The sequence below is a fragment of the Metapseudomonas resinovorans DSM 21078 genome, assembly GCF_000423545.1.
Lineage (GTDB): Bacteria > Pseudomonadota > Gammaproteobacteria > Pseudomonadales > Pseudomonadaceae > Metapseudomonas > Metapseudomonas resinovorans.
Genome location: NZ_KE384032.1, coordinates 67,897 through 124,731, shown reverse-complemented (window position 1 = coordinate 124,731; position 56,835 = coordinate 67,897). Strand labels below are relative to the sequence as shown.

Annotated in this window: 50 protein-coding genes and 1 pseudogene (1 of these 51 only partly in view); 28 read left to right on the top strand and 23 right to left on the bottom strand. The window is 65.8% G+C overall.

The features are described 5' to 3' along the window. Positions 1 to 469 carry the 3' portion of a glycine cleavage system protein R gene (locus G559_RS0126635; protein WP_028631153.1) on the top strand. It extends 50 nt beyond the left edge of the window, so 469 of the gene's 519 nt are visible here — the last part of the coding sequence; the start codon falls outside the window, past its left edge; it ends in the stop codon at positions 467 to 469. Positions 470 to 515: 46 nt separating this feature from the next. Here G559_RS0126635 and rarD read toward each other — a convergent pair whose 3' ends face one another. From rarD to G559_RS0126610, 5 genes are all read right to left on the bottom strand, one after another. After that, positions 516 to 1,403 (bottom strand): EamA family transporter RarD, encoded by an 888-nt coding sequence (gene rarD, locus G559_RS0126630; RefSeq protein WP_028631152.1) that lies wholly within the window; start codon positions 1,401 to 1,403, stop codon positions 516 to 518. A gap of 145 nt (positions 1,404 to 1,548) precedes the next feature. Next, positions 1,549 to 2,523: a serine/threonine protein kinase gene (locus tag G559_RS0126625; protein WP_028631151.1), complete on the bottom strand. Its 975-nt coding sequence runs from the start codon at positions 2,521 to 2,523 to the stop codon at positions 1,549 to 1,551. Between the two features lie 66 nt (positions 2,524 to 2,589). Beyond that, complete coding sequence (locus G559_RS0126620) at positions 2,590 to 3,354, bottom strand: TOBE domain-containing protein (protein WP_028631150.1); 765 nt, start codon at positions 3,352 to 3,354, stop codon at positions 2,590 to 2,592. A 66-nt stretch (positions 3,355 to 3,420) separates the two neighbouring features. Then, complete coding sequence (locus G559_RS0126615; protein WP_028631149.1) at positions 3,421 to 4,149, bottom strand: ComF family protein; 729 nt, start codon at positions 4,147 to 4,149, stop codon at positions 3,421 to 3,423. 22 nt (positions 4,150 to 4,171) lie between these two features. Then, the gene (locus G559_RS0126610; protein ID WP_028631148.1) at positions 4,172 to 4,465 is read right to left on the bottom strand and encodes a hypothetical protein; all 294 of its coding nucleotides are present in this window, start codon (positions 4,463 to 4,465) and stop codon (positions 4,172 to 4,174) included. 227 nt (positions 4,466 to 4,692) lie between these two features. Between G559_RS0126610 and bioB the strand changes: the two genes are divergently transcribed. The 10 genes from bioB to G559_RS0126560 all read left to right on the top strand — a co-directional run bounded on the left by bioB (position 4,693) and on the right by G559_RS0126560 (position 16,974). Next, a complete protein-coding gene (gene bioB, locus G559_RS0126605; protein WP_028631147.1) occupies positions 4,693 to 5,751 on the top strand; it encodes a biotin synthase BioB in 1,059 nt (352 codons plus the stop codon). A gap of 97 nt (positions 5,752 to 5,848) precedes the next feature. Beyond that, positions 5,849 to 7,030 carry an 8-amino-7-oxononanoate synthase gene (gene bioF, locus G559_RS0126600; RefSeq protein WP_028631146.1) on the top strand — a complete coding sequence of 394 codons (1,182 nt, stop codon included), beginning with the start codon at positions 5,849 to 5,851 and terminating at the stop codon, positions 7,028 to 7,030. Continuing rightward, complete coding sequence (locus G559_RS0126595; protein ID WP_028631145.1) at positions 7,023 to 7,748, top strand: alpha/beta fold hydrolase; 726 nt, start codon at positions 7,023 to 7,025, stop codon at positions 7,746 to 7,748. The genes bioF and G559_RS0126595 overlap by 8 nt, the downstream gene beginning before the upstream one ends. Next, complete coding sequence (gene bioC / locus G559_RS0126590) at positions 7,741 to 8,556, top strand: malonyl-ACP O-methyltransferase BioC (protein ID WP_028631144.1); 816 nt, start codon at positions 7,741 to 7,743, stop codon at positions 8,554 to 8,556. The genes G559_RS0126595 and bioC overlap by 8 nt, the downstream gene beginning before the upstream one ends. 1 nt (position 8,557) lies before the next feature. Then, complete coding sequence (bioD, locus tag G559_RS0126585) at positions 8,558 to 9,253, top strand: dethiobiotin synthase (protein WP_028631143.1); 696 nt, start codon at positions 8,558 to 8,560, stop codon at positions 9,251 to 9,253. 63 nt (positions 9,254 to 9,316) lie between these two features. Continuing rightward, a complete protein-coding gene (locus G559_RS0126580) occupies positions 9,317 to 9,562 on the top strand; it encodes a hypothetical protein (protein WP_028631142.1) in 246 nt (81 codons plus the stop codon). A gap of 280 nt (positions 9,563 to 9,842) precedes the next feature. Then, positions 9,843 to 11,648: a phenylacyl-CoA dehydrogenase gene (locus G559_RS0126575; RefSeq protein WP_028631141.1), complete on the top strand. Its 1,806-nt coding sequence runs from the start codon at positions 9,843 to 9,845 to the stop codon at positions 11,646 to 11,648. A 175-nt stretch (positions 11,649 to 11,823) separates the two neighbouring features. After that, positions 11,824 to 13,116, top strand: a complete 1,293-nt coding sequence (locus G559_RS0126570) for a GGDEF domain-containing protein (protein ID WP_028631140.1) — start codon at positions 11,824 to 11,826, stop codon at positions 13,114 to 13,116. A 99-nt stretch (positions 13,117 to 13,215) separates the two neighbouring features. Further along, positions 13,216 to 15,009 (top strand): acyl-CoA dehydrogenase C-terminal domain-containing protein, encoded by a 1,794-nt coding sequence (locus G559_RS0126565; protein ID WP_028631139.1) that lies wholly within the window; start codon positions 13,216 to 13,218, stop codon positions 15,007 to 15,009. A 186-nt stretch (positions 15,010 to 15,195) separates the two neighbouring features. Next, positions 15,196 to 16,974: an acyl-CoA dehydrogenase C-terminal domain-containing protein gene (locus G559_RS0126560; RefSeq protein WP_028631138.1), complete on the top strand. Its 1,779-nt coding sequence runs from the start codon at positions 15,196 to 15,198 to the stop codon at positions 16,972 to 16,974. Positions 16,975 to 17,116: 142 nt separating this feature from the next. Here the strand turns inward: G559_RS0126560 and G559_RS0126555 are convergent, their stop codons facing one another. From G559_RS0126555 to G559_RS0126535, 5 genes and pseudogenes are all read right to left on the bottom strand, one after another. Further along, positions 17,117 to 17,767 (bottom strand): endonuclease, encoded by a 651-nt coding sequence (locus G559_RS0126555; RefSeq protein ID WP_028631137.1) that lies wholly within the window; start codon positions 17,765 to 17,767, stop codon positions 17,117 to 17,119. Between the two features lie 373 nt (positions 17,768 to 18,140). Further along, positions 18,141 to 18,392: pseudogene (locus tag G559_RS0126550) on the bottom strand (LysR family transcriptional regulator); the annotation flags it as partial. Positions 18,393 to 18,727: 335 nt separating this feature from the next. Then, complete coding sequence (locus G559_RS0126545; RefSeq protein WP_028631135.1) at positions 18,728 to 19,522, bottom strand: carbon-nitrogen hydrolase family protein; 795 nt, start codon at positions 19,520 to 19,522, stop codon at positions 18,728 to 18,730. A gap of 14 nt (positions 19,523 to 19,536) precedes the next feature. Next, entirely contained in the window at positions 19,537 to 21,219 is a 1,683-nt protein-coding gene (locus G559_RS0126540) for a flavin monoamine oxidase family protein (protein ID WP_028631134.1), read from the bottom strand. Positions 21,220 to 21,519: 300 nt separating this feature from the next. Next, entirely contained in the window at positions 21,520 to 21,987 is a 468-nt protein-coding gene (locus G559_RS0126535) for an Lrp/AsnC family transcriptional regulator (protein ID WP_028631133.1), read from the bottom strand. 178 nt (positions 21,988 to 22,165) lie between these two features. On the opposite strand from G559_RS0126535, the gene G559_RS0126530 reads away from it, so the two are divergent. Continuing rightward, positions 22,166 to 22,624, top strand: a complete 459-nt coding sequence (locus G559_RS0126530) for a YMGG-like glycine zipper-containing protein (protein WP_028631132.1) — start codon at positions 22,166 to 22,168, stop codon at positions 22,622 to 22,624. On the opposite strand, the gene G559_RS0126525 is transcribed toward G559_RS0126530, so the two are convergent. Continuing rightward, positions 22,621 to 23,364, bottom strand: coding sequence for a tellurite resistance TerB family protein (locus G559_RS0126525; protein ID WP_028631131.1), 744 nt, complete (start codon positions 23,362 to 23,364; stop codon positions 22,621 to 22,623). The genes G559_RS0126530 and G559_RS0126525 overlap by 4 nt on opposite strands. Positions 23,365 to 23,586: 222 nt before the next feature. On the opposite strand from G559_RS0126525, the gene G559_RS0126520 reads away from it, so the two are divergent. Then, positions 23,587 to 23,844, top strand: a complete 258-nt coding sequence (locus G559_RS0126520) for a DUF2790 domain-containing protein (protein ID WP_028631130.1) — start codon at positions 23,587 to 23,589, stop codon at positions 23,842 to 23,844. 15 nt (positions 23,845 to 23,859) lie between these two features. Here the strand turns inward: G559_RS0126520 and G559_RS0126515 are convergent, their stop codons facing one another. Both G559_RS0126515 and G559_RS0126510 read right to left on the bottom strand, forming a co-directional pair. Then, the gene (locus tag G559_RS0126515) at positions 23,860 to 24,894 is read right to left on the bottom strand and encodes an AraC family transcriptional regulator (protein ID WP_028631129.1); all 1,035 of its coding nucleotides are present in this window, start codon (positions 24,892 to 24,894) and stop codon (positions 23,860 to 23,862) included. 8 nt (positions 24,895 to 24,902) lie between these two features. After that, on the bottom strand, positions 24,903 to 25,820 hold the full coding sequence (locus tag G559_RS0126510) for a GGDEF domain-containing protein (RefSeq protein WP_028631128.1): 918 nt from the start codon (positions 25,818 to 25,820) through the stop codon (positions 24,903 to 24,905). A gap of 356 nt (positions 25,821 to 26,176) precedes the next feature. Here G559_RS0126510 and G559_RS0126505 point away from each other — a divergent pair, with 356 nt between their 5' ends. From G559_RS0126505 to G559_RS0126480, 6 genes are all read left to right on the top strand, one after another. Next, positions 26,177 to 28,702, top strand: coding sequence for a TonB-dependent receptor (locus tag G559_RS0126505; RefSeq protein ID WP_028631127.1), 2,526 nt, complete (start codon positions 26,177 to 26,179; stop codon positions 28,700 to 28,702). A 73-nt stretch (positions 28,703 to 28,775) separates the two neighbouring features. Further along, positions 28,776 to 30,710: a phytase gene (locus G559_RS0126500; protein ID WP_028631126.1), complete on the top strand. Its 1,935-nt coding sequence runs from the start codon at positions 28,776 to 28,778 to the stop codon at positions 30,708 to 30,710. Between the two features lie 76 nt (positions 30,711 to 30,786). After that, complete coding sequence (tolQ, locus tag G559_RS0126495; protein ID WP_028631125.1) at positions 30,787 to 31,485, top strand: protein TolQ; 699 nt, start codon at positions 30,787 to 30,789, stop codon at positions 31,483 to 31,485. Between the two features lie 12 nt (positions 31,486 to 31,497). Continuing rightward, entirely contained in the window at positions 31,498 to 31,944 is a 447-nt protein-coding gene (tolR, locus tag G559_RS0126490; protein ID WP_028631124.1) for a protein TolR, read from the top strand. Beyond that, a complete protein-coding gene (locus G559_RS0126485; protein WP_028631123.1) occupies positions 31,941 to 32,744 on the top strand; it encodes an energy transducer TonB in 804 nt (267 codons plus the stop codon). Before tolR ends, G559_RS0126485 begins: the two co-directional genes overlap by 4 nt. Positions 32,745 to 32,768: 24 nt before the next feature. Continuing rightward, positions 32,769 to 34,727: a PhoX family protein gene (locus tag G559_RS0126480; protein ID WP_028631122.1), complete on the top strand. Its 1,959-nt coding sequence runs from the start codon at positions 32,769 to 32,771 to the stop codon at positions 34,725 to 34,727. Positions 34,728 to 34,947: 220 nt separating this feature from the next. On the opposite strand, the gene G559_RS0126475 is transcribed toward G559_RS0126480, so the two are convergent. Then, positions 34,948 to 35,517 (bottom strand): tetratricopeptide repeat protein, encoded by a 570-nt coding sequence (locus G559_RS0126475; RefSeq protein WP_028631121.1) that lies wholly within the window; start codon positions 35,515 to 35,517, stop codon positions 34,948 to 34,950. A gap of 232 nt (positions 35,518 to 35,749) precedes the next feature. Here G559_RS0126475 and G559_RS0126470 point away from each other — a divergent pair, with 232 nt between their 5' ends. The 5 genes from G559_RS0126470 (at position 35,750) to G559_RS0126450 (ending at position 41,380) form a co-directional block, all read left to right on the top strand. Next, the gene (locus tag G559_RS0126470) at positions 35,750 to 36,658 is read left to right on the top strand and encodes a LysR family transcriptional regulator (RefSeq protein ID WP_028631120.1); all 909 of its coding nucleotides are present in this window, start codon (positions 35,750 to 35,752) and stop codon (positions 36,656 to 36,658) included. Between the two features lie 198 nt (positions 36,659 to 36,856). Next, on the top strand, positions 36,857 to 37,870 hold the full coding sequence (locus G559_RS0126465) for a fimbrial protein (protein WP_081668172.1): 1,014 nt from the start codon (positions 36,857 to 36,859) through the stop codon (positions 37,868 to 37,870). A 250-nt stretch (positions 37,871 to 38,120) separates the two neighbouring features. Then, entirely contained in the window at positions 38,121 to 39,410 is a 1,290-nt protein-coding gene (locus tag G559_RS0126460; protein WP_028631118.1) for an NAD(P)/FAD-dependent oxidoreductase, read from the top strand. A 34-nt stretch (positions 39,411 to 39,444) separates the two neighbouring features. Beyond that, a complete protein-coding gene (locus G559_RS0126455) occupies positions 39,445 to 40,002 on the top strand; it encodes a helix-turn-helix domain-containing protein (RefSeq protein WP_028631117.1) in 558 nt (185 codons plus the stop codon). A gap of 25 nt (positions 40,003 to 40,027) precedes the next feature. Beyond that, positions 40,028 to 41,380: a glutamine synthetase family protein gene (locus tag G559_RS0126450; protein ID WP_028631116.1), complete on the top strand. Its 1,353-nt coding sequence runs from the start codon at positions 40,028 to 40,030 to the stop codon at positions 41,378 to 41,380. Between the two features lie 153 nt (positions 41,381 to 41,533). Here the strand turns inward: G559_RS0126450 and G559_RS0126445 are convergent, their stop codons facing one another. After that, the gene (locus G559_RS0126445; protein ID WP_028631115.1) at positions 41,534 to 42,457 is read right to left on the bottom strand and encodes a LysR family transcriptional regulator; all 924 of its coding nucleotides are present in this window, start codon (positions 42,455 to 42,457) and stop codon (positions 41,534 to 41,536) included. A gap of 110 nt (positions 42,458 to 42,567) precedes the next feature. Between G559_RS0126445 and G559_RS0126440 the strand changes: the two genes are divergently transcribed. Further along, positions 42,568 to 43,650, top strand: a complete 1,083-nt coding sequence (locus G559_RS0126440) for a polyamine ABC transporter substrate-binding protein (protein ID WP_028631114.1) — start codon at positions 42,568 to 42,570, stop codon at positions 43,648 to 43,650. Positions 43,651 to 43,719: 69 nt separating this feature from the next. Beyond that, complete coding sequence (gene speB / locus G559_RS0126435) at positions 43,720 to 44,682, top strand: agmatinase (protein ID WP_028631113.1); 963 nt, start codon at positions 43,720 to 43,722, stop codon at positions 44,680 to 44,682. A gap of 215 nt (positions 44,683 to 44,897) precedes the next feature. Here speB and G559_RS0126430 read toward each other — a convergent pair whose 3' ends face one another. The 4 genes from G559_RS0126430 to G559_RS0126415 form a co-directional block, all read right to left on the bottom strand. Beyond that, positions 44,898 to 46,157, bottom strand: coding sequence for an OprD family porin (locus tag G559_RS0126430; protein ID WP_028631112.1), 1,260 nt, complete (start codon positions 46,155 to 46,157; stop codon positions 44,898 to 44,900). 125 nt (positions 46,158 to 46,282) lie between these two features. Continuing rightward, positions 46,283 to 47,839, bottom strand: coding sequence for an acyl CoA:acetate/3-ketoacid CoA transferase (locus tag G559_RS0126425; protein ID WP_028631111.1), 1,557 nt, complete (start codon positions 47,837 to 47,839; stop codon positions 46,283 to 46,285). Between the two features lie 59 nt (positions 47,840 to 47,898). Next, positions 47,899 to 49,284, bottom strand: coding sequence for a GntP family permease (locus tag G559_RS0126420; RefSeq protein WP_028631110.1), 1,386 nt, complete (start codon positions 49,282 to 49,284; stop codon positions 47,899 to 47,901). A 291-nt stretch (positions 49,285 to 49,575) separates the two neighbouring features. Continuing rightward, positions 49,576 to 51,039, bottom strand: a complete 1,464-nt coding sequence (locus G559_RS0126415) for a sigma-54 interaction domain-containing protein (RefSeq protein ID WP_028631109.1) — start codon at positions 51,037 to 51,039, stop codon at positions 49,576 to 49,578. A gap of 116 nt (positions 51,040 to 51,155) precedes the next feature. On the opposite strand from G559_RS0126415, the gene G559_RS30160 reads away from it, so the two are divergent. Beyond that, entirely contained in the window at positions 51,156 to 51,314 is a 159-nt protein-coding gene (locus tag G559_RS30160) for a YqaE/Pmp3 family membrane protein (protein ID WP_003084988.1), read from the top strand. A gap of 115 nt (positions 51,315 to 51,429) precedes the next feature. Here the strand turns inward: G559_RS30160 and G559_RS0126405 are convergent, their stop codons facing one another. Next, positions 51,430 to 52,278 carry an EamA family transporter gene (locus G559_RS0126405; RefSeq protein WP_028631108.1) on the bottom strand — a complete coding sequence of 283 codons (849 nt, stop codon included), beginning with the start codon at positions 52,276 to 52,278 and terminating at the stop codon, positions 51,430 to 51,432. A gap of 111 nt (positions 52,279 to 52,389) precedes the next feature. Here G559_RS0126405 and G559_RS0126400 point away from each other — a divergent pair, with 111 nt between their 5' ends. Continuing rightward, positions 52,390 to 53,274: a LysR substrate-binding domain-containing protein gene (locus tag G559_RS0126400; RefSeq protein WP_028631107.1), complete on the top strand. Its 885-nt coding sequence runs from the start codon at positions 52,390 to 52,392 to the stop codon at positions 53,272 to 53,274. A gap of 107 nt (positions 53,275 to 53,381) precedes the next feature. On the opposite strand, the gene G559_RS0126395 is transcribed toward G559_RS0126400, so the two are convergent. Genes G559_RS0126395 through G559_RS0126385 form a run of 3 tightly spaced genes read right to left on the bottom strand, consistent with a single transcriptional unit; the run spans position 53,382 to position 56,769 of the window. Further along, positions 53,382 to 54,062 (bottom strand): flavin reductase family protein, encoded by a 681-nt coding sequence (locus G559_RS0126395; RefSeq protein WP_028631106.1) that lies wholly within the window; start codon positions 54,060 to 54,062, stop codon positions 53,382 to 53,384. Between the two features lie 14 nt (positions 54,063 to 54,076). After that, positions 54,077 to 55,576 carry an amidohydrolase family protein gene (locus G559_RS0126390; RefSeq protein ID WP_028631105.1) on the bottom strand — a complete coding sequence of 500 codons (1,500 nt, stop codon included), beginning with the start codon at positions 55,574 to 55,576 and terminating at the stop codon, positions 54,077 to 54,079. Beyond that, a complete protein-coding gene (locus G559_RS0126385) occupies positions 55,573 to 56,769 on the bottom strand; it encodes an amidohydrolase family protein (RefSeq protein ID WP_028631104.1) in 1,197 nt (398 codons plus the stop codon). Before G559_RS0126385 ends, G559_RS0126390 begins: the two co-directional genes overlap by 4 nt. Between the last annotated feature and the right edge of the window lie 66 nt (positions 56,770 to 56,835).

The window sequence follows — 56,835 nt, the reverse complement described above, 5'->3', positions numbered from 1 at the left end:
GGAGCGCGTCGCACAGTGCATTGCCGCCCATGGTGGCAACTGGTTGGAGAGCCGCATGTCGCGCATGGCCGGGCAGTTCGCCGGGATCTTGCGGGTAGCGGTGCCGGCCGAGGGTTACGACGAACTGGTAGAAGGGCTGCAAGGCCTCAGTGCCCACGGCATCCGCGTGATGCTGGCGCAGAGCGGCATCGAGCCGTCCTGCACCTGGAAGCCGATCCTGCTGGATCTGGTGGGCAACGACCGGCCGGGCATCGTCCGCGACATCACCCGGCTGTTGGCCGAACTGGGCGTCAACCTGGAGAGCCTGATCACCGAGGTGGTGCCGGCACCCATGAGCAGTGAACCGCTGTTCCACGCCGAGGCCGTGCTGGCGGTGCCGCTGACCCTGTCCCTGGATGTGTTGCAGGCCAAGCTGGAGACCTTGGCCGATGACCTGATGGTTGAACTGAATCTGCATCAGGAAAAATGAGTGGCGATCGGGTGGAAATCCGCGGTGCGGATTTCCACCCTGGCGATCAGCTGTTGCGCCGCAGGGTCAGCCAAGCGTCGACGCTGTAGATGGCCAGGCCGGCCCAGATAAAGCAGAAAGCCAGCAGCTTGTTGGGGTCGAAGTGCTCGCCGAAGAGGAAGATCGCCTGCAGCATCACCAGGGTCGGCGCCAGGTACTGGAGAAAACCCAGGGTGGTGTAGGGCAGGTGGCGCGCGGCAGCGTTGAAGCACACCAGGGGCACCAGGGTGATGGGGCCCGCTGCGATCAGCCAGAGCGCCTCGGGTGTTGACCAGAAGCTCGCCTGGGAAGAGGTCGCGCTCGGGGTCAGCAGCAACCAGCCAACGGCCAGGGGCAGCAGCAGCCAGGTTTCCACGACCAGCCCGGGCAGGGCCGCCACCGGGGCCTGCTTGCGGATCAGTCCATAGAAACCGAACGTCAGCGCCAGGGTCAGGGACACCCAGGGCAGCGCGCCGACTTGCCAGATCTGTTGCGCGACGCCGATGGCCGCCAGCAGTACGGCGATCCACTGCAGGCGACGCAAGCGCTCGCCGAGAATCAGCATTCCCAGCAGAACGTTGATCAGCGGGTTGATGTAGTAGCCCAAGCTGGCTTCCAGCATCCGTCCGTTGTTCACCGCCCATACGTAGACCAGCCAGTTGCCGACGATCAGCATGCCGCTGGCGGCCAGTACCCCAAAGCGCTTGGGGTTCTCGCGCAGCTCGCGCAACCAGCCCGGATGCTTCCAGACCAGCAGCAGTGCGGCGCCGAAGAGGGCCGACCACAGCGCGCGGTGAACGATGATCTCCAGCGCCGGAACGCTCTGGATGGCTTTGAAGTAGAGCGGAAAGAGGCCCCAGATAACGTAGGCGGTGAGCCCCAGGATGTACCCGCGTCGCGGGTCGGCGGTTGCCATGGAATGTCCTTGCTTAGGCAGCTAACGAGTGGTGCGACATTCTAGTGGGCGACGTCGGGGCTTGTCTGTGTGCTCAGGTTTTTCCGCAAGGCTGTGCAAGCGAAACGCGTAAGGCGTTCTTTACGGCCGGGATCAGGTGACAGGTTCAGAACAGCTTCAGCGGTTCTTCGTCCAACGCCGAAATTTGCTCGCGCAGGGTGAGGATCTGGTCGCCCCAGTAGCGTTCGCTGCCGAACCAGGAGAAGTGCATGGGGAAGGCCGGGTCGTCCCAGCGGCGGGCGATCCAGGCACTGTGATGCATCAGGCGCAGGGCGCGCAGGCCTTCGATCAGCGGCAGCTCGCGGCGGTCGAAGTCGTGGAACTCCTGGTAGCCGTCCATCAATTCGGAGAGCTGGCCGAGGCGTTCCTGGCGATCCCCCGCCAGCATCATCCACAGGTCCTGCACCGCCGGACCCATGCGGCAATCGTCGAGGTCCACCACATGGAAGACGTCGTCACGGCACAGCAGGTTGCCGGGGTGGCAATCACCATGCATGCGAATCGGTTGGTAGCGCACTTCGGCGAACAACTTGTCGAGGCGCTTGAGCAGATCACGGGCGACCGACTCGTAGGCCGGCAGCAGGCTGCGGGGAATGAAGCCGCCTTCCAGCAGGGTCGCCAGGGACTGGTGGCCGAAGTTGTCCACCGCCAGGGTTTCGCGGTGCTCGAAGGGGCGGGTGCTGCCGACGGCGTGCAGGCGACCGAGCAACTGGCCGAGGCGGTAGAGTTGGTCGAGGTTGCCCGGCTCCGGTGCGCGGCCGCCGCGACGGGGGAACAGGGCGAAACGGAAACCGGCGTGCTCGAACAGGCTTTTTCCGTCGCGTTGCAGCGGTGCCACCACTGGCACTTCGCATTCGGCCAGTTCGGCGCTGAACCTGTGCTCTTCGAGAATCGCTTCGTCGCTCCAGCGCTGCGGTCGATAGAACTTGGCAATCAGTGGCTCGGCGTCCTCGATGCCCACCTGGTAAACGCGGTTCTCGTAGCTGTTCAGCGCGAGGATGCGCATATCGCTGAGAAAACCGAGGCTTTCCACAGCGTCCAGTACCAGGTCGGGTGTGAGGTCATCGAAGGGGTGGGACATGGGCAGCTCCGGCAGTCAGGCGCCCAGTCTATCTCCAATGGTGGCGCAGCGTACGGTTGACGGGCTTCAGAGCGCGGTGCCGAGCAGCACCTGACCGGGCGCGAACTGCGTGCGCACGCTGTCGCCGGCCTTGAGGCCGAGTTGCGCCAAGCGCTCGGGTTCGACCAGGGCGCAGAGCGTTTGGCCGCTGGCCAGGGCGATGCGCACTTCGCTGGGGCTGTCGGCCGCGTCGAGGATTTCCTCGATCCGGCCCTGCAACTGGTTCAGCGCGTCATCTGCCGGTTCTGATAGGGGCTGCAGTCGCAGCCAGCCCGCCTTGATCAGTGCCACCACGCTGCGGCCTGGCGCCAGTTCCAGCTTCTCGGTGCTGTCGTGGGTGATCTGCGCCAAGAGGCAGGGACCGCCGGCCAGTTCGATGCTCACCAGATCGTTGCGCCCCCTGGATTCAATGCCGAGCACTCGGCCGCTCAGTTGGTTGCGCGCGCTGGTGCGCAGCATCAGGCGCCCCAGCAGCTCCAGGTCCTGCTCGCTTTCGGCACTTTCCAGCAGGCGCGCCTGCAGGCTTTCCAGGCGCTTGTAGAGGGCCAGCAGGCGTTCCCCCTCGGCGGACAGTCGCGCACCGCCACCGCCCTTGCCACCTACGGAGCGTTCCACCAGGGGCTTTTCGGCGAGGTTGTTCAGTTCGTCGATGGCATCCCACGCCGCCTTGTAGCTCAGGCCGGCGGCTTTTGCGGCGCGAGTGATGGAGCCTTGTACGGCGATCTGTTCCAGCAGCGCCAGGCGCTGCGGGCGACGAGTGAGTTGCTGGGTGAGGGCGCTGGTCAGGCTCATGAACGGACGGGTTCGTCGGGGGATCTGGCGCGCAGGCTGCTCCCGCCCGTTCGCGGCGTCAAGCCTTCAGGAGTCCCCCGGCCGGGGCGTGCGTGCCAGGCAGTAGACGTCCACCCGAGTCGCGCCGGCGCGCTTCAGCAGGCGAGCGAGGACATGTGCGGTGGTGCCGGTGGTCAGCACGTCGTCCACCAGGGCCAGGTGCAGGCCTTTCACCTCCACCCGCGAGGGCAACGCAAAGGCACGGCGCAGGTTGCGGCGCCGGGCGGCAGCATCCAGGCCCTGCTGGGACGGGCCGTCCTCGATGCGTTGCAGCCAGCCGTCTTGCACGGGAAGGCACAGTTCGTTGCCCAGCCAGCGCGCCAACATCTGTGCCTGGTTGAAGCCACGCTGGCGCAGGCGTGGTGCGCTCAGGGGAACCGGTAGCAGGGCGTCGGGACGTGGCAGCCCTTCATGGAACGCGTGCTCCAGGTGGCGGGCGAGCAATTCCCCCAGCAAGCGGCCCAGGGGCCAGCGGCCCTGGTGCTTGAAACGGGTGATCAGGCTGTCCACCGGGAAGCCGTAGCGCCAAGGCGCCTCGACCCGCGTGAAGGGCGGTGGCCGTTTCAGGCACTCACCGCAGGGCAGGCCATGGGTGGGCAAGGGCAGGGCGCAGACGATGCAATGTCCGCTGAGCCAGGGCAGTTCGGCCTCGCAGCCTGCGCAGATGGCCAGGTCGTTGCCCGGCGCGCGACAAAGCTGGCAGGTGGGTGTGTGGCGAAGCCAGGCCGGCCGCAACCGGGCGAGCAAGGAAAGCATGGTCCCCTCCCTGGGACAGGATTCAGGCGATCAGCCAGCTCATCACCAACAGACCGAGAAAGGTCAGGACCAGGCCGCCGATGATGGACTTGCGGATGAAGGCGCGGACACCACTGTAGAGCAGCAGTAGCCCGACGAGCAGCAGGATCAGGCTGAAGAAGGACACGTCCATGCCGATGGCCCGTGCCAGTCCGTTGAGAAAGTCGTCGATGGCCTGACCAATACCGCCAAGCACGCCAGAGAGCAGGTCGACTATGAAGCGGATGGCGGTGCCGATGATCCGGCCGAGCCACTCGAAAAATCCTTCTGTACGCATTGCAGTGTGTTGCTCCTTCAGCGGCAGGCTGCCCGGGATTTGAGCCTGGCCGGGAAATCTGGTTCAGTGGAATGAGTGATTAAAAAATGATCATATGTCGACCTGTGTCGCAAGACTGGTTGACAGCGTCACAGCTCAACTTATGATGCCCTAAGCCTGAATTCCCGGAGTCCGACTCCGGGTATCCCTGACAAGAGGCGCCCCTGCAAGCGTCGAAGGAAACCTCCATGAGTGCAACCGCATCCATCGCTACCCGTCATGACTGGTCCCTCGCCGAGGTGAAGGCGCTGTTCGAACAGCCGTTCAACGACCTGCTGTTCCAGGCCCAGACCGTTCACCGCGCGAACTTCGACCCGAATCGGGTACAGGTTTCCACCCTGCTGTCGATCAAGACCGGCGCCTGCCCGGAAGACTGCAAGTACTGCCCGCAGTCCGGCCATTACAACACTGGCCTGGACAAGGAAAAACTGATGGAAGTGCAGAAGGTCCTCGAGGCCGCTGCCGAGGCCAAGGCCATCGGCTCGACCCGCTTCTGCATGGGCGCCGCGTGGAAGCACCCGTCCGCCAAGGACATGCCCTACGTGCTGGAAATGGTCAAAGGCGTGAAGAAGCTCGGCCTGGAAACCTGCATGACCCTCGGCAAGCTGACCCAGGAGCAGACCCAGTCTCTGGCAGAAGCGGGCCTCGACTACTACAACCACAACCTGGATACCTCGCCGGAGTACTACGGCAACATCATCACCACCCGCACCTACAGCGAGCGTCTGCAGACCCTGGCCTACGTGCGTGAGGCGGGGATGAAGATCTGCTCCGGCGGCATCCTCGGCATGGGTGAGTCGGTGGCCGACCGTGCCGGTCTGCTGATCCAGTTGGCCAACCTGCCCGAGCACCCCGAATCGGTGCCGATCAACATGCTGGTGAAAGTGAAGGGCACGCCCCTGGCGGAAGAGAAAGACGTCGACCCGTTCGATTTCATCCGCACCCTGGCGGTCGCCCGCATCATGATGCCGAAGTCCCACGTGCGCCTGTCCGCCGGTCGCGAGCAGATGAACGAGCAGATGCAGGCACTGGCCTTCATGGCTGGCGCCAACTCGATCTTCTACGGCGAGAAGCTGCTGACCACCAAGAACCCGCAGGCGGAGAAGGACATGCAACTGTTCGCTCGCTTGGGTATCAAGCCGGAAGAGCGTGAAGAACACGCCGACGAAGTGCACCAGGCTGCCATCGAGCAGGCCCTGGTGGAACAACGCGATTCGCAGCTGTTCTACGACGCCGCATCCGCCTGACACCGCGTCAACGACCCCTGTAGGAGCGAGCTTGCTCGCGAGGGCGGCTCCTGCAGGTTCGCCAGCACGCTGGCCTCTACGGACAACCGAACCGCCCATGCCTTTTGATCTCGCCTCGCGTCTTGCCGCCCGCCATGCGGACAACCTCTATCGTCAGCGCCCGCTGCTGGAGAGCCCGCAAGGGCCCGAAGTCGTGGTGGATGGCCGGCGCATGCTGGCCTTCTGTTCCAACGACTACCTGGGGTTGGCTGACCACCCCGAAGTGAAGGCCGCGCTGCAGCGTGGCGTGGAGCGCTGGGGCGCCGGTGGCGGTGCTTCGCACCTGGTGATCGGTCATAGCGGTCCGCATCACGATCTGGAGGTGGCCCTGGCCGAATTCACCGGTCGGCCCCGCGCGTTGCTGTTTTCCACCGGCTACATGGCCAACCTGGGGGCGGTGACCGCGTTGTTGGGCAAGGGTGACACGGTGCTGGAAGACCGCCTCAACCACGCCTCGCTGCTGGACGCCGGCTTGCTCTCCGGGGCGCGCTTCTCGCGGTACCTGCACAACGATGTCGACAGCCTGGCCAGCCGCCTGGAAAAAGCCGAGGGCAACACCCTGGTGGTGACCGACGGCGTATTCAGCATGGATGGCGACCTGGCCGAGCTGCCCGCCATATGCGCTGAGGCCAAGGCCCGTGGCGCCTGGGTGATGGTGGATGACGCTCACGGCTTTGGTCCGCTGGGTGCTACAGGCGGCGGCATCGTCGAACACTTCGGCCTGGGCCTGGAGGACGTGCCGGTTCTGGTCGGCACCCTGGGCAAGGCCTTCGGCACCGCCGGTGCATTCGTCGCCGGCAGTGAGGAACTGATCGAAACCCTGATCCAGTTCGCCCGTCCCTACATCTACACCACCAGCCAGCCGCCGGCCGTGGCCTGCGCCACCCTGAAGAGTCTGGAACTGCTGCAGCGCGAAAGCTGGCGCCGTGAGCACCTGAACGCGCTGATCCGTCGCTTCCGTGAAGGCGCGGCCGAAATCGGCCTGACCCTGATGGACAGCCCGACGCCCATCCAGCCGATCCTGGTCGGCGACAGTGCCCGCGCCCTCAGGCTTTCCGCCCTGCTGCGCGAGCGCGGCATCCTGGTCGGCGCCATCCGCCCGCCCACCGTACCGGCGGGTAGCGCGCGGCTGCGTATTACGTTCTCTGCCGTCCACACGGAAGAACAGCTTGAATCCTTGCTGAGTGCCCTGGCCGAATGCTGGGCAACCCTGGCTAAGGAGGAAGCCTTTGATGCGTGAACGCCTGATTCTGCTGCCGGGCTGGGCTATCGGCCCGGCCGCCCTGGAGCCCCTGCGCGATGCCTTGCTGGAGCGCGCGCCACACCTGCTGGTGGAGATCGAAGCGTTGCCTGCCCTGGAGCAGGCCGGCGCCTGGCTGGACGAGCTGGACGCCCGCCTGCCCCAGGACTGCTGGCTGGCGGGTTGGTCCCTCGGCGGCATGCTCGCTGCGCAACTGGCTGCACGCCGTGGCGATGCCTGCCGAGGGCTGATCGGCCTGTGCAGCAACATGAGTTTTCGCGATCGGGATGATTGGCCCTGCGCCATGTCCCAGGAAGTCTTCGCGGCCTTCCACGAGGCCTGCCGCCTCGATCACGCACAGACCTTGAGGCGCTTCACCATGCTGGTGGCCCAGGGCGCGCGGGATGCCCGCACTCTGGCGCGGCAACTGCAGGTCACCCAATTGCCCACCGAGCCCAAGGTGCTGGATGCCGGCCTGCGTCTGCTGGACGTGCTGGATATCCGCGCGGCCGTCCAGGGCTACGGTGGTCCGCAACTGCACCTGTTCGGCGGGCGCGATGCGCTGGTGCCAGCCACGGCCGCCGCCGCGTTGCTGGAGTGGCTTCCCGACCTGGAAGTCCAGGTGGTCGACGACGCCAGTCACGGTCTGCCACTGGAACGACCCGATGAGGTCGCAGCGACCATCCTCCGATTCATGCGCGAGGGTGACGATGTCTGACGCGCGAATCGTCGCCGAAGCCGAAGGCCATCTGCCGGACAAGCGCCAGGTGGCGGCTTCCTTTTCTCGCGCGGCGGACAGCTACGACAGCGTCGCCGCCTTGCAGCGGGCGGTCGGCAACGAACTGTTGCGTCGACTGCCGGAAAGGTTCGTGCCGCAACATTGGCTCGACCTGGGCTGCGGCACCGGCTACTTCTCACGGACCCTGGCTGGACGTTTCCCGGAGAGCGATGGCCTGGCGGTGGATATTGCCGAGGGCATGTTGCGTCATGCCCGTCCTCTGGGTGGCGCCCGGCGGTTCATTGCCGGGGACGCCGAGCATCTGCCATTGGCCAGTGGGACTCAGCAACTGATTTTCTCCAGCCTCGCCGTGCAGTGGTGCGCCGACTTTGCCGCGGTGCTCGCCGAAGCGCGCCGCGTATTGCAGCCGGGTGGCGTGTTCGCCTTCAGCAGCCTGTGCGTCGGCACCCTGCAGGAACTGCGCGACAGTTGGCAGGCTGTGGACGGCTTCGTCCACGTCAATCGCTTCCGTCGTCTGGAGGACTACCAGGACCTCTGCGCCGCCAGCGGCCTGCTGCCACTGGACCTGGGCAGCGAACCCCAGGTGCTGCACTACGCCGACCTGCGCACCCTGACCCACGAACTCAAGGCCCTTGGCGCGCACAATCTCAACCCCGGCCGGCCGGGTGGACTGACCGGGCGGGCGCGCATACTCGCGCTGGTTGAGGCCTACGAGCGCTTCCGCCAGCCCCAGGGCCTGCCGGCTACGTACCAAGTGGTCTACGGCGTACTGAAAAAGGAAGACTGATATGGCGGCGGCTTACTTCGTCACCGGCACCGACACCGAGATCGGCAAGACCACCATCGCTGCCGGCCTGCTTCACGCTGCGCGGATGCAGGGCCTGTCCACTGCGGCTGCCAAGCCGGTCGCGTCCGGTTGTGAAGAGACCCCTGACGGTTTGCGCAACAGCGATGCCCTGGCGTTGCTGGGCGAGTGCTCGTTGCCGCTGACCTACAAGGAGGTCAACCCGCTGGCCTTCGCTCCAGCCATCGCCCCGCACCTCGCAGCACGTGAAGCGGGTGTTGCGCTGGATGTCGACGCGCTCGCGGCGCCAGTGCGCAGCGTGCTGGCCAGGGGCGCTGATTTCAGCCTGGTGGAAGGTGCTGGCGGCTGGCGCGTGCCGCTGGCGGGTTCCGCCAACCTCTCTGACCTTCCGATTGCCCTTGGGCTGCCGGTGATCCTGGTTGTCGGTGTGCGCCTGGGCTGCATCAACCATGCGGTACTGACTGCCGAGGCCATTTTGCGCGATGGCCTGACTCTCGCGGGCTGGGTAGCCAATGTGGTCGATCCGCAGACCTCGCGCCTGGAAGAAAACCTCACCACCCTGGCCGAGCGACTGCCAGCCCCCTGCCTCGGCCGCGTGCCGCGCCTGGCCGAAGCGACTCCGGCGGCGGTGGCGCGCCATCTCGACCTGTCGCCGCTGGGCACATTCGCCCGGCGCTGATTGCGCAGCGCGCGGCGGGCTGCTTCAATTGCCGGCATCTCCCTTCGAGCTTCGGTATCCGCCATGGAAATCCAGGGTAGTGGCTTCAGCGCCGGTCTTGGCGCCATTCAGTCTGGTCAGCGCATGATCCAGCAGGCCGCCGGTGAAATAGCCAGCAACACAGTCGCTGGCGCGGAATCGCAGCAGCCGGCCGACCTCACTACCATCCTGCTCGCCCTGGAGGCCGGTAAGGTCCAGGCCGAGGCTGGCAGCATGGTCGCCAAGGCCACCGACCAGATGATCGGCAGTCTCATCGATACCTTCGCCTGATCCTTCAGGGGCCGCTTCATGCGGCCCTTTCGCATTCTTCCTTCCTGTTTCCTTCCCCGATGCTGCTGTGCTGCTTCTTGATCTTTACTGTCACCAGGCAGGGCTTCGTGCTGCCTGCCAGGGACGTGACCGGCCGGTCCGGCGGAGCGCTTGACAAGGTTTTGGCGTAAACGTATGTTTCAAACGCCTGTTTGATTGCTCCTGCGATCACCACCAGATGCCGCAAGCGACCGGCGCTCCGGTCAGCTGAACTAGGAACCCACCGCAGAGGTTTACCGCTATGCCTGATTACAAGGCCCCCTTGCGTGATATTCGTTTCGTTCGTGATGAGCTGCTCGGCTACGAAGCGCACTATCAGAGCCTGCCTGGCTGCCAGGACGCCACCCCGGACATGGTCGACGCCATCCTTGAAGAAGGCGCCAAGTTCTGTGAGCAGGTGATCGCTCCCCTGAACCGCGTGGGTGACACCGAGGGCTGCACCTGGAGCGAGTCCGGCGTGAAGACCCCGACTGGCTTCAAGGAAGCCTACAAGCAGTTCGTCGAAGGCGGCTGGCCGAGCCTGGCCCACGACGTCGACCACGGCGGTCAAGGCCTGCCGGAATCCCTGGGCCTGGCCATCAGCGAGATGGTTGGCGAGGCCAACTGGTCCTGGGGCATGTACCCCGGCCTGTCCCACGGCGCGATGAACACCCTGTCCGCCCACGGCACCGACGAGCAGAAGCACACCTACCTGACCAAGCTGGTATCCGGCGAGTGGACCGGCACCATGTGCCTGACCGAGCCGCATTGCGGTACCGACCTGGGCATGCTGCGCACCAAGGCCGAGCCCCAGGCTGATGGTTCCTATAAAGTCTCCGGCACCAAGATCTTCATCTCCGCCGGTGAACACGACATGGCCGACAACATCGTCCATATCGTCCTGGCCCGTCTGCCCGATGCCCCGGCCGGCACCAAGGGTATTTCCCTGTTCATCGTTCCGAAGTTCATGCCGAACGCTGATGGTTCGGCCGGTGAGCGCAACGCCGTTTCCTGCGGTTCCATCGAGCACAAGATGGGCATCCACGGCAACGCGACCTGCGTGATGAACTTCGACGGTGCCACGGGTTATCTGATCGGCCCGGCGAACAAAGGCCTCAACTGCATGTTCACCTTCATGAACACCGCTCGCCTGGGTACCGCGCTGCAAGGCCTGGCCCACGCCGAGATCGGTTTCCAGGGTGGCATCAAGTACGCTCGCGAGCGTCTGCAGATGCGTTCCCTGACCGGTCCGAAAGCGCCGGAAAAGGCCGCCGACCCGATCATCGTCCACCCGGACGTGCGTCGCATGCTGCTGACCATGAAGGCCTTCGCCGAAGGCAACCGCGCTATGGTGTACTTCACCGCCAAGCAGGTGGACATCGTCAAGTACAGCCAGGACGAAGAGCAGAAGAAAGCTGCTGACGGCCTGCTGGCCTTCCTGACCCCCATCGCCAAGGCCTTCATGACCGAAGTGGGCTTCGAGTCCGCTTCCCACGGCATGCAGATCTACGGTGGCCACGGCTTCATCAGCGAGTGGGGCATGGAGCAGAACCTGCGCGACTGCCGTATCTCGATGATGTACGAAGGCACCACCGGTGTTCAGGCGCTCGACCTGCTGGGCCGCAAGATCCTGATGACCCAGGGCGAAGCGCTCAAGGGCTTCACCAAGATCGTGCACAAGTTCTGCCAGGCCAACGAAGCCAACGAGTCCGTGAAGGAGTTCGTCGAGCCGCTGGCCAAGCTGAACAAGGAGTGGGGCGAACTGACCATGAAGGTCGGCATGGCCGCCATGAAGGACCGTGAGGAAGTCGGTGCCGCTTCGGTGGACTACCTGATGTACTCCGGCTACGCCTGCCTGGCTTACTTCTGGGCCGACATGGCTCGCCTGGCTGCCGAGAAACTGGCTGCCGGCGAAGGCGATGCCGCCTTCTACAAGGCCAAGCTGCAGACCGCGCGCTTCTACTTCAAGCGCATCCTGCCGCGTACCCGTACCCATGTAGAAACCATGCTGTCCGGTGCCAGCAACCTGATGGACATGGCCGAAGAAGACTTCGACCTGGGTTACTAAGGTTCAGCGCAACACGAAGAGCCCGCCGTTTCGGCGGGCTTTTTCGTTTCCGGTGTGCCCCAATCGCCGGGTTGTGGAGGACTTCGCACAGGCCCCCGTGCTTGCAATACGCGCCTGTGCAATCATATCGCCATCTCGATTTTTCCCCGTCTTTCGAATCCCAGGATCAGATCCCGTGCGGCCTCGTGCGTTCTATCGCCCCAGTCATTTCCTGCCTCCCTTGCTGCTGGTGGTCGGGGGCGGAGTGGCGGGCTCGCTGTCGGAAATGAACGAGTTCTTCACCTCGCTCTTCAACGTGCTGCCCACGTTGCTCCTGCTGCTGGGCGGCGCCTTCTGCTCGGCCTACGGGCGGGTGCGCCAGGTGGCGCTGCTGCTGGTGGTCTACCTCGCGTACTACCAATTGGATACCCAGGTCGACTACTACCAGGCCGAGCGCGTGGTGCGGGAAGACGCCGGACTCGTGTTCCACCTGGCCAGCCTGCTGCTGCCCATGCTCTACGGACTGTATGGCTGCTGGGAGGAGCGCACCCATTTGCTGCAGGACTTCGTCGCCCGAGGTGCCGTGCTGATCGCCGTGCTCGGTGTGGTGGTGGCGCTTGGCAACAGCTACCCGGACGTCGTACTGGGCTTGCTCGGCAAGATTCACTGGCCACTGCTGCACGGTAGCTGGATGACCCTGGTGCAGCTCGCCTACCTCGCATTCGTCGTCGCCCTGGTATCCCTGCTGGTCACCTACCTGCGCCAGCCGCGACCGCAGCATGCCGCGCAGCTGCTGGGACTGGCCGGCCTGCTGTGGATGCTGCCCAAGGCATTCCTGCTGCCCCACGCCCTGCATGTGATGAGCAGTATGGTGATGCTCGCTCTGACCGCTTCGGTGGCCCATGAGGCCTACCAGATGGCCTTCCGCGACGAGCTTACCGGTCTGCCCGGCCGTCGCGCCCTTAATGAGCGGCTGCGGCGCCTCGGGCGCAACTACGTGCTGGCAATGACCGATGTCGACCACTTCAAGAAATTCAACGACACCTACGGCCACGACGTCGGTGACCAGGTGCTGCGCCTGGTGGCCAGCCGGCTGCGCAAGGTGGGCGGCGGCGGCAAGGCTTACCGTTATGGCGGCGAGGAGTTCACCATTCTCTTCCCTGGCAAGTCGGTGGAGGATTGCATGCCCCACCTGGAAGCCGTGCGCCAGGCCATCGAGCAGTATCAGATGCACCTGCGCGACCAGGTTAGCCGACCTAAGAGTGACGAAACCGGTCGCGCCAAGCGCGGTGCCCCCAGCGGGCAGACCGTATCGGTGACCATCAGCATCGGCGTGGCTGGGCGCGACGCCGAGCAGCGCACCCCGGAAGAGGTAATCAAGGCCGCCGACCAGGCGCTCTACAGCGCCAAGAGCGCAGGTCGCAACCGGGTCTTCCGGCATGGCGAAAACCGTCGCGGCGCGGTGCGGGTCAAGCGCGCCACCGGCTGACACGGGTGGTTATGACGGTCCATTCAGCAGCGGCAGCGTCGTTGTCGGGCGAACGGGGGCAAAGTAGGGTCTCTGGATACCCCCTCAAGGAGACCTGCCATGCCCGAGTACAAGGCCCCGTTGCGCGACATCCGCTTCCTCACCGACGAAGTCTTCGACTACCCGGCCACCTACGCGGCCCTGAACGCCAGTGATGCCACCCCGGACATGGTCGCCGCCATCCTCGAAGAAGGCGCCAAGTTCTGCGAGCAGGTGCTCTCGCCGATCAACCGCTCGGGCGATGAAGAGGAATGCCAGTGGCAGGACGGCGTGGTGACGACGCCCAAGGGCTTCAAGGAAGCCTTCGCCCAGTACGTCGAAGGTGGCTGGAACGGCCTGGCGGCGGACCCGGCCTACGGTGGCCAGGGCCTGCCCCATTCCCTCGGGCTGATCATCAGCGAGATGGTCGCCTCGGCCAACCAGTCCTGGGCCATGTACCCGGGCCTGACCCATGGCGCCATGTCGGCCATCCACGCCCACGGCAGCGAAGAACAGAAACAGACCTACCTGACCCGCCTTACCGAAGGCCGCTGGACCGGCACCATGTGCCTCACCGAGCCCCATTGCGGGACCGACCTCGGCATCATCAAGACCCGCGCCGTGCCCCAGGCCGACGGCAGCTATGCGATCTCCGGCACCAAGATCTTCATCTCCGCCGGCGAGCACGACATGAGCGAGAACATCGTTCACCTGGTGCTGGCCAAGTTGCCCGACGCACCGGCCGGCACCAAGGGCATCTCCCTGTTCATCGTGCCAAAGTTCCTCCCCGCCGGAGAGGGCGTGGGCGAGCGCAATGCCGTGTCCTGCGGCTCCATCGAGCACAAGATGGGGATCAAGGCCTCGGCCACCTGCGTGATGAACTTCGATGGCGCCACCGGCTACCTCATTGGCGAAGCCAACAAGGGCCTGAACTGCATGTTCACCATGATGAATCACGCCCGCCTCGGCACCGGCATGCAGGGCCTTTGCCTCGGCGAAGCCAGCTACCAGGGGGCCGTGCGCTACGCCAACGACCGCCTGCAGATGCGCGCCCTGACCGGACCCAAAGCGCCGGACAAGGCCGCCGACCCGATCATCGTGCACCCCGACGTGCGCCGCATGCTGCTGACCATGAAGGCCTTCAACGAAGGCAACCGCGCCTTGGCCTACTTCACTGCCCAGCAACTGGACATCGCTCACCGCAGCGAGGATGCCGCCGCCCGCGAGGAAGCCGACAACCTGCTCGCCTTCCTGACCCCCATCTGCAAGGCCTTCATGACCGAATCCGGGCTGGAAGCCACCAACCTCGGCATGCAGGTATTCGGTGGCCACGGCTACATCCGCGAATGGGGCATGGAACAGTTGGTGCGCGACTGCCGCATCGCCCCCATCTACGAAGGCACCAACGGCATCCAGGCGCTGGACCTGCTCGGCCGCAAGGTGCTGGGCAGCCAGGGCAAGCTGCTGCGCGGCTTCACCAAGCAGATCCACAAACTCTGCCAGGCCCAGGCCGAGCATCCGCGTCTCAAGGCCCATTCGGCCGAACTGGCGCGCCTCAACCAGCAATGGGGCGAGTTAACCCAGAAGGTCGGCATGGCCGCCATGAAAAACCCGGACGAGGTGGGTGCCGCTGCGCTGGATTACCTGATGTATTCCGGCTACATCACCCTGGCTTACTTCTGGCTGCGCATGGCCCTGGTGGCCGATGCCAAGCTGCAGGCAGGCGAGGGCGACAGCGCCTACTACCAGACCAAGCTGGTGACCTGCGACTTCTACTTCAAGCGCCTGCTGCCGCGCACCGAAGCCCACCGCGCGGCGGTGGAGGCAGGCAGCGACTGCCTGATGGGGCTGCCTGCCGAGCATTTCTACTTGTAAGCACCGATGAACGGCTTGAGGCCCGCCCCGTGCGGGCCTTTTCCATTCTGGACAGTGAAGTGACTGAGCGTGAATCTATGGTCACTAAATGACACTATGTCTCCAAAAAGTTGGTCATGTACACTTCCGGTCTATCCGTGAAACCGGCCAACCCGGCCACCTGTAGAGTGTTTGCGAGGTTTGCACATGGCTGACTACAAAGCGCCCCTGCGCGATATGCGCTTCGTCCTCAATGAAGTCTTCGAGGTGGCCAAGCTCTGGGCCGAACTGCCCGCCCTGGCCGAAGTGGTCGATGTCGATACCGCCTCCGCCATCCTGGAAGAAGCCGGCAAGGTCACCGGCGGCGTCATCGCCCCGCTGAACCGCAGCGGCGACGAAGAAGGCTGCCAGTGGAAGGACGGTGCCGTGAGCACCCCGGCCGGTTTCCCCGAGGCCTACAAGACCTACGCCGAAGGCGGCTGGGTCGGCGTGGGTGGCGACCCTGTCTTCGGTGGCATGGGCATGCCCAAGGTGATCTCTGCCCAGGTGGAAGAGATGGTCAACTCGGCCAACCTCTCCTTCGGCCTGTACCCGATGCTGACGGCCGGCGCCTGCCTGTCGATCAACGCCCACGCCAGCGAAGAGCTGAAGGAAAAGTACCTGCCGAACATGTATGCGGGTGTCTGGGCCGGCTCCATGTGCCTGACCGAACCCCATGCCGGCACCGACCTCGGCATCATCCGCACCAAGGCCGAACCCCAGGCCGACGGCAGCTACAAGATCACTGGCACCAAAATCTTCATCACCGGCGGTGAGCACGACCTGACCGAGAACATTATTCACCTGGTGCTGGCCAAGCTGCCCGACGCCCCGGCTGGTCCGAAAGGCATCTCCCTGTTCCTGGTGCCCAAGGTGATGGTCAACGCCGATGGTTCCCTGGGTGGAAACAACTCCCTGTCCTGCGGCTCCATCGAGCACAAGATGGGCATCAAGGCTTCGGCCACCTGCGTGATGAACTTCGACGGCGCCACCGGCTACATCATCGACGCCCCGAACAAGGGCCTGGCCGCCATGTTCACCATGATGAACTACGAGCGTCTGGGCGTAGGTATCCAGGGCCTGGCTTCCGGCGAGCGTTCCTACCAGAGCGCCGTGGAATACGCGCGTGACCGCATCCAGAGCCGTGCCCCGACCGGCCCGGTCGCCAAGGACAAGGCCGCCGACCCGATCATCGTCCACCCCGACGTGCGTCGCATGCTGCTGACCATGAAGGCTGCCAACGAAGGCGGTCGTGCGTTCTCCAGCTACGTTGCCATGCAGCTGGATACCGCCAAGTTCAGCGAAGACACCGTCGTGCGTAAGCGCGCCGAAGAAATGGTCGCCCTGCTGACCCCCGTCGCGAAGGCGTTCCTCACCGACCTCGGCCTGGAAACCACCGTCCACGGCCAGCAAGTGTTCGGCGGCCACGGCTTCATCCGCGAGTGGGGCCAGGAGCAACTGGTGCGCGACGTGCGCATCACCCAGATCTACGAAGGCACCAACGGCATCCAGGCCCTCGACCTCGTCGGTCGCAAGGTAGTGGGCAGCGGCGGCGCGTTCTACAAGCACTTCTCCGACGAGATCAAGGCCTTCGCCAACGGCGCTTCCGCCGAGCTGGCCGAGTTCGTCGAGCCGCTGAAAGCCGCCATCGCCAACCTCGACGACCTGACTGCCTGGGTCCTGGACAGCGCGAAGAGCAACCCGAACGAAGTCGGCGCCGCCTCGGTGGAGTACCTCCACGTCTTCGGCTACACCGCCTACGCCTACATGTGGGCCCTGATGGCCCGCGCCTCGCTGGGCAAGGAAGGCCAGGACGACTTCTACGCCAGCAAGCTCGGTACCGCGCGTTTCTACTTCGCCCGCCTGCTGCCGCGCATCCACTCCCTGACCGCCTCGGTGAAGGCCGGCAGCGAGTCGCTCTACCTGCTGGACGCCGCGCAGTTCTAAGCGGTACTCCGCAAACACGAAGCCCCGCTCATGCGGGGCTTCGTGTTTCCAGGAAGGTGCATTTCTGTAGGGGCGTATTCATTCGCCATGGACGGCGGCTGTCCCTCGGCATGCAGGGCGTGCTTGCGGTCCGCGAGGTCTCCTAGGGCTGCAACGAATCCCCCAGCGTCGGGTCGTCGATAAAGCGGTTGCGATTGCCCTGGATGGCTTCGATGCGGCTGTTGCGAGCACGTTCGTCATCGTCCACCGGGTCCAGGCGGTTCCAGTGCTGGAACATCTGCAACTGGCCAACGATGGGCAGGCCGTACTCGCTGTGCATGTAGAAGATCGCCCGGGCCACGTTGCCCTTGGCGGCATCGCGGGGCTCCACCAGTTGGTAGGAGGACTTGAAATCGCAGTCGGCGACTTTGCTCTGCCCGCCATCACCGGCATCGCCAAACAGGGCGTTGCGCCGTGCCAGCTCGATACGCGACAGGTCCGGGTAGAGGTTGTGCAGGTCGGAGAGCATGTAGGGGTACTGCGGATTCGCGGATTGGCACTGACTGTCGGTGACACAGCGCAGGGCGCTCTTGATCTGCTTGGTGCTGTAGACCGGGCTGGCGCTGAGCAGGCCGCCGGGGGCACTGAAGGTCTTGCCGCAATAAAGCGTGGTGCCGCCGCCGGCATAGAGCTGTTGCCAGAAAGCCTGCTCGACTGCGGCTTTGGGATCGGCCAGGCGATCCTGGCCACCGGCGAATGCGAAATTGGCGGCCACGGCCGCCAGGCAGGAAAGGGCAGTAACGACTGGGCGCATGCTGATGACCCTGGGACCACCTTGTCGGGGTCTGTTGTTCTTGTAGGACAAAACGAGTCTAACAATAGCGCCGCTGGCAAACCAAGGCCAACCGATCGCTTGCTTGGTTTGCGGCCCGGTTGCAATAAGCCCATTCAGACTAATTGCCAAATCATGTAAGCATTGGCTTACAAGTGCTGGTGGCTATAGCTCCTTTCGGGCGTCTGTGGCGGGGGCTAATCTTCACGACATTGGACGTAGCGCAGGAAGCGCACTGCAAAACAGGGATACGCCGGATTTCCGCCAGGATGGCGGTCAGATCAGGGATGTCGGGACACAGTCTGCAAAGCCTCGCTTCGGCGGGGTTTTTCTTTTTCCGCGTCCTGGAACTCCGCTACAGCAGCAGGTCCTTCGGTCCCACCACCCCTTCCAGCATCGAGCGCAGCAATTCCAGGGTCGCCTGTTGGCGCTGCGCATCGCGGAATACCAATCCCACCTTCAATGGCACCCGTGGCTCGCTCAGCGGCTTCCACAGCAGCCCCTGGTTGGCGTGCATCTGCCGCGCGCGGCCGGGCGGGACGGTGGCCAGCATGGTGTGCGGCAGGCTATCGAGGATGCCCGCCTTATGGTTCAGCGCCTCCTGCACATCGAGCGCCGCCGCGAGTTGCGCCGCATCCTCGAACAGGGGCCGGACGGTCTGCGTTTGCTGGGTATCGAATACCGCCATGAAGAGGTCCCCGAGCGTGCGTGAGCCACTCGCCAGCCTGCAGCACGTCCCCTTCGAAGGCCCTGGCCGCATGCCGCGTTGACCTGACGCTTCTCCTCGGCATTGGGATTGAGGTGGGTGCGGTTCGATGTAGGGGTGAATGAATTTGCGATGTCTGCGTTAGCTGTCGCGAGAACCGGGCCAAGAGCCGGGCAAAGCAGCTGCGTGCAACACGTCATGCAGACTTAACCCATGAATTCGCCCACGCAGAGGTTTCAGGCCAGCGGACGGTACAGCTCCGCGCGCCGGTCCTTGAGGTAGGTGATGCTCGCCCGCGAAGCCTCCAGCGTGTGGCGCTTGAGCTCGGCAAAGGCCAGGGTCTCCTCGCGACCACACACCGCTGCCAGCGTGCCGTCCGGCGCGGCGACGCTGGAGAGACCGCAGTAGCGGATTTCCCCCTCGCCGCCGCAGTAGTTGGCGTAGGCCACATAGCACTGGTTCTCGAAGGCGCGAGCGCGGACCAGTACCTCGCAGACGAAGTCGTAGGGCACCATGTTGGCCGTTGGCACCAGCACCACATCGGCGCCGGCCAGCGCCAGGCGGCGAACGTTTTCGGGGAACTCCACGTCGTAGCAGATCAGCATCCCCAGCTTCCAGCCGTTCAGCTCCAGCAGCGGATAGTCATCGCCGCCAGCGCTGAACATGCCGTTGTCCAGTTCGCCGAAGAGGTGCGTCTTCCGGTAGTTGCCCAGGGGGTGGCCCTGGGCGTCGATCAACTGCACCGCGTTGAAGAGGGCGCCCTCGGCGCTGCGCTCCGGGTAGCCATAGAGGATGGCGATGCCGTTTTCACGAGCGATGTCCGCCACCCGCGCAGCCCAGGGGCCGTCGCATGGCTCGGCCAGGGCGCTGACCGCCTCCAGGCCGATGTTGTAGCCGCTGAGGTACATCTCCGGGCACACGAGCAACGCCGCGCCGCGCTGGGCGGCCTCAATCGCCCGCTGTTGCAGGCGGTCGAGGTTGGCCGCCGGTTCCAGCGGCAGGGGCGGGCATTGGTAGAGGGCGATGCGCATGGGCGTCTCCTGGCTCAGTCCGGCAGGGCGATGGGGCCGAGTTCGGCGAACAGGTCACCGGGGCCAGGGTTCTCAACCGAGGTCTTGCCGCCGAAGTGCTTCATGATGCCCCACACCGCGTTGAGCGAGGTCTGCACCGCACCTTCCACCCAGGCCGGAGTCCAGGACACGTCGTCACCGGCGATGAACATGCCGCGCTGTTCGGCGGGCATGTCGTCCTGCATGAAGTGCGCGTACATGCGCTGGTTGTAACGGTAGTGACCCGGCAGGGCGCCCTTGAAGGCGCCAAGGAAGTGCGGGTCGGCTTCCCAGGAAATGGTGATGGGGTCGCCGATGATATGGCCGGCTATGTCCACGTCCGGGTAGATCTTCTTCAGCGCGTCCAGGGCCAGCTTCACACGCTTCTCCACCGGGTGCGGCAGCATCTTCAGCGCGTCGCTCATCCATGAGTACGACAGGCAGATCACCCCCGGCTTGTCGTGGCCGTTGTCGAACAGGTAGGTGCCGCGGGTAAGGCGGTCGGTCAGCGTCATGCTCAGGGTGTCGCGGCCGGTCTGCGGGTTCTTGTCCTTCCAGAAGGGGCGGTCGACCATCACGAAGGTCTTCGACGACTGCATGTAGCGGGTGCGGTCCAGGGCCATCCACATCTTCTGCGAGAACAGCGATTCCTCGCACTCGATCTGGGTAGTCAGCAACCAGCTCTGGCAGGTGGTGAGCACGGCCGCGTAATGGCGGGTGTCGCCCCAGTTGTCGGTCACGGCCAGGCGGCCATCGGCGGCACGGGCGATGCGCTTCACGCCTGGGCGCGGTGCACCGCTGTGCAGCGAAGCCAGGCTGGTGCCGGCAGGCCAGTGCACGCAACGCTCCGGCTCATGGCGCCAGATGCCCAGCGGCACTTGTTGCACGCCGCCGACGATCAGGTGCTGGTTGTCGTCGCAGGCGGTCATCACCACGCGGAAGATTTCCAGCATCGAGTTGGGGAAGTCGGAGTCCCAGCCACCGGTGCCGAAGCCGACCTGGCCGAACACTTCGCGATGGTGGAAGGACAGCTTGGCGAAGGCCTTGGAGCTGGCCACGAAGTCATAGAAGGTGCGGTCGTCCCACAGGGGGACCAAGGTGTCCCACAGCTCTTTCAGGCGTTTCACATCGCGGTCGCGAATGGCCTGCTGGATGTCGCCGAAGCGGGCGCCGTCTTCCAGGGCGTCGGCCCAGGCGTCGGCCACTTCCTGGAACAGTGCCGGCAGGTCGGCCATTTTCTCGGCGTAGTAGGTCTTGCCCTCGATATCGATCACCGTGCTGCCCGAGGCCGGGGTCAGCGGGTTGGGGAAGGGCTGGGTCTCGAGGCCGAGCATGTCCACATAGTGGTAGAAGGCGGTGGAGGAGGCCGGGAAGCGCATGCCGCCCAACTCGGCAATGATGCCGTCGGTGCCTTCGAAGGTCTGCGAGCGCAGGCGCCCGCCCATCTTCGAGGCTTCGTACACCACCGGCTTCAGGCCCAGCTTCATGAGCTCGTAGGCCGCCACCAGGCCAGCGATGCCGGCGCCGACGATTGCCACTTCGGCGCCGTGGTGTTCGGCGGGAATGCTGCCCAGGCCAGCCGGGTGCTGGATCCAGTCATCGAAGGCGAAGGGGAAGTCCGGGCCGAAGATGGTGATGGGTTTCTTGCCGTCGGCGGGGTGGCGATTGTTGTTGTTCATGATCGACCTTGAAGGCGGTGAGAGGGGCTGCCGGGCGGGGCAGCGTTGCAGGCCATTCTAGGGAGCGCCGATTTCGTCCATAAGACGCAGAGTGTCGTCATTTGGCAGTCATACGCTGCAGAACGACGAATTGATAATTCATTCTGACGAAAGCGGCTGCGCACCTGCTTTCCATCAGGTTAGCCGGCAACGGAGGGAGTCAGGGTCGCTTGGGGCGGGTGGAGCTCCGCAGTTCCCATCCCGCGGATGGCTTTCCGTAGGGTGGAAATCGCTTTCTATTTCCACCCTACGGTGCAGCGTTCACGGGGAGGTTGGAGCCAACGGCTGACCGCGATCGATCTTGCAGCTGAGAATGATCGAGGTGGTGGTCTTCTCCACCCCATCGACGCTGCCGATCTGGTCCAGCAGTTCGTCGAGGCGCTCGGGGGAGTCGGCGCGCAGCCAGGCCACGTAATCGAACTCGCCGCTCACCGCGCAGAGCACCTGCACCTCTGCCATGCCGGTCAGGCGCCGCAGCACCTCCTTGCCGCTGCGCGGCTTCACCGTGATGCCCACATAGGCCTGTAGGCCGCCATCGGCTACGCGCTGGCCCAGGCGCACCCCGTAGCCGGTGATGATCTGCGCCTTCTCCAGCCGCGCCAGGCGTGAGGTCACCGTGGTGCGCGCGATGCCCAGGCGCCGGGCGAGCATGGCGACGCTCTCGCGGGCATTGATCTGCAGCGCGGCGATCAACTGGCGATCGATTTCGTCGAGGGATAGGTCGGACATGGTGGGCTCGGCGCGGGGCGGTGGTCAGAGATTAGCGGGTGCGCAAGGCTACCTGAAGCATGGCGGCCGCGCCCACTGGTCGGCGCTCACGTCGTGATAACCGGCTCGGAGCCAGACTGAACGCTGCAAGGCCGGCCATTTGCCGATTCCCCCCACCCGCTCCTGGAGCTCTATTGCCATGCGCCCAATCGCTTCTTGCCGCTGGACCCTGCTCGCCTCGCTTGTCTGCCTGCCCGCGTTCGCCGAAACCGTGGTGCCCTTGCAAGGCCAGACCCAGCAACAGATCCAGCAGGACATAGCCGACTGCCAGGCCCAGGCCGGCAGTTCAACATCCAGCTCCAGTTCCAGTTCCACCACGAGCGGAGGTCGTGCTCGTGGGGCCGCCGCGGGTGCTATGGCGGGCGCCGCCGTCGGGCAGGCACGCAGCAACGATTACGAGCGTATCGATGACGACTTGCAGCAGGAGTATCGCCAGGAGAAAGCCAAGGATGCCGCAGTAGCGGGCGCCGTAGTCGGAGGCTCGCGTCAGCGCCAGGACCGTCGCGAGGACCGCCGCACCGATGAACAGGCCAGCAGCACCTCGTCATCGGCCTATACCAGCTGCCTGCAGCAGCGCGGTTACCAGGTCAGCCCTTAGGCACTTCCCCGCGTCTGCCGCTCCAGTTGCGCCTGCAGGTCTGGATCGAGCCTGAGCTGATAGGCCAGTTCGTCCAGGTAGGCGCGTTCGGCGGCCTGCTGGTCATCCACCAGCATCACGCTGGCCAGGTACATCTCAGCGGCCATGCCCGGGTCCGTTGCCGACTGCGCGACCTCGGCGGCATCCAGCGGGCGGCGCACCTCCTGGTCCAGCCATTCCTGCAACTGCGGGTCGTCGGTATGGCGGGCGATTTCGGCGTAGATGGTCTGCTTTTCCTGCTCGTCGATGCGACCGTCCGCCTTGGCCGCGGCGATCAGCGCTCGGAGAATGGCCAGGCTGTGGTCATCGGCTTCCGCCCCGGAGAGCTGATCCACAGTGCGCAGTGCCTGCTGCGGCGCAGCGGCTGGCTGCTGGCGCTGCCAGGCCTGGTACGCCTGGAAGGCCATCATGCCGAGGGAGGCCAGTGCGGCGTAGTTCATGCCGCCGGAGCGCCCGCCACTGCTACCCATCGAGCCCCCGCCCATCGGGTTGCCACCCAGGCCTCCACCGCCGCCGAGAATGCCACCGAGCAAACCGCCCAGCCCGGCATTGCCGCCACCTCCACCACCGCCCATGAGCCCACCCAGCAGGCCGCCGAGCCCGCCCAGCGGGTCCTGCGACGCCATGCCCGCGCCGCCTTGTCGTGATGTGCTGGCCTGGCCGGCCCGCAGCAGTTGTTCGAGCAGATCACTGGTGTTCATGGCCTCATCCTCGTCTGGTGGCCGTTGCACGGTCTGGGAACGATAGACCCGGCCAAACGCGGGGGCATGACCGTCGGGCGGTGCGGATTGTTGCGCGCCACGGAAAAGCGCTTTCAGCAAAGCCGTCTTTTTCGCGCGCCGTGCCGGGAGTCCAATAGCCACATGGGCCAAGAACGCATCCCCAGCGATGTCGGGCCTTCCAGGCAAACCAGGAGATCCCCCATGAACCGTGCAATCACCACCAGTACCACTTTGCTGCTCGCCTTCCTGGCCAGTGGCAGCGCCTTCGCCGCCAAATCCGCCGAGGCCGTGCCCTACCGCTACGGCATGCCGCTGGATGTCGCCCGGGTCATTTCCATCGACGAGCCGAACTCGCTGACCTGCGAAACCATCCAGGCGAAGATGACTTACGTCGATTCCAACGGCGAAGAGAAGTCCGTGACCTACCTGAAAGAGTCCAGCGCCTGCGCCAACAGCTGACGCGGGCTGCGGGGCTCAGGCCCCGAACAGTTGCCGCAAGGCGCTGGGCGACAGTCCGGTCCAGCGCTTGAATGAGCGGCGGAAGTTGGTGGCGTCGTGGAAATGCAGGTAGGCCGCCACCTCCTCGTTGCTGTACCCCTTGATGCGATAGAGGTAGAGCGCCACGTGCTTGCGCACCAGGTCGCGTTGTTCCTGATAGTGCGTGCCGTGTTTCTGCAGCTTGCGCTTGAGAGTCGCCGGACTCATCTCGAAGGCCTCCGCGGCCTGTTCCAGCACGGGTGCCTCGCGCACCCGCTCCAGCAACCAGTTGTACAACCGATCCAGCAGACTCGCTCGTGCGCCGAGGGCTTCCAGTAGCCGCGTGCTTTCCTGGCGGGCCACCCGGCCGGCGGTCAGCGAGGCTTCCGGCAGCGGTCGGGTCAGCCAGGCGCGGGGAATCTGCAGCGCATCGATCTGGCGGTCGAACAGCACCTCCTCCCCCAGATGCACCCAGTACTGCTCGATGTAGCGCGGCTGCCCGTGGGCGAAGTGGAAGCGCCAGGGCAGGCGTTCGCCACTCAGCCGGCGGCACATGCCGGCCACCGCCGCCATGCTCGCCTCCAGCAGGAAGCGGTACTGCTCGCCGGCACCGCAGGCATCCACCCAGTACAGCCAGGCATCCTGCTCATCCAGCAACAGGCGCGGTGACAGCAGCGGGCTGAGCAGCGCCCGATGGCGAATCAACTGGCCCAGCGCGTCCTGCAGGTGTTCGGCGTGCAGCAGGGTGTGACTGCTGGCGCCGTAGTGCCCGGGCAGCAGGCGCTGGCCGAAGAGGAAGCTGGTGTCATCGGCATCCAGCAGGCGCCGTGCGTTGCCGATCAGGGTGAGGAACTGCTGCGCGCTGATGCGTTGCTCGCCGGCGAGAATGTCCTCATAGAACAACCCGGTGCCCCGCAGCAGGCGGTGGCTGTCGATGTCTCGCGAAAGGGCGAGATCGATCAGCGTCGCCGGCTGGTAATGGGCCGGAATGAAGCGGCTGTCGCACTCGTACCAACTGCCTTTGATCGCCATGGCGGGCCTCAGGCGCTGCGCGCCAGGCGGGGCGACTTGGCCCGCGCCAGGGCGAGGTTGAGGCGCTGCAGCAACGCGTCCGGGGTTTCCTCCAGGGCCATGGCCACGGCGGAGGTGGCCTTGAGTTGCAGGCGTTCGCCGTGCTGGCGGGTCTTGTGGGCGAAATGCGCCACGGCCTGTTCCAGCTCTGTGGCCAGTTGCCGTGCCTGGCGCTCGCCGGTGTTCGGCAGCAGCACCACGAAGCGGTCGCCGGCCAGCCGGCAGAGCAGGTCCTGGCGGCGCAGATTGAGCACCAGCAACTGGCTGAGGCCCTGCAGCAGGTGATCGCCTTCGGCATGGCCGAAGCGGTCGTTGAGGCTGCTGAAATCATCCAGGTCGAGGATCACCAGCGACAGCGGCTGATTGTCCTCGCGGGCCTGCACCAGGCTCAGTTCCAACTGCTTGCGCAGGTAATCGGCCCCGCCCAGCGGCGTCAGCTTGTCGAACAGGCGATGCTCGCGAAACAGCCGTTCGCGCTTCTCCATCTGCGCGCTGATCGCCAATTGTTCGCGGTGCCAGTGGTAGATGCCAAGGGTCAACAGCACCAGGCCCACCGGCATTGGCCCGGACTCCAGCCAATGGTCCCAGGTGATGCTTTCCGGCATGCGGATGAACTCATCCAGGCAGTCGATCCACCAGGAGAAGAACACCCCGGAAAGGCCCAGTACCAGCAGGTTGGTCACCCGGCCTGCGGGCCGGCTTTTCAGCACCAGGCCGATCCACACCAGCGAAAGCAGCGCCGAGCCGCCTTCGCCGAACACGTCCAGCCAGACCCACTCGGACGTGGCCTTGAGGTCGCCCACCGCCAGATGCAGCAACAGGCCGAGGTTGGCCGCCAGCAGCAGGGCGGTGAGTTTCAGGCGATGAAGCTTGAGCAGCGAGGGCATGGCGCAAGGTCCGCGGCGATGAATGGCCGTCAGAGAATCAGAGCCGTATGACAGTTGCGTGGCAGGCGCCAGGGGTCGTTTCGGCTCAGGGGAAGTGGCGCGGCTGGCGCGAGAATCTCGACCAAGGCGAGCAGGCCGTAGGGTGGGCTTCAGCCCACGCGGCACCGTTCGCAGGCTAAGTGGCGTTCATACGGGTCATATCGGCTCATACCCGCCTCGAAATACCCGGAAAACCCCGTCTTTCAAGGCCCGGCGCCATCCCCTGTCACAGAAGTTTCATTCGCCGGCCCTAGGTTCCGCTCCCATCTCGCCGGGCCATTTGCCTGGCATCAGCGGAACACTTGGGGAGAGCAACCATGCACAAGCGCAGTACCGCCGTCCGCGTTGCGGGCTTCACCCTCAGCGCCCTGGCGCTGGCCCTGGCCAACGTGGCGCCGGCCGCCGAAAGCGCCGCCGGCGCCACCGAGCACGTCGATGTCATCGGCCAGGCCGCGAGTATCGACCAGGCCCTGAAGGAGCAGCGCAATTCCGACCGCGTCGAGAGCGTGGTGCATGCCGATGGCGTCGCCCAACTGCCCGATGAGAACGCCGCCGAAGCCGTGCAGCGCCTGCCTGGCGTGGCGGTGGAGCGCGACCAGGGCGAAGGCCGTTTCGTCAGCGTGCGCGGCCTGGGCCCGGACCTGAACAGCGTCACCATCAACGGCACCCTGGTACCGGCGCCGGAAAGCGAGCGCCGCGCGGTGGCCCTCGACGTGCTGCCGGCTGAGCTGGTGCAGTCCCTCAGCGTGATCAAGACCCTCACCCCGGACATGGACGCCAACTCCCTCGGTGGCACCGTGGACGTGGAGAGCCTGTCCGCCTTCGACCACGACGGCCTGTTCTTCACCGGCAGCTCCGAGGCCAGCTACGACGAAAACACCAACCAGACCAGCCCGAAATTCTCCGGCGCGGTGAGCGACCGCTTCAGCCTCGGCGACGGCATCGACAACTTCGGCGTGGCCGCTGCCATGAGCTGGCAGAAGCGCGACTTCGGCTCCGACAACGTCGAAACCGGTGGCGACTGGGACTTCGAAGATGGCGCCCGGCTGGAGCAGTTCGAACAGCGCGACTACGACATCAGCCGCGAGCGCACCGGCGCCGGCCTGAACTTCGACTACAAGCCGGACGACGTCTCCAGCTTCTACCTGCGCACCCTTTACAGCCGCTTCAAGGACACCGAGACGCGCAACGCCGCGGGCGTCGAATTCGCCGACCCGCAGGCCCCCGACGAAACCGGCGAGGCCGAAGGCTTCCGCGAGCTGAAGGACCGTGAGGAGACCCAGGAAATCCAGTCCTACGTGTTCGGCGGCGAACGCATGATGGGCCTCTGGACCTTGAGCGGCCAGGTCGGCTACAGCCAGTCCAGCGAAGACAGCCCCGGCCACATCGCTGGCGCCACCTTCGAAGGCAATGACGACTTCGCCGACGCCGGCTTCTACGACTCCAGGAAGCCGCGCCTGAACATCGAAGAGGCCTTCTACGACCCGGCCAACTTCACCCTCGACCAGGTGGACTGGGAGAAGCAGAACACCGAGGACACCGAGAAGAACATCCGCCTGGATCTCGCCCGTGACTTCGACCTGGCCGGCTATGCGGCCCAGGCCAAGGTCGGCGGCAAGCTCAGCCGCCGCGACAAGACCAACGACCTCGAAGCCTGGACCTATGAGGACCTGGGCGACGTCTTCACCGACGAACAGCTCAACCTGAGCCAGTTCCAGAAGGGCAACGTCCACTACAGCCTCGACCGCTTTGGCCCCGGCATCAGCGCCGGCGCTGTCAAGGGCTTGATCGGCAGCCTGGATCCGGCCGACTACTACAACGAGGAAGAGTCGCGGGTGAACGACTTCGACATGAGCGAAGACATCGACGCCGGCTACTTCATGCAAAGCCTGGACGTGGACGACTGGCGCTTCATCGCCGGCCTGCGTTACGAGGGCACACAGTTCGAGGCCAAGGGCAGCGGCATCCGCGATGGCGAGTTCGAGGCCACCGAACGCAAGAAGGATTACCACCACTGGCTGCCCGGCCTGCACGCCCGCTACCAACTGGACGAAGACACCCAGCTGCGCGCCGCCTGGACCAACTCAGTGGTGCGGCCGACCTTCGGCCAACTCGCGCCGGGCTTCGTCATCGACGGCGACGAAGCCAGCTTCGGCAACCCCGACCTCGACCCGCTGGAGTCGAGCAACTTCGACCTCGGCATCGAGCGCTACCTGGGCCGCGCCGGCGTGATTTCGGCGTTCGTCTTCTACAAGGACATCGAAAACTTCGTCTACAGCACCGACCTCGCCGGCACCGGCGACTGGGTGGACTTCGACGAGGCCAACACCTTCACCAATGGCGACAGCGCCAAGCTGTACGGCATCGAACTGGCCTGGTCGCAGAAACTCGACTGGCTGCCGGCCCCCTGGAATGGCCTGCTGATGGGCGCCAACGCCACCTTCAGCCGCTCCGACGCCAGCATCGAAGGCTTCGACAGCACCACCGGCCGCAACCTCAAGCGCGACATCGACCTGCCCAACCAGTCCGACACCGTCGGCAACCTGATGCTGGGTTGGGAGAACGACAAACTGAGCCTGCGCCTGTCCGCCAACTACAAGTCCGACTACCTGTTCGAAGTGGCGCCGGTGAACGACCGCCTGCATGACATCCGCGTCGATTCGCAGACCTTCGTCGACTTCAGCGCGCGCTACTTCCTGACCAAAGAGCTGCAGGTCAGCTTCGAGGCGCAGAACCTCACCGACGAGAGCTTCTACGCCTACACCGGCAGCCGTTCCTACAACGCCCAGTACGAGGAATACGGCCCGACCTACAAGCTCGGCCTGACCTTCACCCACTTCTAAGACCTGTCGCGCACGGCCCGCCGGGCGAGCACCCGGCTGGCCGTCCTGCGCACGCGAATACCTGGAACGACCCATGACCTTCACCCGTACTTCCCTCTACCTGCTCCTGGCCAGTCTGGCGGCCCTGTCGGGCTGCCAGCCGCAAGCCGCGGACGTGCCCGCGGCGCCGGCCCTGTCACTGACACCATGGAGCGCACCCGCCCAGTTCAAGGCCGAAGACCTGCGCTTCCTCCCCGCACCGCTGCCCGCCGATCTGCGCCTCGCCGCCAGCGAACGCCGTGGCCTGCTCCTGCTCGACGACAAGGGCACCGAGCTGGCGCGCATGCCGGGCCGCTTCGCCGGCCTCGACAGCCGCGCCGCTGGCCAGCGGCTGCTGCTCGCCACCCTCGACACCGCCAGCCAGCAGGCCCTGCTGACCCGCCTGGACCCGACCGCCCGCGCCTGGGACCAGACCCTGCGCCTGCCAATGCGGGACTACGCCCTGTCCGGCCTGTGCCTGTACCGGGACGACTCGAGCAACCTCTACCTCTTCCTACTCGGCGAAGACGGCGGCGGCGAGCAATGGCTGGTGGGCGCCGGCGACGAGTTGGCCGCCGAGCCTCGACGCGTTCGCGGCCTGCCGCTGCCGGCGGGGGCCGAGTTCTGCCAGGTGGACGATGGTGCCGGCCGGCTCTTCGTCAACGAAGAAGGCATCGGCCTCTGGGCGTATCCGGCCCACCCCGAAGCGGATGCCGGGCGCCAGCCGGTGGACCTGGTACGTCCCTTCGGGGCGCTGGAGAAGGGCTCCGCTGGCCTCGCCGTCGTGCCGGGTGGCGTGCTGGCGCTGGACCCGACGGCCGCTGCGCTGCACCTGTATCAACAGCAGGGCGAAGCGTGGAATCACCTCGCCGCACTGCCGCTAAGCGGCCTCGAAGAACCCGAGCGCATCGCCGCTCGCCTCAGCAGTTCGGGCGTCGAGGTGCTGCTGCAGGACGACGGCAGCGGGCGCTTCCACCAGGGCAGCCTGAACTGGAAACCCGCAGCCCCCGCACTGCCGGCACCCTTGCCCAATGTGGCGGCCCAGCGCCAGAGCGAACCGGTTGGCCGCCATGGCGACGCGGCGGACGACCCGGCGATCTGGGTGCATCCGCAGCAGCCGGAACGCAGCCGCATCCTCGGCACCAACAAAAAGCAGGGCCTGCTGGCCTATGACCTTGACGGCCGCTTGCTGCAGGAACTGTCCGTCGGCCGCCTGAACAACGTCGACCTGCGCCCCGGCTTCCAGCTCGGCGAGCGCGAGGTGGACCTGGCGGTGGCCAGCAACCGCGACAGCAACAGCCTCAGCGTCTTCAGCATCGACCGCGAATCCGGCGAGTTGGCGCTGCTGGGCGAGGTGCGCACGCCGCTCAAGGAAATCTACGGCATCTGCCTGTTCCAGCCGGCTTCCGGCGAGATCTACGCCTTCGCCAACGGCAAGGACGGCAGCTTCCTGCAGTACCGCCTCGACGGAGCCGGCGGCGCTGTGGCGGGGAGCCTGGTGCGCCAGTTCAAGGTGGCCAGCCAGCCCGAGGGCTGCGTTGCCGATGACCAGCGCCAGCGCCTGTTCGTTGGCGAGGAAGACGTCGGCGTCTGGTCCCTGGATGCCCGCCCCGACGCGCCGGCCGACCTGCAGCCGGTTATCAAGGTGGGCGAGGTACTGCACGCCGACGTCGAGGGCCTCGGCCTCTACCAGAGCACCGCGCGGGACTACCTGGTGGTTTCCAGCCAGGGCAACGACAGCTACCTGGTGCTCGACGCCGAACCGCCCTTTGCCGTGCGCGGTGCCTTTCGTGTCGGCCTCAACGCCGCGTCCGGTATCGACGGCGCGTCGGAAACCGATGGCCTGGAAGTCACCTCCGCCAACCTTGGCGGCCCCTGGAACCAGGGCCTGCTGGTGGTGCAGGACGGCCGCAAGCGGATGCCGGAATCCACCCAGAACTTCAAGTTCGTTTCCTGGGCCGACGTGGCGCGAACCCTCGGCCTGGAATGAGCCGCTGTCATCAACCGGAAACCTCAAAGCAATCGAATAGCAGCCCTGGCAGCGGAGCCGGGGCAGGGAGCACGACATGCACGCGACACTCGAACAGATGACCCTCTGGGGCCTGGTGGGCAACGCCAGCCTGCTGGTGCAGGCGGTCATGGCGAGCCTGCTGCTGGCCTCGCTGGCGAGCTGGTACCTGATCATCCAGCGCGGCGGCGCGCTGGCCCGCACCGAGCGCCGTCTCAAGGCCTTCCTCGCGCGGATGCGCAGCACCGGCAACCTCGCGCTGGTGGACGTGGATGCCCATGAAGACGGCGCGTTGGAGCGCATCTTCCTGGCCGGCCGTGGCGCTTTCGAACAGCTGCGGCGCGAACCCGGAGTGAGCAGCGAGGCGCTGATGGACGATGTGGAGCGCAGCCTCTATGTGGCCATCGCCGACGAAGAAGAACGCCTGGAGAAGGGCCTCACCTTCCTCGCCACCGTCGGCTCGGTGAGCCCCTATATCGGCCTGTTCGGCACCGTCTGGGGAATCATGAATGCCTTCATCGGCCTCTCCCAGGTGCAGCAGGCCACCCTCACCACCGTGGCGCCGGGCATCGCCGAAGCGCTGATCGCCACCGCCATCGGCCTGTTCGCCGCCATCCCCGCCGTGGTTGCCTACAACCGCTACGCCGCGCGGGCCCAGAGCCTGGTGGCGCGCTACTACAGCTTCGGCAACGAACTGCAGTCGCGCCTGCGCCGCCAATTGCACGGCCAGGCGCCGGGCATGGCCGCGGCGGCCTGAGGAGCGAACGCCATGCTGACCCGTCCGCTGCGCAAGCACAGCCCCAAGGCCGAGATGAACGTGGTGCCCTACATCGACGTGATGCTGGTACTGCTGGTGATCTTCATGGTCACCGCGCCCATGCTCACCCAGGGCGTGAAGATCGAGCTGCCCAAGGTCGCCGCCGAGGCCCTGCCCAGCGATAGCCAGCAGCGCATCGTCACCCTTTCGGTGCAGGCCGACGGCCGCTATTACTGGAAACTGGGCAGCGAGCTGGATGCCGAGAACCACGGCGACCAGGCCGTGGGCCTGGAGGAAATGACCGCCGCCGTCAGTGCCCTGGTGGCGGCTGATGCGCGTACCCAGGTCTACATTCGCGCCGATAAGGATGCCGGTTACGGCAGCGTGGTCGCCGGCATGGCCGCCCTGCAGAAGGGCGGGGTCGCCAACCTGGGCCTGGTGACCGAGGCGCCGCAATGAGCAGCCTGGCCATGGACCCCGTGCAACCCTTCGCCTGGCCCGCGCCCCAGGGCCGTTGGTATCGCAACGCGGCAGCGGCGGTTTCGGCGCTGGGTCTGCATGCGCTTGCCGTCGTCCTGCTGGTGGCCGGTTGGGCGCCTGGCACACCGCCGGAACCAACCACCCGCGTGCTGCATACCCAACTGGTCAGCCTGCCGGCACCACAGCCGCCGGCGCCGCCCGCACCCGTGGCCGAACCGGCGCCACCCGTTCCGGAGCCGGTCGTCCAACCTGAGCCGCTGCCGCAGCAGAAACAGATCGAAGAAGCCGCCCTGGCGCACAAGCGCGCCGAGGCGCAGCGTGAACGTCAGAAGCAACGCCAGCAGGCGCGCGAACGCCGTGAAGCCGAGCAGCGTCGCCTGGAGGTCGAGCGCCAGGCCGCCGAACAACAGCGCCAGGCCGAGGCCGAGCGCCAGGCCCGCGCCGCCCGCGAAGCCGCCGAACGTGCCCGCCAGGCACAGGCACAGGCACAGGCCGAAGCCGCAGCCAGCCGCCAGTACCTGCCTATTGCCAAGCAGGCGCCGGACTACCCGCAACGCGGCCTCGACAAAGGTCTCCAGGGCGATTGCACGGTGGAATACCGGGTCGACCCGCAGGGCCGCGTGCAGGACCCGAACATCGTCGGCGACTGCCACCCGCTGTTCATTCGCCCATCGCTGGCCGCCGCGCGCACCTTCCGCTACCAGCCGCGCATCGTCGGCGGGCAGCCGGTGGCCGTGCCGGGCGTGCGCAACACTTTCCATTACCGCATCGAGCGCTGAGCGCCGAACCGAGGAGCTTTCCCCATGACCCAGGAACTGGACGCCTTCCACGCGGCACTGGCCGCCCACGACGACGTGGTCATCAACCCCAGCAGCAACACCCCGCTGGACAGGCTGGTGGACCAGGGCCGGCGTAACGTCCTGAAAGGCGGCCTGGCCCTGGCGGCCATCGGCTTCTTCGGCGGCGGCATCAGTGCCTGCCGGGCGGTGGCCGACAACGGCCTGCTCGGCTTCAAGGGCGTACCGCAGCAGTTCGATCCGGCCTTCGACCGCGTGCTGGTGCCGGAGGGCTACAGCGCCCGCGCCTTCTTCTCCTGGGGCGACGCGGTGCTGGCCGATGCGCCGGCCTTCAAGGGCGACGCCAGCGAAACCTGGCAGGACCAGCTCAAGCAGGCCGGCGACAACCACGACGGCATGCACTTCTTCCCCTTCCCCGATGCACCGGACGACCACGGCTTGCTGGTGATGAACCACGAGTACATCAACCCCACGCTGCACACCGACGGCATCGTCTATGTCGACGGCAAGCGCAAGGTGGAGGACGTGAAAAAGGAGCAGGCCGCCCACGGCGTCAGCGTCATCGAAGTGAAGAAGGACGCCCAGGGCCATTGGCAGCGCGTCGACGGTTCGCGCTACAACCGCCGTATCTCCACCCTCACGGCCATGACCCTCAGCGGCCCGCTGGCCGGACATGAACTGATGAAGACCGCCTCCGACCCCGAAGGCCGCGAGGTCATCGGCACCTTGAACAACTGCTCCATGGGCATCACGCCCTGGGGCACCTACCTGGCTTGCGAAGAGAACTGGCACAACTACTTCATCAACCGCGACCAGGCCGACTACGCCCAGCGTGTTTCGCACTGGCGCTACGGCATCGCCAAGGACGGGGTGAGCAAGAACTACGGCTGGGAAACCGCCGACCCGCGCTTCGACGCCACCCCAGCGGCGGACCAGCCCCACGGTGGCCATGTGAACGAACCCAACCGCTTCGGCTGGGTCGTGGAGATCGACCCCTTCGACCCCACCAGCACGCCGAAGAAGCGTACCGCCGTCGGCCGCTTCTGCCGCGAATGCTCGACCCTCTCGCTCGGCACCGATGGGCGCATGGCCTACTACTACGGCGACGACACCAAGGGTGAGTACATCTACAAGTTCGTCCCCGAGGGCCGCTTCGATCCGGCCAACCCTGCTGCCGCCCGTGACCTGCTGGACAAGGGCACCCTCTACGTCGCGCGTTTCGAAGCAGGCGGCAAGGGCCGCTGGCTGGCCCTGGTTCACGGCCAGAACGGGCTGACCGCGGAGAACGGCTTCCCCAGCCAGGCCGAGGTGCTGGTCAACGCCCGCGCCGCGGCCGACCTGCTCGGCGCCACCCCCATGGATCGCCCCGAGTGGGTGGCGGTGCACCCGACCAGCCGCGACGTCTACGTAACCCTCACCAACAACGACGACCGTGGCAGCAAGAAGCCGGTGGACGCCGCCAACCCCCGTCCGCAGAACCTGCACGGGCAGATCCTGCGCTGGACCGAGGAAGACGCCGACCCCACCGCCACCACCTTCCAGTGGGAAGTCTTCCTGCTCGCCGGCGAGCCCGAAGGGGCGAAGGACGAAGCGGGCAAGCCGGTGCCGGCCAACCTCATCGGCACCATCAAGGGCGATGCCTTCTCTTCCCCGGATGGTCTGGCCTTCGACCCGGCCGGTCGCCTGTGGATCGAGACCGACTTCGACGACGAGGACCCCGCCATGAAACGCATCGGCTGCAACCAGCTCCTCTGCGCCGACCCGACCACCCGTGAAGTTCGCCGCTTCCTCGTCGGCCCGCGTGGCTGCGAGATCACCGGCATCACCTTCACCCCGGATGGGCGCACCCTATGGATCAACGTCCAGCATCCGGGCCTGAGCTACCCCGCCAGCGACGGCAAGAGCCGCCCGCGCTCGACCACGGTGCTGATCACCAGGAACGATGGCGGCGTCATCGGGACTTGAGACGGGGCAGGACTGCGTCCTGCATGGCGATTGAAATCGCCCCCACAAGGAACGTCGAACGTGCGCCGAGAGTCACCCCTCGCCTTGTAGGAGCTGGCTTGCCAGCGAAACGGGGGCATTCGCTGGCAAGCCAGCTCCTACGGGCAATGCAGCTACTTGCAACATGTAATGCCGACAGAGCCAATGAGTTCGCTCCCACACGGAAAGCTGCAGCTGCCGCTCAGTTCATCTGCAGCTTTTTCAGCGCCTCGCAGCTCGGCGCGTATTGCTTGTCGCATGCGCTCTGGAACAGGGCGCGGGCCTGGTAAGGGTCCTGCTTGAGGCCTTCGGCACCCTGGGCGTACATGCTGCCGAGCACGTGCTGGGCCATGGCGTTGCCGGCGGCAGAGGCCTGGCCGAGGTACTTGTGCATGGCGCGCTGGTCGGCGAATGCGGGGTCGGCGCGGCCGGTGTAGAGGAAGGCGAGGCTGAAGGCCGATTGGGGATGCCCCTTGTCGGCGGCCTGCTTCCACCAGTACTCGGCCTGCTTGAGGTCCTTCTGCGGCTTGCCGACGAAGTAGAGGCTGCCGAGTTGGTACTGGGCGTCGAGGTCGCCGCGCATGGCCTGTTGGCGAATCCGCTCGAACTCGCTGGTCTGCTGGTCCTGCGGCGTGGTCGCGGGGGCTTGGGGTTGGCCTGCGGGTGGTGTGGCGGCGGGCGGGGTGGGTTGCTGCTGTTGCTGGACGCAGGCGCCGAGCAGGGCGAGCGTAGCAATGCAGAGCAGGCGCGGTAGTGCGCGTTGAGTGGACATGGGCTGATCTCTCCCTGGCTGAACAGGGAGGAGGGTAGTTACATCCACCGGCTGCGTCACCCGTCCAGTGAGAGCTAATTCATTCGCGAAAGGGCCGTGCAGCGGCCCAGTCGGCGTTCGGCGGCTCACCACACCTTTGCTGCCGTCGACGAAGAAAGTGCATGGGGGGCGCCCCTCGACTCATGCGGAAAAACCGGGTATCAAGCCAAAGATATTTGCGCGGGAGTCACGAATGAAAACCACCCTGGACGAGCTGCAAGCCTTTACCGCCGTGGTCGACACCGGCTCCATCACCGCTGCCGCCGAGCAACTGGGACAGACCGCCTCCGGGGTCAGCCGCGCCCTGAGCCGGCTGGAGGACAAGCTCGACGTCACGCTGCTGCGCCGCACCACCCGCCGCCTGGAACTGACCGAGGAAGGCGAAGCGTTCCTGGTCCAGGCGCGGCGCATCCTCGCCCAGGTGGAAGAAGCCGAAGAGCAGATGGCCCTGCGCCGGCAGAAACCGGCCGGACGCCTGCGCGTCAATGCGGCTTCTCCCTTCATGCTGCATGTGCTGGTGCCGCTGGTGGCGGGCTTTCGTGAGCGTTACCCGGAGATCGAACTGGAGCTGCACAGCAGCGACCAGATCATCGACCTGATCGAGCATCGCACCGACATAGCCATCCGCATCGGCACCCTGCGCGACTCCACCCTGCATGCCCGCCCCCTGGGCAGTAGCCGCATCCGCGTGCTGGCGAGCCCCGCCTATCTCAAGGCCCATGGCACACCGAAAAAAGTGGAAGACTTGCAACGTCACGACCTGATTGGTTTCACCCAGCCGGAAAGCCTCAACCAGTGGCCCCTGCGTAGTGCGCTGGGGGACGACGTGCAGATCGAGCCGACAATCAAGGCGTCCAGCGGCGAAACCCTGCGCCAGCTCGCCCTGTCCGGTTCCGGCATCGTCTGCCTGTCGGATTTCATGACCCAGCAAGACCGCGCCAACGGCAGCCTGGTCCAGCTTCTGGCTGCGGACACCCTCGAAGTGCGCCAGCCGATCAATGCCGTGTACTACCGCAATACCGCGCTGGCCTCGCGCATCACCTGTTTTCTTGACCATGTAAGCCAGTGTCTGAAGGACAACGCCTGGGCAGAGCGAGGTTGAGAGGCGGAAACGGCCGAACGTAAGCGTTCACTAGAAGAAGGCCGCGCGGTGAATTTTCCATCTATTCGTACAAAGCGTAAGCCCACTCCTACGTGGCATGACGGCTCTTCCTATAGGGGGGTATCTCGTCGCTCTCTAACATGCTCGGTTTGCATTCAATAGAGGCTTCCAGGAGGAAGGCTCCAGGAGTGAACCCGCATGCAACGTCGCCATCGTCCGCTACTCGTTCGATTGTCTGCCGTACTGCTGGCAACCTTCGCGGTCGCGTACGAGGTCCAGGCCAATACCTGTCGGTGGACGGGTGGATCTCTACGTCCGAGCTACACGCTTTCGGGAATACCGGCTGAAATCCGCCTGACGGAGCGGGTGGCGATAGGCGAAGTCATGGGCACTGCCGAATTTGCGAACAATGCCCTGACGGGCTACGTCGACTGCCAGGGGAGCCTCAACGTTGCCAGGCACCACTATGAGCTGAGCGGTTTGAGTGAAGTGCCCGGGTTCAACAGGACCTATGCGACCGGTGTCGAGGGAATTGGCGTCAAGCTCCGTTTGCGCACCGGCAGCGGCTGGGATAACGGCACTTACCTTCCCGCAGTCTACTCACCTGCATTGCGAATCTATCCGCCACCGCAATTTCGGCTTGAGTTCGTGCGCACCGGCAGCAAAGTCGGTAGCGGACCCATGGCGCTTAACTTTTCGCTGAATTTCAGCACGCAGTACGACCAACGCTTCCAATGGACCACCTGGGGATACGCCGGCAACGTCGCACTGATCAACTCGGCGTTCTTTTCCAGCTGCGAACCCATCCAGCAACTGACCCAAGTGCCGATGGGCGCGGTAACGGCCTCGGCGCTGAAGGGAGACCGGGCGCCGGTCAAACCTTTTGCCTTCGATGTGCGCTGCAAAGGCCTGGATAACCCCGGGACGGGGCTGGTGGGCGTCTCCTTCGAAGGCAAGTCACCCCGCGCGGGCCGGCTCGAACTGGACAGCGGCGACCTGAGCGCACGTGGTGTCGAGATTGCTCTGAAGGATGCGCAGGGCAACGACCTGCCCATTGGTAACCATAAGGCCCAGAAGCTCGAGCCTGAGGGGGAAGATGCCGACGGTTACCTCTACCGCTTCAGTGGCAGCGCGCAGTACATCCAGACTTCGCAGGACATCGAAGGCGGCGAGGCAAACGCCTCGCTGACCTACATCCTCGATTACAACTGATCCATCGGCAGGCGTTCGGCACGCGCAGGCAACGCCGAGGCGGCGCTGTTCGGTTCATGACGCGGGGGACGTGGTGTCCGTTATTTCAATCACGTATTCACCCGTCTCCAGCTTGATTCCCGTTTATTTCGGGGTTTTCCTGGGATTTCTATTTCTGGCGTTCCAAATATCGAACACCTGCGCTTGGCATTGTGAATTATATCGTGTAAATTTTCATGAAATTTCATATTGAAAAATTCACGAGGCACCCATGTTCAAGCAGTCCGCCCAGCATGTCGGCACCTACTACGCCCGCACCTATCCCTGCAGCCTTCCGCTGCGACCGATTCAGGCCGGCAGCGAGGAGACCGATGTCCTGATCATCGGTGCCGGCTTCAGTGGTCTGCATACCGCCCTGCGCCTAGCCGAGGCCGGCAAGCGCGTGACCCTGCTGGAAGCCAGCCGCGTGGCCTGGGCCGCTTCGGGGCGCAACGGTGGGCAGGCGCTGCTGGGCTGGTCCTGCGATATGCCGCCGCTGGAGAAAGCGCTGGGCCTGGAGCGTACCCGTCGCCTGTGGGACAGCATGCGCTGGGCCGCCGAGGAGATGCGCGAACTGCCGGTCCGCCACGGGTTCGATGTGGACTACCGCGTCGGCAGCCTCTGGACCGCCGTGATGGAGCGCCGGGTGAAGTTCCTCGAAGAAGCCCAGGCCGACGCTATTCACAAGTGGGGCTACGACCGGATGCGTCTGATCCGCCGCGACGAGCTGGGCGAGTGGATCGACAGCCCGCGCTACCAGGCTGCGCTCTACGACCCGGAAGCCGCCCACCTCAACCCGTTGAAGCTGGCCCAGGGCCTGGCGGCCGCCATCGAAGCCCGTGGCGGACGCATCTACGAGCAGAGCCAGGTGCTGGAATACCGTGAAACGCCCTCCGGCTATGTGGCCCGCACCGCCCAGGGCGAAGTGCGCGGCAGCACCCTGGTGATGGCCTGTAACGCGTACGTCGACCGTCTCGACCGCCAACTTTCCAGCCGCCTGCTGCCGGTGGGCTCCTATCAAGTCGCCACCGCGCCGCTGGACCCGGAACTGGCGCGCTCGCTGCTGCCGAAGAACAGCTGCGTGATCGACAACCAGTTCGTGCCGGACTACTTCCGCCTCACCCCCGATAACCGTCTGTTGTTCGGCGGCGGCTGCACTTACCTGGGCGGCCTGCCCAAGGACGTGCCGGCTGCCACCCGGCCTTACCTGGAACGCGTGTTCCCGCAGCTCAAGGGTGTGGAGATCGAGTTCGGCTGGGGCGGGCATATCGACGTCAGCATGAAGCGCACCCCGGATATCGGCCGCGAAGGTTCGCGCTACTGGCTCCAGGGCTTCTCCGGTCACGGCATCCTGCCGACCCTGGCCGGCGCCAAGGCGGTGAGCGACGCCATCCTCGGCAACGACGACCTGCTCGATCTGTACCAGGCCATAGGCAACCCGCGCTTCCCGGGCGGTTCGTTGTTGGCCGCGCCCCTGGAAGCTGCGGGCAAGGCCTATTACCGCCTCCGGGATGTGATTTAAGGTCGCGCCATTCGAGTACGACCGGAGCGCTCCAATGGACAAGCAAGACGAAATCGAAAGCCTCGCGATCCTGATTCGCGACCTGCGCAAACACAAGAACGTGACCCTGGGAGACCTCGCCGCGCGCATCGATCGCTCGGTGGGCTTCCTCTCCCAGGTGGAGCGCGGGCTCTCGCGTCCGACCGTGGCCGACCTCACCGCCATCAGCGAAGCGCTGGGCGTGCCGACCACCTACTTCTACAACCTGAGCAAGCCGCGCGAGACGCCCTGGGTCACCCGCCCCGGCGAGCGCCGCACGCTCTATTACGCCGGCGGCATCACCGACGTGCTGGCCTCGCCCACCATGTCCGGCGGCTTTTCCATGCTCGAGAGCCACCTGGCACCCGGCGCCACCAGCGGCGAAGGCCACCTGGACGACAGCTCGGAGCAGGGCGGTTTCGTGCTCGAAGGCGAGCTGACGGTGTGGTACGGCGACGACGCCGAGCCGGTCACCCTTTACCCGAATGACAGTTTCCAGCTGCCGCCCCATGCGCAGTTCCGCTACGCCAATCTTTCCGACAAACCAACGCGGGTGCTTTGGGTATTTACCTGAAGCGACAGCTCGCAGGACAGCAGTGATGACAACAACAAACCAGTACCCCGACCTGCTCAGCGAAGTCCGCGCCTTCCGTGCCCAGTACCCGGAAGTCCGCTATGTCGACCTGATCTGCCTGGACATTCCCGGCCACTTCTACGGCAAGCGCTACCCCGTGGAGATGGTGGAGAAAGTGGCCGCCGGCAGTCCGCTGAAAGTGCCGCAGAACTGCGTGCTGCTGGGCACCCAGGGTGGGCTCTATCCGATTGGCGACTACTGCTTCAACGACGGCGACCCGGACGCGCCGCGTCGCCTGGTGCCTGGCACCCTGAAGCCGGTGCGCTGGGAGAAGGAACCCCTGGGACAGATGCTCATCACCTCCGACGGTACCGAAGCGCCCATCGAGTTCGAGCCGCGCGAAGTGCTGGCGCGGGTCCTGCAACGCCTGGAAAAACGTGGCATCCGCCCGGTGGTGGCCTTCGAACTGGAGTTCTACCTGTTCGACCGCAAGCTGCAGAATGGCCTGCCGCAGTTCCCCCGCGACCCGCTTTGCGATGACGAAGACGACCAGCCGAACATGCACATCGAGCGTCTGTCGCGTTTCTCCTCGGTGCTCCATGAGATGGTCGAGGCGGCCAACGAACAGGGCGTCGCCGCCAACGTCATCACCGCCGAACTCGGCCCGGGCCAGTTCGAGATCAACTTCGGCCACTGCGACGACGGCCTCCAGGCCGCCGACTGGGCCGCCCTGTTCTGCCGCAGCACCCGTGGCGTGGCGATGAAGCACGGCCACCGCGCCAGCTTCATGAGCAAGCCCTACCTGAACGCACCGGGCAGCGGCATGCACGTGCACGTCAGCCTTTACGACCGCGACGGCCACAACCTGCTGGCCGCCAACGAGCAGCGTCCGCTGCGCCATGCCGTGGCCGGCTGCCTCGACCTGCTGCCGCACTGCATGCCGATCTTCGCCGCCAACCACAACGCCTTCCGCCGCTACGGCGCCATGGTCAACGCCGCCAGCCGTGCCAGCTGGGGCTTCGAAGACCGCGATGCGTGCATCCGCATTCCCGAGTCCGATGGCCGCAACCTGCGCATCGAACACCGCCTCGCCGGCGCCGACGCCAACCCCTACCTGGTGCTGGCCGCCATCCTTACCGGCATGGAGCACGGCCTGGACGCCGCCCGCGAGCCCATCGCCCCGCTCAACGAAGACCGTTCCAGCGGCATCGACTTCCCCACGGACATGCTCACCGCCGTGACCGCCATGCGCAGCCACCCCGATGTGAACGAAGGCCTGGGCAGCGAATTCGTGATGGTCTATTGCGAGAACAAGCGCCAGGAATACCTGGATTTCATGAACGAGGTCAGCGCGCGGGAATATCGCTGGTACATGTGATCGCCTGAGTCTTTTTCGCCGGCAGACGTAGGGAGGAAATCGCCTTTCATGTCCACCGTCCAGTGTTCCGCCTGGGGATGAATGGTGGACCTGTGAAACGTGGTCCACCCGACGACTGCACCGGAGGTGGTCCGAGCGTCACCCCTCTCCGCTTCAGGGAGAGGGGACGGGGGAGAGGGTGTCCGAGCCGAACGCCATCAGCAGATCCTCCACGAACGCCAGCTGCGCCTCGCTCGGCTGGCGCCCGCGATGGCTGCTGAGGTGGAACTGCACGCGATAGCCCGTCTCCTCCGGCAGCAGCGCCTGCAGCTGACCGGCTGCCTCCCAGGGCGCGGCGATGTGCTCCGGCAGGTAGCCGATATGCGCGCCCGACAGGATGAAGGCAAGGCTGCACTCCACCTGTTCGGTGCGCGCACTGCTCGGGCCGCTCTGGAAGGGCTGCCGCGCTTCTTCGAAACGGTACGGGTGATGCACCAGGTCGCAGTCGGCCAGGTCGTCGAGACTGACCTGCCCACGCCCGAACAGCGGGTGTCCGACACCACAGAACAACCGTTGCTGCTCGCTGAACAGCGGCTGGTAGTCCAGCGCCGCCTGGGTGCCCGAGAAGTAACCGATCGCCAGGTGCAGCTGGTCTTGCAGCAGGCGCCGCTCCAGCTCGGCCGGCATGGCACTGATCAGCTCGAACTGCACCGCCTGGTTGCGCTGGCGGAAGCGCCCGATGGCCTCTCCCAGGCGTTGCAGCACCTGGTTGTCTAGGGCTTCGGAAAGGCCGATGCGCAGTTCCCCCAGAAGCAGGTCGGCCATCCCCTGCGCCTCGCCCTTGAAGGTCTCGATGGCGCCGAACAGCTTGCGCGTGGCAGCCAGCACCTGCTCGCCCTTGGGGGTCAGGCGAAAGCCTGCCTTGCCGCGCTCGCAGAGGCGAAAGCCCAGGCGCGTCTCCAGCTTGGCCATCTGCGTGCTGATGGTGGACTGGCCGATGCCCAGCTCGCCCTGGGCGGCGCTGAAGCCACCGCTTTCCACCACCGTGACGAAGATGCGCAGCAGTTGCAGGTCGAGGTCATGGAGCTGGCTGAGCATGGCGGCACCAAACATTGATGGATGTAGATGCCAAAGTAGAACACTTCATATTTATTCAAAGCAAAGCCGGGCGCAGCATGGCTCCACCTTATCCCTCCGAGGAGCCCACCATGCGTTTCCCCTTGTTGCTTGCCGCCCTGTTCGCCTGCGCCTTGCCCGTGCAAGCCGAAGACAAGGCGCTGAACCTCTACAGCTGGTCCGCCTACATCCCGGAGAAGGCCTTGCAAGGCTTCAAGACTGAAACCGGCATCGAGGTGAAGTACGACATCTTCGACAGCGCCGAAGCCCTGGATGCCAAGCTGCTCACCGGTGGCAGCGGTTATGACGTGGTCTTCCCCGCCAGCAGTGGCCTGGCCCGCGCCATCCAGGCCCAGGCAGTGCAGCCGGTGCAGCGCGAACGACTGAAGAACTTCGCCAACCTCGACGCCGAACTGCTGGCCAAGCTGGCCGCCGTCGACCCGGACAACCGCTTCGGCGTGCCTTATACCTGGGGCACCGTGGGCCTGGGCATCAACCAGGAGGCCGTGGCCAAGCGCATTCCCGATGCACCGCTGAACAGCCTCGACCTGCTGTTCAAGCCCGAATACGCCAGCCGTCTCAAGGATTGCGGCATCGCCGTGATCGACTCGCCGCAGGAGGTCATCAGCGTCGCGCTGCATTACCTCGGCAAGGACCCGTACAGCACCGACAAGGCCGACCTTGCGGCCGTGCAACAGCTCTTCGCCGAGCTGCAACCGAACGTGCGCTACGTGGGCTCCGGCAAGCACATCAACGATCTGGCCAAGGGGGATATCTGCCTGGCGCTGACCTACAACGGCGACGCGGCCATCGCCGCCGACCAGGCGCGGCAGGCGCAGATGCCCTTCGAGGTGATCTACCGCATCCCCCGTGAAGGCACGCTGATCTGGTTCGACACCATGGCCATTCCGGCCGACGCGCCGCACCCCGAGGCGGCTCACGCCTTCATCGACTACATGCTGCGCCCCGACGCCATTGCCGAACTGACCAACAGCCAGTTCTTCGCCAATGCCAACCAGGCTGCCAATCCGCTGCTGACACCGGAGGTGGCCGGCGACCCGGATATCTACCCGAGCAAGGACGTGCGTGATCGCCTGTTCGGCGAGCAGATCCAGTCGCTCAAGGACCAGCGTGCGCGCACTCGCCTCTGGACTTCGTTCCGTACTCAGTACTGAGTCGCCTTCAACCACCCTCACGCTCACCCCCTCTCCAAATGGGAGAGGGGATCATTGGAGACCGATGATATGGACCACGCCTTCGACAACGACCAGGCCATGACCCGCGACAGCCTCTATGGCACCGCTGCCGAATCCACCTATGCCGGCATCACCAGCTTCATGCGCCGCCGCTACAGCCGCGACCTGCGCGGCGTCGACCTGGTGGTGAGCGGGGTGCCTTTCGACACCGCCACCACCAACCGCCCCGGCAGTCGCTTCGGACCGCGCGCCATTCGCGCTGCATCGGTGCAGATGGCCTGGGCGCGGCATTACCCCTGGGAGTTCGATCCGTTCGACCACCTGGCGGTGATCGACTACGGCGACTGTGCCTTCGACCACGGCACCCCGCAGGACACGCCGGAAATCATCCAGGCCCATGCCGCGCGCATCCTCGAATCCGGCGCAGCGATGCTCACCCTGGGCGGCGACCATTTCATCAGTTACCCGCTGCTCAAGGCCCACGCGGCCAAGCATGGCCCGCTGTCGCTGATCCACTTCGACGCCCACAGCGATACCTGGCCGGATGAAGAGGTGAAGCGCATCGACCACGGCACCATGTTCTATCACGCCGCCCGCGAGGGTCTGGTCGACCCGTCACGCTCGGTGCAAGTGGGGTTGCGCACCACCAACGACGACGTGATGGGCTTCCAGGTGTTGGATGCCCGCGAGGTACACCGCCACACGCCCGAGCAGATCGCCGAACGTATCCGCGCGCGGGTAGGGGACAACCCCGTGTACCTGACCTTCGACATCGACTGCCTCGACCCGGCCTTCGCCCCCGGCACCGGCACCCCGGTGTGCGGCGGCCTGTCCAGCCACCAGGCGCTGGAAATCCTCCGTGGCCTGCGCGGCATCAACCTGGTGGGGATGGACGTGGTGGAAGTCGCGCCGCCCTACGACAACGCCGAAGTCACCGCCCTGGCCGGCGCCACCCTGGCGATGGAGATGGTTTGCCTGTACGCGGCGCGGCACAAGTTGGGGATGAAGTAAGCGGCGTCCAGCCGAGTGGACCGTAGGATGGGTTGAGGTACGAAACCCATCGCAACCGAAGCCGATGGGTTTCGCTGCGCTCAACCGCATCCTACGAACCGGTGTCACCTCACCACAACGCCAGGACCGTAGGATGGGTTGAGGTACGAAACCCATCGCAACCGAAGCCGATGGGTTTCGCTGCGCTCAACCGCATCCTACGAATCGGTGTCACCTCACCACAACGCCAGGGTGTAGCTCAGGATCAGCCGGTTCTCGTCGATGTCGCTGCCGAAGTTGCTGCGGGTGCTCGCGTTGCGCCACTTCACGCCGAGGTTCTTCAGCGGTCCGCTCTGCACCACGTAGGCGATGTCGGTGTTGCGTTCCCACTCCTTGCCTTCACCGGCCGCGCCGCGCAGATCGACGTTGTCGCCCGACAGGTAGCGCGTCATGAAGGTCAGGCCGGGGATGCCCAGGGCCGCGAAGTTGTAGTCGTAGCGCGCCTGCCAGGAGTGTTCGTCTTCGTTGCTGAAGTCGTTGATCTGCACCAGGTTCACCAGGTAGGCGTCGGTGCCGTTGATGCTGGCAAAGCCGGTGTCGCCACTCATGCGCTGGTAGCCCAGGCCGAAGGCGTGGCCGCCCAAGGCGTAGGTGAACATCGCGCCGAAAGCGTCGTTATCCACATTGCTGCCGCCATCGTCGGTGCTGTGCGCCCAGCGGATATCGCTCTTCAGTGACTGCCCTTCGGCAATGGGCAGCAGGTGGTTCAGGGTCAGGTAGTGCTGCTTGTAGATGCCGTCGAGGCCGCCGTAGTGGTAAGCGCTGCTGAGGTTGGGCGTCCACTTGTAGGTCGCACCGGCGAAGTCGAATTGATCGCTGGTTTTTGTCCGGCCCAGGACGATGTTGCGGTTACCGCCGTTGAAGACCGACATCTCTTCGTTGTCCGAAGAGTTGCGCAGGTTGATGCGGTCGAAGCGGCCGAGGTCGAGGCTGAGGTTTTCCACTTCCGCCGAGTTCGCCCAGGCACCCCGGAAGGTCTGCGGCAGCAGGCGGCTGTCGTTGTACAGCGCCACCGGCAGCTTGGGCAGCAGGGTGCCGACCTTGAGGGTGCTCTGCGAGAAACGCAGCTTGGCGGTCAGGCCCAGTTCGCCGTACTCATCCTGGGCGCGATTGGGCCGCTCGCGGTCGGACTTCAGCAGGCCGGTGCCGGTGCGATCCGGGCTGGAATCCAGCTTCACGCCCAGCAAGCCGAGGGCGTCCACGCCCACGCCGACGGGGCCGTCGGTGTAGCCCGACTCATAGCGCAGCAGGAAGCCCTGGGCCCATTCTTCGGCCTTGCTCTGGGCGGAGCCGTCCTGGCGGAAGTCGCGGTTGAAGTAGAAGTTGCGCAGCTCAAGGCTGGCCTTGGAGTCCTTGATGAAGTCGGCGCTGACCGGGCCGCAGAAGGTCAGGGCAGTGACGCCGCAAAGAGCGAGGCTGAGGGTGTTGCGATCCATGTGTTTTCCTCTTCTTGTTGTTGTTCAGGCACAGCGATACCCGCTCCGGCGCGAAACGCCGAAGGCGGAAGAGACTGAAAAAAAGACGCGGACCCAGGACGGGCCCGCGCTATCACGCACAATCTTTACGAGGCGATCAGCTCACGCAGTCCGATACGCCCCTCGCGGAACAGCCGCGCATCCATCAGCTTCGGCTCGTGCACGATGGGTCGGAAATCCATGCGGGCCAGGATGTCCCGCTCCAGGTCCACGCCGGGTGCGATCTCGATCAGCTCCAGGCCTTCCGTGGTCAGGCGGAACACGCAGCGCTCGGTGACGTAGAGCACCGGCTTGCCTGACTCGGCAGCAAGCCTGCCGGCGAAGGTGCGGTGTTCCACTTCCTGGACGAACTTGCGCACCTCGCCGTCCTGCACGATGCGTAGCTCGCCGTTCTCGATGCGGATGTCCTGGGTGCCGGCGCTGAAAGTGCCGACGAAGACCACCGCCTTGGCGTTCTGGCTGATGTTGATGAAGCCGCCGGCGCCCGCCAGGCGAGTGCCGAACCGGGATACGTTGAGGTTGCCCTCGGCGTCGGCCTGGGCGAGGCCGAGGAAGGCGATATCCAGGCCGCCGCCGTCGTAGAAGTCGAACTGGTAGGGCTGGTCGATCAACGCGCTGTGGTTGCTCGCCGCCCCGAAATCCAGGCCCGAGGCGGGCACGCCACCGATCACGCCGGGCTCGGCGGTCAGCGTCAGCAGGTCGATCACGCCTTCCTCCGCGGCCACGGCGGCCACACCTTCGGGCATGCCGATGCCGAGGTTGACCACCGCGCCCGGCGGCAGCTCCAGGGCGGCGCGGCGGGCGATCAGCTTGCGCAGGTCAAGCGGCATGGGCGCCAGGCTGTCCACCGGCACCCGCACCTCGGCGGCGAAGGCCGGGTTGTAGGTGGTGGCGAAGGTCTGCTGATGGTTTTCCGGGCGGGCTACCACCACGCAGTCCACCAGTATCCCGGGGATCTTCACGTCGCGCGGGTTCAGCGAGCCACGGGCCACCACGCGCTCCACCTGGGCGATCACCAGGCCGCCCGAATTGCGCGCGGCCATGGCGATGGCCAGGCTCTCGATGGTCAGCGCCTCGCGCTCCATGGAGAGGTTGCCGTCTTCGTCGGCGCTGGTGGCGCGGATCACCCCGACGTGGATCGGGAAGGCCTTGTAGAACAGGTAGTCCTCGCCCTCGATGGGCATGCGTCGCACCAACTCCTCGGTGGTGCGCGCATTCAGCTTGCCGCCGCCGAACGCAGGGTCGACGAAGGTGCCCAGGCCGACCTTGGACAGTTGCCCCGGCTTGCCTGCCGCGATATCGCGGAACAACTGCGAGATCACACCCTGGGGCAGGTTGTAGGCCTCGATGCGGTTATCCACGGCGAGCTTCTGCAAGCCCGGCACCAGGCCCCAGTGGCCACCGATCACCCGACGCACCAAGCCCTCATGGGCCAGGTGGTTGAGGCCGCGGCCCTTGCCGTCGCCTTGTCCGGCGGCATACACCAGGGTCAGGCCCTGCGGCGCCTGCCGGGCGGCGAAGCGCTGTTCCAGGGCGATGGCGATTTCCTCGGCGAAGCCGATGCCGACGAAACCGCCCGTGGCCAGGTTGGCGTTGTCCGGAATCTTGGCGACCGCATCGGCGGCGCTCATCACTTTGCTCATTCGGTACCTCGAGCGGTCAATCTGAATTCGGGGGCCTTGCTTCAGCGGCCTGGTAAGGATCAGAAACTCCCGAACAGGCTGCCCAGGGTGATCACCACGGTCAGCGCCATGAGCGGGAAGATCACGGTGTTCATGAAGATGAATTTGTACGAATCGCGGTGGGTCAGCTTGCAGATGGCCAGCAGCGAGATCACCGCGCCGTTGTGCGGCAGGGTGTCCATGCAGCCGGAGGCCATGGCGGCGACGCGGTGCAGCAGCTCAGGGCTGATGCCGGCGGCGTTGGCCATTTCCAGGTACTGCGCACCGAGGGTCTTCAGCGCGATGGACATGCCGCCGGAGGCCGAGCCGGTGATGCCGGCGAGGATGTTCACGGCGACGGCTTCGGACACCAGCGGGTTGCCCGGCACGCTGAGCACCAGGTCGCGGATCACCACGAAGCCGGCGAGCGAGGCGATCACGGTGCCGTAACCCACTTCGGACGCGGTGTTGAGGATCGGCAGCATGGAGCCGAAGGTGCCGTCGTTGAGGCTTTGCTTGAGGTCGGTCCAGCGCTTCCAGTGCAGGCCGATCAGCAGCAGCACGGCGGCGCTGAGGGCGACGATGATGGACCAGATGCCGATCACCGACTTGGCGTCCTGCAGGCCGCCGAACTCGGGCTTGGCCAGGAAGCTGGTATCGACATTCGGCAGCACCTGCTTGGCCATCAGGAAGTTGAGGACGATCACCAGCAGGATCGGCAGCAGTGCCAGCCAGAAGCCAGTGGTCTGTACGCCAACTTGCTCCGTCGCCTCATTCTTGTGTTCGCCGTAGCCTTCGCCGGCTGCCATCAGCTTGCGGGCCTGGGCGCTCAGCCACCAGCTGCCGAGGCCGAGCATCATCAGGCCGCCGATCAGGCCGAGGATGGGCGCGGCAAAGGCGTCGGTGCCAAAGAAGGGGCTGGGGATGGCGTTCTGGATGGCCGGGGTGCCGGGCAGCGCGGTCATGGTGAAGGTGAAGGCGCCGAGGGCGATGGCACCCGGCAGCAGGCGCTTGGGAATGCCCGCCTCGCGGAACAGCGCGGTGCCGATGGGGTAGACCGCGAACGCCACCACGAACAGCGACACGCCGCCGTAGGTCAGCAAGCCGCAGGCCAGCACGATGGCCAGGATGGCGCGCTCGCGGCCGAGCTTGGCAACGATGCCGTGGGCGATGGCGCGGGCCGAGCCTGAGTCGTCCATCAACTTGCCGAAGATGGCGCCGAGCAGGAACAGCGGAAAGAACTGGATCAGGTAGCCGCCCAGGGACTTCATGAAGACCTGGGTGTAGGTCGGCAGCATCAGCGCCGCGTCGCCGGCGAAGAGCACCGCCAGCAGGGCCAGGAGGGGCGCGAGGATCAGTACGTTGATGCCGCGGTAGGCGAGGTACATCAGCAGAGCGAGAGAAATCAGGATACCTAGGGTGCCCATGGGGACTTCCTTCTTGTTGTTGTTTTCCGCCGCGTCGAGGCGGCCGGTGGCGGGCCATTGTGCGGCCCATGGCGCTCATAGAGCGAAAGCTGTGCCAAGTGCGGTGAAGAGCGCGCCAAAGGCTCTGGGGCGGGGCTTCACGGCTGAGAGGGGAGTTTCGCCGGGGAAAGTTTGTGTCTACAAATCTGGACATTGCCCAGGAAGTTGGACGCCCCGTTAAGGGGGTGTCCAACCGAATGGACAGCTGCGCTGCTTAACCCTACAAAGGCTGGTTCGCCGGCGAATGCGCGATCAGATCCCGTGAGCCTGCAACTTGTTGTACAGGCTCGCCCGGGCGATGCCGAGGCGCTCGGCGGCTTGGGTGCGATTGCCGTTGCAGGCGGCGAGGGCGGCGAGGATGGCCTGGCGTTCGGCGGCGGCCACGCTGTCGGCGAGGAGGCGGATCTCGCCGGTGGCAGGCGCTGGTGCGGGTGCCGGGGGCGCAAGGGCAGCGCCGGCTGGCAGCGGGTCTACCAGCAGTGGGCGCAGGGCGCTGGTGCTGAGTGGGCCGGCATCGCTGCTCATCTGCGCGCGCTCCAGCAGGTTGCGCAGCTCGCGCACGTTCCCCGGCCAGGGCTGGGCCTGGAGCAGGTGCAGGGCGTCGTCGGCCAGCTCCAGGGGCGGCTGGCCGGAGCGGCTGGCGATGTCGTCCAGCAGGTGTTCGATCAGCGCTGACAGATCCTCGCGCCGTTCGCGCAGGGGCGGCAGGCGCAGGGCCAGGACGTTGAGCCGGTAGTAGAGGTCCTCGCGGAACTGCCCGGCGGCCACCTTGGCTTCGAGGTCCACGTGGGTGGCGGCGATCACCCGCACATTCAGCGCCTTGACCTGGTTGGAGCCCAGCGGCTCCACCTCCTGCTCCTGCAGCACGCGCAGCATCTTCGCCTGCAGCGGCAGGGGCAGGTCACCGATCTCATCGAGGAACAGCGTGCCGCCGTCGGCCAGCTCGAACTTGCCGGCACGGGCGCGTTTGTCGGCGCCGGTGAAGGCGCCGGGCGCGGTGCCGAACAGCTCGGCTTCCACCAGGGATTCGGGAATGGCCGCCACGTTCACCGCTACGAAAGGCCCGTTGGCCCGCAGCGAGAGGTTGTGGATGCCCTGGGCGAGCAGCTCCTTGCCCGTGCCGGTTTCACCGCGCAGCAGCACCGTGGCATCCAGTTGCGCGGCGCGGCGGGCCTGGCGTTTCACCTCGCTGGCGGCGGCGCTGCTGCCGATGAATCCGGCGATGGTGTAGCGCGCACGGCGGGCCTTGGCCAGCTCGCGCTGGGTGGCGGCCAGCTGGGTCTGCAACTGGTTGTACTTGGCCATGACCGGCTGCAGGTGGCGTGCGCGGTCGAACAGCACGAAGCCCAAGGCGCCGACCAGGGTGCCGTCCTCGTCGCGCAGGGGAATGCGGGTGACCACGAAGTGCTCGTCGCCGAAGGCCATCAGGTCGAGCATGCTCGGCTGGCCGTTCTGCACCACTTCACGCAGGCGGCTGGCGGGCAGGACTTCTTCGATTTCCTTGCCGAGCACGCTGCGCGGGTCCGTGATGCCGACCTTCGCGGCGTACTTGTCGTTGATCCAGACGATCCGCGCCTGGCGATTCACCGCAATGGTGCCCTCGCACTGGGCGTTGAGGTGGTCGAACAACAGCGGCATGGCCACTTCGCGGAACCGTTCGGGAGAGACGCCGATGACCAGACCGTTCTGGTCGATGTCTTCGCTGGCGATGGGCATGGCAGGGGCATCCGGCTGAAACATCAGGCAGCGATTATGGAGGTGCGCCCGATGAACGCCTAGCCTGTACGAAGGTCGGTAACCAGGCGTACGGCATTTCTCACAAGGAGCTTCACATGGACCTTATCCGCATCCTCATCGCCATCCTCCTGCCGCCTCTGGGCGTGTTCCTCCAGGTGGGTTTCGGCGGTGCCTTCTGGCTGAACATCCTGCTCACCCTGCTGGGCTACATCCCCGGCATCGTCCACGCGGTGTACATCATCGCCAAGCGGTAGGAAGGGGCAGGCGGATCACCATTGATGGTTTTCGCAAGCTCTACCCATCCTACGCACTGAAGCTCAGCGTTCTTCGTAGGATGGTGTAGAGCGGAGCGAAACCCATCGAGCGGCGTCAGTCCACCAGCTTGATCAACAGGATGCCGGCGGTGACCACGCAGGCCGCGAGGATGCGGCGGATGCCGAACGGCTCCTTGAACACCAGGCTGGCGATGATGGCGGCGATGATCACGCTGCTTTCGCGCAGGGCGGCAACCTTGGCCACGTTGTCCAGGGTCATGGCGAACAGCACCAGGCCGTAGGCGACGCAGTAGTTGAAGCCGCCGAACAGGCCGATACGCCAGTTGTCGCGGGCGAAGCGCAGCACCAGCGGGCCGCGGCGCATCCAGGCGAGCAGCGGGATGGTCATGCTCTGCATCAGCGTCAGGTAGACCACGAACTGCAGCACGCTGTCGGCGCGGCGCACGCCCTGGGCGTCGATCAGCGTATAGAGCGCCACCCCGGCACCGGCCAACGCCGCGCAGCCCAGTGCCTTCAACGCCCGGGATTCCAGGCGGGTGGAGAGCAGGCTGAGGATGCCGACCGAGATCAGCACCACGCCCAGCAGCATGGCGCCGGACAGGTGTTCGCCGAACACCAGCCCGGCCGACAGCGCCACCAGCAGCGGCGGCAGGCCGCGCACCACCGGGTAGACCTGGCCGAAGTCGCCGTACTGGTAAGCGCGGATCAGCAGCAGGCGGTACAGGGTGTTGACCACCACCGACAGCCCGATCAGCCCCCAGACCGCCAGCGGCGGCGGGCTCACCAGCGGCAGCAGGGCGATGCTGAAACAGAAGGCCACGCCATCCACCAGCGCCATCGACGAGAGGCGGTCGCTGCCGGATTTGATCACCGCGTTCCAGGCCGCGTGCATCAGTGCGGACAGCAGCACCAACAGGGTGGCGAGATCGGTGTCGGTGAGCACGGCGGGCTCCGGTAATGGTGGGAGAGGTGTGGGCTAGCGTGCGGCTTCATCGTTCCATCATTCAAATCGTTTATCGTTATCCGTCGAATAAGTCCCACTGATGGAGTGGCCATGAACCTCTTCCAACTCCGCGCCTTCGATGCGGTGGTCCGCGAGGGCAGCTTCACCCGCGCCGCCGAGCGCCTGTGCATCAGCCAGCCAGCGGTCACCGGGCATATCAAGGCGCTGGAGGAGCACTACCAAGTGTGCCTGCTGCGCCGCTCCGCCCGCCAGGTGGAACCTACCGAACTGGGCCGGCGCCTGGCTGCCATCAGCCACCAACTGTTCGCCCTGGCGGAACAGGCCGAAGACTTGCTGGATACCAGCCAGGCGCTGGAGTCCGGCCGCCTGGACCTTGCCGCCGACAGCCCGCACCTGGTGATGCCGCTACTGGCGCGAATGCGCGAGCGCCACCCCGGCGTGACCATCAACCTGCGCCTGGGCAACACTCAGGAAACGCTGGCTGCATTGAACGGCGAGCGGGTGGACCTGGCGCTGATCAGCGACATGAGCGAGCGCCCCGGCCTGCGGCTGCAATCCATTGGCGAGGCGCGCCTGTGTCTGCTGGTTCCGGCGGCGCACCCCTGGGTTGGCACGCGCAAGGACGTGGCCCTGAGTGAGCTGCGTAGCGAGGTGCTGCTGCAACGCGAGCCCGCCTCCCTGACCCGTCGCACCTTCGAAAAGGCCTGCATGGAGCAGGGCCTGGAACTGCGCGCGGCGCTGGAGCTGAACAGCCGCGAGGCGGTGATCGAGGCGGTGGCCGCGGGGCTCGGGGTGAGCATCCTCTACTCGCTGGAAGTCCCGCGTGATCCGCGCGTGGCGGCGCTTCCGTTGAAAGGCGAGGGACTGGTCAGCCGGCACTACCTGGCGTGTCTGGAGCGCTATGCGGAGTTGCGCGTGGTGAAGGCGTTTTTTGAGGTGGCCGGCGAAACCCTCTCCCCCCGCCCCTCTCCCTGAAGGGAGAGGGGAGTCTGTCCGTGCGGCGATGAATCCTGTGCGTCCAGAGGCACTCGGTGTTTCCGGCAGTACCCACAGCCATCAGGCGCGAGTCACCCCTCTCCTCTTCAGGGAGAGGGGGCGGGGGAGAGGGCGGCAGGCCACACCCGTTCGCCAGCCCCCGGCGCTTCCTTCCACGCCTGCAACGACCGCGTCGGCAGGTCGAAGTACTCACGCGTGCGGGCGTAGCCATGCCCGCCCATGCGGCCGATGGCGTCGAGGCCCAACTGGTCGATGTAGAGGGTCTTCGGGTCGATCAGCTCGTCGCGCACATGCACCATCAGCACTTCGCCCAGGATGATTTCCCGCGACTGGCCGATGGACAGGCCCATCATTCGCCGGCACTCCAGGGCGACCGGTGCTTCGGCAATGTACGGGCAGCCGACACGGCTGCCGGGCAGGGCAGTGAGCCCGGCGGCGAGCAGTTCGTCGAAGCCGGGTTCGAAGGGCACCGCGCAGACGTTCATGGCTTCCACCAGCGCGTCGGAGACGATGTTCACGGTGAATTCCTGGTTCAGCAGGATGTTGCGCGTGGTGTCCTTCGGGGTCAGGTCCGCATAGTTCTCCACGCCCAGGGCGAGGATCGGCGGGTCGGCGGACAGGGCGTTGAAGAAGCTGAAGGGCGCGGCATTGGCGCGGCCTTCGGCGTCCACCGTGGTGACCAGGGCGATGGGCCGGGGCACCACGCTGCCGATGAGGATCTTGTATTTCTCGCGCGGGCTCAGTTGGGCAAAGTCGAAGCTCAGCATGGCGTTATCTCTTGTTATTGGTCGGGCTCGCTGGCGAAGGCGCACAGCGGGCGTTCTGCGCTCCAGGCATCGGCGAAGGGAATCGCCGGCTGGAACAGGTCGCGCCAGTCGGGCTGGCCGAAGGCGCGGTCGGCGTGGCTCTGCATCAACTTGTGGTACTGGCGCTGGGCCTGACGCTGCAGGTTGCGATAATCGACGCCGTTGACCTGGCCGCCGTCCATCACGCAGCGGCCGCCGATCCAACTGGCGATGCAGTCGTCGCCCCGTCCGGCGAGGACGAGGTTCTTCAGTGGATCGAACAGCGGCCCCAGGTGCAGGCCGTCGAGGCTGAACACGGTGATATCGGCGCAGGCGCCCGGTGCGAGCCGGCCCAGGTCGTCTCGGCCAAGGGCCTTGGCGCCCCCCAGGGTGGCGGCGTTGTAGAGGTCAAGGGCGCTGGTTTGCGCGCTACCACCTTCCTTGAGGCGGGCGATGTTCAGGCCCTGGCGCATGTTGTCCAGCAGGTCCGCCGGCCAGGTGTCGGTGCCGAGGGCGAAGTTCACCCCGTGGGCACGGTAGCGGCCGAAGGAGTCCAGCGCCTCGCCGTCGCGGGCGAACACCACGGGGCAGTGCACCAGGCTGCTGCCGCTGTTGGCGAGGCGCGCGAGGTCGTCGTCGCCTTCGATGTAGATGCCATGGGGCAGCAGCGTTCGTGGGCCGAGCAGGTCCAGTTCCTCCAGCCAGGCCAGCGGCGCCTTGCCGCGCAGCGCTTTCACCAGGGCCACTTCGCCCGGTCCCTGGCAGCAATGCAGACGGACCGGAGCGGCCAGTTCACGGCTGAGGGCGACTGTGCGTTGCAGCAGCACCGGGGTGCAGGTCTGGATGCGGTCGGGCAGCAGGGCGCCGCGAATCAACCCGTTGTGAGCGCCGTCGAAGTCGCGGAAGAAACGCTCGGCGGCGTCCAGCCCGGCCAGGCCACGGGGTTCGTCCCAATGCTCGGCGAGGCTGCCGTCGGCGCGCAGGTACTGCATGCCGCTCATGTAGCAGGGGCCGAGGTAGGTGCGCAGGCCGAGCTCGCCGGCAATGCCCGCGACCGTCGCGAATTCGTCGTAGGTTTCCGCCCACTCGCGGTAGTACATGGAGGTGATCGGCATGGCCGTGGTGATGCCGTTGCGGATCAGCTGGGTGAAGGCATAGCGGTACTTGAAGACTTCCTCTTCGAAGCGGTAGCTCTCCTTCGGCCCACGGGCGAGGTATTCCGCCGACCACATGCGGCCCATGGCGGCCTCATCGCCGTTGTCGAGACACAGCACGGTGGAGTCGAGATCGCCCAGGGCATCCAGGTCGATGAAACCGGGGCCGAGCAGGGCGTTGCCGTAGTCGATCCACTGGTCCACTGGGCCGGGAAAGCCCCGGCCGACGAAGAGGATGCGGGCGCCTTCGATGATCACCTCGCCATCGCGCCAGAGCACGTGGCGCGTGCCATCGAAGCCGACCACGCAACTGGCCTTGAGGCCGATGCGCGGCGTGTTCACAGGCGGCTCTCCAATAGCCGGCCGTGCGCGGCGATCAGCGTGCCGGCGCGATACACCTGGCGCGTCGGCCGCGCCACCACGGCTTCGCCGAGGCTTTGCGCCTCCATCAGCAGGAAGTCGGCGCGGGCGCCAATCTGCAGGCCGTGCCCGGACAGGCCCAGGGCCTTGGCGCCATTCCGGCTGGCGGCATCGAAGGCGGCGGCCAGCTCGTCGTCCTTGGCGAGGTCGAAGCGGAAGGCCAACAACATGGCGCGCTCCAGCATGTCGCCGTTGCCCATGGGCGACCAGGCGTCGCGGATGCCGTCGGAGCCCAGGCAGAGGTTCACGCCGGTTTCGCGCAGGGCGAGGAAGGGCGGCACTGAGCAGTCGGCCGGCGCCGAACTCATCAGTGAAATATCCAGTGCAGCCAGGCGCTCGGCCAGTGGCTTGACCTGGCTCCAGGGCGCCATGCCCAGGCAATAGGCGTGGCTGATCATCACCCGGCCCTGGCGGTTGAAACGCTCGGTGTAGTCGGCGATGCGGGCGATCTGCCAGAGGCCCAGTTCGCCCTTGTCGTGCAGGTGGATGTCCACGCCCCGGTCGAACTCGGCGGCCAGGCCGAAGACGATATCCAGCTGGGCGATGGGGTCGTTGTCGATGCCGCAGGGGTCGAGTCCGCCGACGTTTTCCACGCCCAGGCCCATGGCCTGGCGCATCAGCTCGGCGGTGCCGGGGCGGCTGACCAGCCCGGTCTGCGGGAACACCACCAGCTCCAGGTCGATCAGGTCGCGGTAGCGCTCGCGCAGGGCTTGCATGGCCTCCACATGGCGCAGGCCGAATTCGGGGTCGATGTCCACATGGCAGCGCATGGTCAGCGAGCCACGGGCGATGCAGTTTTCCAGCAGCGCGCCGGCGCGCTCGGCGATGGGCGCGGTGACCTCGCGCAGCACGCGGCGCTCGTTAGCGATGTAGTCCTTGAGCGTCGGCCCGGCGCTGTTGGGGCGCCAGGGTTGGTCCCAGAGGGTTTTGTCCAGGTGGATGTGGCTTTCCACCAGGGCGCAGGTCATCAGTTGGCCGGCGCCGTCGATATCAGCGGCGGTCAGCGCAACATCGCTCGCCGGGCGGCGCTCGGCGAAGCGGCCGTGCTGGATGAGGAAGTCTTCAGCCGCGCCGCCGAAGGGGCGGACATTGCGCAGCCAATAAGTGTCGGTCATGGGGACATCTCAACGCATGAAGGTGGACGAACGTAGGATGGGTAGAGCCTGCGAAACCCATGCTGC

Bases quoted from the DNA above. Each gene is read 5' to 3' on its own strand.
- rarD (WP_028631152.1), bottom strand. From the start codon at position 1,403: ATGGCAACCGCCGACCCGCGACGCGGGTACATCCTGGGGCTCACCGCC.
- G559_RS0126625 (WP_028631151.1), bottom strand. From the start codon at position 2,523: ATGTCCCACCCCTTCGATGACCTCACACCCGACCTGGTACTGGACGCT.
- G559_RS0126620 (WP_028631150.1), bottom strand. From the start codon at position 3,354: ATGAGCCTGACCAGCGCCCTCACCCAGCAACTCACTCGTCGCCCGCAG.
- G559_RS0126615 (WP_028631149.1), bottom strand. From the start codon at position 4,149: ATGCTTTCCTTGCTCGCCCGGTTGCGGCCGGCCTGGCTTCGCCACACA.
- G559_RS0126610 (WP_028631148.1), bottom strand. From the start codon at position 4,465: ATGCGTACAGAAGGATTTTTCGAGTGGCTCGGCCGGATCATCGGCACC.
- bioB (WP_028631147.1), top strand. From the start codon at position 4,693: ATGAGTGCAACCGCATCCATCGCTACCCGTCATGACTGGTCCCTCGCC.
- bioF (WP_028631146.1), top strand. From the start codon at position 5,849: ATGCCTTTTGATCTCGCCTCGCGTCTTGCCGCCCGCCATGCGGACAAC.
- G559_RS0126595 (WP_028631145.1), top strand. From the start codon at position 7,023: ATGCGTGAACGCCTGATTCTGCTGCCGGGCTGGGCTATCGGCCCGGCC.
- bioC (WP_028631144.1), top strand. From the start codon at position 7,741: ATGTCTGACGCGCGAATCGTCGCCGAAGCCGAAGGCCATCTGCCGGAC.
- bioD (WP_028631143.1), top strand. From the start codon at position 8,558: ATGGCGGCGGCTTACTTCGTCACCGGCACCGACACCGAGATCGGCAAG.
- G559_RS0126580 (WP_028631142.1), top strand. From the start codon at position 9,317: ATGGAAATCCAGGGTAGTGGCTTCAGCGCCGGTCTTGGCGCCATTCAG.
- G559_RS0126575 (WP_028631141.1), top strand. From the start codon at position 9,843: ATGCCTGATTACAAGGCCCCCTTGCGTGATATTCGTTTCGTTCGTGAT.
- G559_RS0126565 (WP_028631139.1), top strand. From the start codon at position 13,216: ATGCCCGAGTACAAGGCCCCGTTGCGCGACATCCGCTTCCTCACCGAC.
- G559_RS0126560 (WP_028631138.1), top strand. From the start codon at position 15,196: ATGGCTGACTACAAAGCGCCCCTGCGCGATATGCGCTTCGTCCTCAAT.
- G559_RS0126555 (WP_028631137.1), bottom strand. From the start codon at position 17,767: ATGCGCCCAGTCGTTACTGCCCTTTCCTGCCTGGCGGCCGTGGCCGCC.
- G559_RS0126545 (WP_028631135.1), bottom strand. From the start codon at position 19,522: ATGCGCATCGCCCTCTACCAATGCCCGCCCCTGCCGCTGGAACCGGCG.
- G559_RS0126540 (WP_028631134.1), bottom strand. From the start codon at position 21,219: ATGAACAACAACAATCGCCACCCCGCCGACGGCAAGAAACCCATCACC.
- G559_RS0126535 (WP_028631133.1), bottom strand. From the start codon at position 21,987: ATGTCCGACCTATCCCTCGACGAAATCGATCGCCAGTTGATCGCCGCG.
- G559_RS0126530 (WP_028631132.1), top strand. From the start codon at position 22,166: ATGCGCCCAATCGCTTCTTGCCGCTGGACCCTGCTCGCCTCGCTTGTC.
- G559_RS0126525 (WP_028631131.1), bottom strand. From the start codon at position 23,364: ATGAACACCAGTGATCTGCTCGAACAACTGCTGCGGGCCGGCCAGGCC.
- G559_RS0126520 (WP_028631130.1), top strand. From the start codon at position 23,587: ATGAACCGTGCAATCACCACCAGTACCACTTTGCTGCTCGCCTTCCTG.
- G559_RS0126515 (WP_028631129.1), bottom strand. From the start codon at position 24,894: ATGGCGATCAAAGGCAGTTGGTACGAGTGCGACAGCCGCTTCATTCCG.
- G559_RS0126510 (WP_028631128.1), bottom strand. From the start codon at position 25,820: ATGCCCTCGCTGCTCAAGCTTCATCGCCTGAAACTCACCGCCCTGCTG.
- G559_RS0126505 (WP_028631127.1), top strand. From the start codon at position 26,177: ATGCACAAGCGCAGTACCGCCGTCCGCGTTGCGGGCTTCACCCTCAGC.
- G559_RS0126500 (WP_028631126.1), top strand. From the start codon at position 28,776: ATGACCTTCACCCGTACTTCCCTCTACCTGCTCCTGGCCAGTCTGGCG.
- tolQ (WP_028631125.1), top strand. From the start codon at position 30,787: ATGCACGCGACACTCGAACAGATGACCCTCTGGGGCCTGGTGGGCAAC.
- tolR (WP_028631124.1), top strand. From the start codon at position 31,498: ATGCTGACCCGTCCGCTGCGCAAGCACAGCCCCAAGGCCGAGATGAAC.
- G559_RS0126485 (WP_028631123.1), top strand. From the start codon at position 31,941: ATGAGCAGCCTGGCCATGGACCCCGTGCAACCCTTCGCCTGGCCCGCG.
- G559_RS0126480 (WP_028631122.1), top strand. From the start codon at position 32,769: ATGACCCAGGAACTGGACGCCTTCCACGCGGCACTGGCCGCCCACGAC.
- G559_RS0126475 (WP_028631121.1), bottom strand. From the start codon at position 35,517: ATGTCCACTCAACGCGCACTACCGCGCCTGCTCTGCATTGCTACGCTC.
- G559_RS0126470 (WP_028631120.1), top strand. From the start codon at position 35,750: ATGAAAACCACCCTGGACGAGCTGCAAGCCTTTACCGCCGTGGTCGAC.
- G559_RS0126465 (WP_081668172.1), top strand. From the start codon at position 36,857: ATGCAACGTCGCCATCGTCCGCTACTCGTTCGATTGTCTGCCGTACTG.
- G559_RS0126460 (WP_028631118.1), top strand. From the start codon at position 38,121: ATGTTCAAGCAGTCCGCCCAGCATGTCGGCACCTACTACGCCCGCACC.
- G559_RS0126455 (WP_028631117.1), top strand. From the start codon at position 39,445: ATGGACAAGCAAGACGAAATCGAAAGCCTCGCGATCCTGATTCGCGAC.
- G559_RS0126450 (WP_028631116.1), top strand. From the start codon at position 40,028: ATGACAACAACAAACCAGTACCCCGACCTGCTCAGCGAAGTCCGCGCC.
- G559_RS0126445 (WP_028631115.1), bottom strand. From the start codon at position 42,457: ATGCTCAGCCAGCTCCATGACCTCGACCTGCAACTGCTGCGCATCTTC.
- G559_RS0126440 (WP_028631114.1), top strand. From the start codon at position 42,568: ATGCGTTTCCCCTTGTTGCTTGCCGCCCTGTTCGCCTGCGCCTTGCCC.
- speB (WP_028631113.1), top strand. From the start codon at position 43,720: ATGGACCACGCCTTCGACAACGACCAGGCCATGACCCGCGACAGCCTC.
- G559_RS0126430 (WP_028631112.1), bottom strand. From the start codon at position 46,157: ATGGATCGCAACACCCTCAGCCTCGCTCTTTGCGGCGTCACTGCCCTG.
- G559_RS0126425 (WP_028631111.1), bottom strand. From the start codon at position 47,839: ATGAGCAAAGTGATGAGCGCCGCCGATGCGGTCGCCAAGATTCCGGAC.
- G559_RS0126420 (WP_028631110.1), bottom strand. From the start codon at position 49,284: ATGGGCACCCTAGGTATCCTGATTTCTCTCGCTCTGCTGATGTACCTC.
- G559_RS0126415 (WP_028631109.1), bottom strand. From the start codon at position 51,039: ATGCCCATCGCCAGCGAAGACATCGACCAGAACGGTCTGGTCATCGGC.
- G559_RS30160 (WP_003084988.1), top strand. From the start codon at position 51,156: ATGGACCTTATCCGCATCCTCATCGCCATCCTCCTGCCGCCTCTGGGC.
- G559_RS0126400 (WP_028631107.1), top strand. From the start codon at position 52,390: ATGAACCTCTTCCAACTCCGCGCCTTCGATGCGGTGGTCCGCGAGGGC.
- G559_RS0126395 (WP_028631106.1), bottom strand. From the start codon at position 54,062: ATGCTGAGCTTCGACTTTGCCCAACTGAGCCCGCGCGAGAAATACAAG.
- G559_RS0126385 (WP_028631104.1), bottom strand. From the start codon at position 56,769: ATGACCGACACTTATTGGCTGCGCAATGTCCGCCCCTTCGGCGGCGCG.